This window comes from Clostridium sp. BJN0001, assembly GCF_022869825.1.
GTDB lineage: Bacteria > Bacillota > Clostridia > Clostridiales > Clostridiaceae > Clostridium.
In genome coordinates, this window is the sequence record NZ_CP094971.1 from 75,172 (window position 1) to 132,842 (window position 57,671).

Consider the following 57,671-nt stretch of genomic DNA (forward strand, 5'->3'; position numbering starts at 1 on the left):
ACATCATAAATGCAGTAGGAATTGAAGGAGGATGTAACGTTCAGTTCTCATTAAATCCTGATACATTTGAATATGCAGTAATTGAAATAAATCCTAGAGTTTCAAGAAGTTCTGCGTTAGCATCTAAAGCAACAGGATACCCAATAGCTAAGCTTGCAGCTAAGATAGCTCTTGGATATGGTCTTGATGAAATAAAAAATGCTGTTACAGGAAAAACTTATGCATGCTTTGAACCAGCACTTGACTATGTAGTAGTTAAAATACCAAAATGGCCATTTGATAAATTCTTTGGAGCAACAAGACAGCTTGGAACAAAGATGATGGCAACAGGAGAGGTAATGGCTATAGGTTCAAACTTTGAGCAGGCATTCTTAAAAGGTGTAAGAAGTCTTGAAATAGGTAAATTCTCATTAGACCATAAAAAGTTTAAAGAATTAAGTATGGAACAACTTAAAGAAAGAGTAATGTCACCAGATGATGAAAGAATATTTGCTTTAGCTGAAATGTTAAGACGTGATTATCTTCCTGAAAGTATACATAAAATAACAGGAATAGATATGTTCTTTATTGATAAGTTTAAGTGGATTGTTGATGAAGAACAAAGATTAAAGCTAAGCACAATAGATGATCTTGATAAAGAATGGCTTTATGCTTTAAAGAAAAAAGGTTTTTCAGATAAAGCTATCTCAGATATGCTTAAAGTAAATCCTGATGATATTTATAAATTAAGAGATATATGGAATATAAAACCTTCATATAAAATGGTTGATACATGTGCAGGAGAATTTGAAGCAGTTTCACCATATTATTATTCAACATATGATAAGTATGATGAAGTTAAGGTATCAAACAATAAAAAGGTAATAGTAATAGGATCAGGTCCTATAAGAATAGGTCAGGGAATAGAATTCGATTATGCATCTGTTCACTGCGTAAAAGCACTTAAAAAGCTTGGAATTGAAACAATAATAGTAAATAATAACCCAGAAACAGTAAGTACAGATTTTGATATTTCTGATAAGTTATATTTTGAACCTCTTACTGAAGAAGATGTTTTAAATATTATAGATAAAGAAAAACCAGACGGAGTAATTCTTCAATTTGGTGGTCAGACAGCAATAAAACTTGCAAACTTCTTAAAGGAAAAGAATGTTAAGACTCTTGGAACTACTGCAGATCAGATTGATATGGCAGAAGATAGAGAAAAATTCGATGAACTTCTTGAAAAACTTGATATTTCAAGACCAAAGGGTAAGGGAATCTGGTCAATTGAAGAAGGACTTGAAGAAGCAAGAAGACTTGGATTCCCAGTACTTGTTAGACCTTCATATGTAATTGGAGGACAGGGAATGGAAATTACTCATGATGAAGATGAGCTTACTTATTATCTTGACAATGCATTTGCTAAGGATAAGAAGAACCCTATTCTGATAGATAAATATCTTATGGGAAGAGAAATAGAAGTAGATGCGATTTCAGATGGCAGCGATGTATTAATTCCAGGAGTAATGGAACACTTAGAAAGAGCCGGAGTTCATTCAGGAGATAGTGTTACAATGTATCCAAGTCAAAATATTGAACCTTTCATGAAGGACAAAATTTTAGACTATACTAAAAAGCTTGCTTTAGAAATCGGAATTACAGGAATGATAAATATTCAGTTCATAGAATTTGAGCAGAATTTATATGTAATTGAAGTAAATCCTAGAGCATCAAGAACTGTACCATATATAAGTAAGGTAAGTGGTGTACCTATAGTTGATATAGCAACAAAAGTAATGCTTGGTGAAAAGCTTAAAAATTTAGGATACGGTGTTGATATCTATAAAGAACCTAAATTAGTATCAGTAAAGGTACCAGTATTCTCAACTCAAAAGCTTCCAAACGTAGAAGTATGCCTTGGACCTGAAATGAGATCAACAGGAGAAGTTTTAGGAGTAGGAAGAAATGTTCATGAAGCCCTTTATAAAGGATTTATCGCAGCAGGAATGTATCCATCAAAAGAAAAAGGTGTAATCCTTGCTACAGTAAATAAACATGATAAGAAAGAATTCCTTCCAATAGCAAAAGAACTTGCAGAAGTAGGATATAAATTCATCGCAACAAAAGGAACATGCAAATTATTAAAAGATGAAGGAATTGATGCTGAGGAAGTAAGAAGAATAGAAGAAGAAAAACCTAATATACTAGATTTAGTTAAACAAAGAGACGTAGATTTAGTTATTAATACTCCTACAAAAGGAAATGATTCAACAAGAGATGGATTCTTAATAAGAAGAGCTGCTGTTGAAAGAAATATAGGTGTAATAACTGCTCTTGATACATTAAGAGCTATTGCAGATGTAGAACTTCTAAAGCTTGATACAAGAAAAGATCTTGAAGTTTTTGATATAGCAGAAGGAAAATAAAGAATACAGATTTTAAGTTAGAAAAATCTATAAATGGAGGTTTTAGGCGATAAAGCTTAAAACTTCTGTTTTTTATTGCAAAAAATTGTCATATATTTAGATAAAATATGTTGACAAGGGAATATATGTTCGGTATAATAAAAACATAAAATATAAGAACATATGTTTGCAAAGAGGTGATATGCTGTGGTTCAAGATAATTTTTTTGTTAGGCTACAATGTAAAAATATTAATGATGTGAGAAGTTTAATAATACAAAAGCACGAAGGAATAAAGAAGAAGAGTGGTAAGTACATAATGTGTTCAGGCAAGCATAATAAAGAAGGATGGACATTAATATTTAATGTGAAAAGTTCTAAAGAAGCAGAAATGATAGCGGATTTAAATCCATATATAAATAAAGTTAATGAATCTCTAAGAGTATAATCTCTTAGAGATTCATTAACTTTATTTCATATTTGCAATGACTATTGAAGGATTGTTTATTAAATCCAAAGTCTTTCCAATATTACCTTTTTCATTACTTTTTATTATTTTAACAATAGGTCTTAATGGATAGTTTGGAAGTGTTTTTTCAACTTGTGCCATATCTCCATTACTTAAATCAACTATTGTTCCATGAGGAAATGGAATTGCTATTCTACAAAATATTGTTAAGAGTTCTGGATCAAAAAGTGTACCAGAATTACTCATCAAGTATTCAAGAGAATCTGTTGGTATAAGTGCTCTTTTATAAGCTCTATTTGATGTAAGAGCATCATAAACATCAGCTATACATACTATCCTTGCAAACCTTGATATATCTTTTCCTGATTTTTTGTATGGATAACCATTTCCATCATAATGTTCGTGATGTTCAAGAACAATTTTTTTACTAGATATATTAAAATAAGGATTATCTCTTAAAAATTCATATCCAAGTTCAGAATGTTTTTTTACTGTCTCAAATTCCTTTTTTGTAAGCTTTCCTGGTTTAAGAAGTATACTTTTAGGAATAAAAGCTTTTCCAATATCATGTACAAGAGCACCTATACATAATGAAGTAAGGTCTTGTTCATTCATATTTAAAGCAATACCTAAAGTAAGAGAAATAATCGCAACATTAAGACTATGGGAATATGTATATATATCCATATTTTTTAAATCAACAAGTGAAAATATAACGTTATTGTTATTAGCTATGCTGTTAATAATGTTTTGAGCAATTTGATTTATTGAATTAAAATATTCGAGCTGTTTATCATCAATTTCTGATATGGTTAATTTATTATTATCATAACGTATACAAACTCTCTCAATATCTGAAAAAACTTCTTTAATTGTATGTATTGATTTACATATTAGTTCAGGTTTAATAATGTCTTCAACTTCGTAAAGACTGTATTCATCTATTATGTATGCTGAGGATATATGTAGACTCCTTAATTTATTTATTAACGAATCAGTAAGTGCAATTCCTGACTTTATAAGAATTTCACCGTCATAATTATATATGTTTTTGGCTAGTACAGAATTGTTTTTTAAACATTCAACAGGGACCAGTCTCATAATTATACAGTCCTTTCATAAGAAATAATTAAGTATCACAGATATTATAGCATATAAATGTATAAAAATGTTAAAATAGCCAACTAAAAATAAACTGTTCTATAATTATACTCTAATTTATAGAACAGCTTATTTTTAAAGATGTATTTAAATGTCTAAAAGATTCTTTTTATACTGTGAATATAGATTTCTAAGGGCATCCATTTTATCTTCAAGTTCAAGATAAAGTCTTGAAGCTTCTTCGAAGTCTTCATTAGAGAAAGCTTCTTTTATCTTTGTGAATAATCCTTTTTTAGTATATGTATCTTTCATTATATATTGTCTTAAATCATGTATCTTCATCCATCTTGATATATCAAGATCAAGAACCTTGTCAAGAGAGTGAAGAGGTACAAATGAACGAATTTCATCCATATAGTTATTTATAACTCTGTGAGATATTTCAGTATTCCATCTTTCAAGAGCAGCAAGCTTAAAGCTATGTAAAATCATATCTGTAAATACGTCATTTCTCTTTAAGCATTTGATTTTTTCTTGGTTCTTATCAAGCTGTGAAATATTTTCATAAACTGTAGCAGGAGCTTTTCCGAAGAATTTGTCTCTTTCTGCTTCTGTAAAGTCTTCAAATATATTATCCTCAGTTCTGTATTTACGAGATTTCTCAAGATAATCTGCACTGTCTCCAGCTTCTTTTGATAATTCCTTAAGAAGTTCTGCTTCTGATTTATTGCTATTTGCAGCATATAATATACCATCAAGCATAGCCATGCATGTAACAGCCATTGCAAGATAAGTATTAGTATGAGGATTTGGTGAACGAAGTTCGAATCTTGTTGCCATTTGAGAATGTTCATCTCTTATTAATCCAGCAAGAACTGTTCTGTTTCTTGAAGGAATTTCAGGTGCTCTTCCAAGTGATGTAACAACACATATTGGAGCTTCAAATCCTGGTTTTAATCTCTTTAATGAATTGTTTGTTGAAGAGATAAATGGATTCATTACTTCGTAGTTTTTAAGAATTCCCATTATGGCACCATATCCTACGATACTTAAGAATTGATCCTTAGGTCCATTAAATATGTTAATTCTTTTTCCATTTTTTAATTTTATTATGATACTGAAATGAGTATGCATTCCTGAACCTGCAACTTTATCAATAGGCTTAGCCATGAATGTAACATCAAGACCATTTCTTCTGAAAGTTTCTTGTATAAGAATTCTTACGAAAAGTTCATTATCAGCAGCCTGAAGTGCATCAGCATATTTCCAGTCAACTTCCATTTGTTCCATTACGTGATCATAATCACCAGAAGAATTTACTTTGGCTTTTACACCACCAACTTCTTTATGACCCATTTCTGGTTCAAAACCATATTTATTCATTAATATAAGAGTTTCTTCAAGAGATGTTCTTACAGCACCCTTAGTACGTGTCCAGTAATGTTCATGTAGAACCTGTGAAGTAGAAAGTTCTTCAACCTGAGCTACATCATTTGGAGTCTTAACCCAACATTCAAGTTCTGTAGCAGAAGTAACTCCGATATCTTCTATATCATCAGCAGTAATATTAAATACTTTTAAAGTATTTGGATGTTCTTTGAATATTTTCATAAGATTTTCTTTTATTGCTTTTACGGCTGATACAAGAATGTGTCTTGAATCAACTGGCTTGTTGTTGTGATATAAAAAACAAGGAATTCTAAGAGTTCCTACTGGCTTATTAGTTTCTGGATCTATATAGTTATAATTATAATCTATAAGCCATTTGCAGTGTAAATCTGTTATCATATCAACTTTTGCATCATCAAGAGTTGCAATTCCTGGAAGAACAACTGATGAACCATCTGTCTGTATTGCTACGCCTTCAAGAAAAGAAGGTAAGTCTTCTAAGAAAAGTTTGATTGGAATTTTTTCATCAGTATCATTTCCTGATAAATCTATTCCAACGAAAGATGCAAATTTTATCTCCGGATGGTTTTTTAATATTTCTCGTATATCTGTTTCGTTATGATTTTCTTCAAGTATTACATAAAGTAAATTATCCATAAAATACTATATCACAGTTAAAACTGTAATATCTGTCACATCCTTTCTATAATATCGAACAAAAATACAAAAATATATATTAATGTTCGCATAAGTCTAATAAAATTTTATTATAACAACCAGTTGATGTCAATATCCTTCATTAATATTATGATATTTAAAAATATATGACAATTATAGATAGAAAAATTACTTCAATTATAGATTTATTGCTAATAAAGTAATAAAATATGTATTAGATATTTATTTGAAAAATATTAAAGAGTGGAGTGAACGCACTTTGGATATAAAAGATAAACCTATAGGATTTTTTGATTCAGGGGTCGGGGGGCTTAGTGTTTTAAGAGAAGCGATAAAGCTTCTGCCAAATGAAAATTTTATTTATTTTGGTGATTCAAAAAATGCACCATACGGTGTAAAAAAACTTTCTGAAGTTCAAAATCTTACAGTAGAAGCTGCTGAGTTTTTGTACAGCAAGGATGTAAAAGCGATTGTTATTGCCTGTAATACAGCTACAAGTGCTGCAATTGAGATTTTAAGAAATAAATATAAAGATAGTATTATTATAGGTATAGAACCAGCTTTAAAACCTGCTGTTGAACTAAAAAGAGAAGGAAAAATTATAATAATGGCAACGCCTATGACACTTAGAGAAAAAAAGTTTAAGAATCTTATGTTTAAATACAAAGATGAAGGTGACATAGTTTCTCTTCCATGTCCTGAATTAGTTGAATTTGTTGAAAGAGGAATTTTAGAAGGAGAGCAGCTTTCTAAATATCTTAAAAACAAATTTAGCGAATATTTAGATGAAAAGATTGCCGCAGTTGTACTTGGATGTACACATTATCCATTTGTTAAAAATACTTTATCAAAAATTATTGGAAATGATATACCAATAATTGATGGAGGATTTGGAACAAGTAGTGAATTAAAAAGACAGCTTGCCGAAAATTCATGTTTTTCTGACAGAAAATGCAAAGGCAGTGTAAAAGTATATAATTCATTAAATGATAAAAATATAATTGATTTCTGTTATAATCTTATTAATACAAGATAATAATAGATACTGAAAGGAGATTTGATTATGAAGAAACCAATAGTTACAATAGAAATGAAAGATGGAGGAGTTATTAAAGCAGAACTTTATCCTGATATAGCAAAAAATACAGTAAATAATTTTATAGATCTTATAAATAGAGGATTTTATGATGGAGTAATATTTCATAGAGTAATTCCTGGATTTATGATACAGGGAGGAGATCCTGATGGAACAGGCATGGGTGGCCCTGGATATTCTATAAGTGGAGAGTTTACTTCAAATGGCTTTCAAAATACTTTAAAACATACTAAAGGAGTATTATCAATGGCAAGAACAATGATGCCTAATTCAGCAGGAAGCCAGTTCTTTATAATGACTGAAGATGCTCCACATTTAGATGGACAGTATGCTTCATTTGGAAAAGTAATTGAAGGAATGGATGTTGTAGAAAAGATAGTAAATACTAAAAGAGATATGGATGACAGACCATATGAAGATCAAGTAATGAAAAAAGTAACAGTTGATACATTTGGAGAAAAATATGATGCACCAACTACAATTTAAAATATAAATAAAGATGGGGGGATATTTCAGTGAAAAAATGTGTATTAGTTTATGGATTGAAAGATTCAGAAATAAGAAAAATAGAGAGACTTAGTATAAAAGTAGTAAAAGTTACAAATAAAAATTTACTTATGACTATAGGGGATCTTCTTAATAATTGTAAAGTCAGCGCTGATACATTTTCAAAATTGAAATCAGATGAAAAAGCAGTGATTTTTGATGGATTTACTGATAATGAACTTCAAAGTACAATAAAAACCATAAGAACATTTCTGCAAGGTGGTGTTTTAGCGGTAGTTACAGAAAGCTCGCGTAAATGGACTTTTAAATATCTTGTAGACCACCTAGTAGATGAAAGAGAATGGTTTAAGAAGAATAATCAGGGGGACAATTAAATGAGCAGAGTTGGAGATAAAATAAGAGCAGCAAGAGAAAAAAGTGGTTTTACGCAGAAAAATTTTGCTAAAAAGCTTGGAGTTGCAGAAAAATATATAAATGAATTAGAATCTGGAAGAAAAGTTGCAAATGAAAGCTTTATACAGAGAGCTTCAAAACTTTTAAAAACAGATTTAAATGATATAAGCATGGTAGTAACTGATGAAGAACTTGTAAAAGAGAGAAAAGCTTTTGAAAGTATGCCTAAAAAGAAAAGCAAAGAAAGTGCTGAAGTATGGACTGATGCATTTGCTTCAGTATTAAAAAATGTTCCTATTTATGATTACAGCCTTAAACAGACTTATGGAACAAAAGAAATGGCAGTTCATTCAAATAAAGTAGAAGGATATCCTCAGGATAAAGTTTTATATTTAAAAGTTCAAGATGATGAAATGAATGGATTTAGAATGCTTAAAGGTGATATTGCTTTTGGACATAAAATAAAAGAACTTACAAATAATGGTTTTTTCCTTGTTGAATACAAAGGAGAAAGAAAAATAAGACAAGTAAAAACTCTTGGAAATTCAAAAATTTTATTAGTAAGTAATGCTGGATCACTTAGAACTGAAACAATGGAAATAAAATCAGTGATTCCAATTGCTAAAATAGAAAAAGTTGAAATAAATCTTTAAAAATAAGTTTTAATAAAAGAGCGTGTCACATTAGTATTTAAACTAATTGCACCACGCTCTATTTTTATAAAAAATTACATTTATATATAATATTATTATTTAGAAAAATATATACATATTTACTAAATAATTTTAAATATAGTTGATAGACGGAAAAATAATAGTATAATATAAGAAGAAGGTTAATTATATATAAATTTTTCAAAAAATAGATTTTGTTTTTTGAACACTTGATGAATACTGGCTTTAGAGCTATTTATGGGTATGTAAAGCTATATAAAAAAGCTTAAATTAGTATGCTTTTTTTATAAAAAAACTCAATTCTAAGCTAGTCTCAAAATTGGTGTGAGCAGTTAGAAATAGCGGGGTTTATTAAATTTTGCTATTGAAGAGGAACATCCATTAAAACAAGGATTAAAACTTAGTCACTTTCTTTTTAGCCATTTTCTTTTTTTCTATTGAAGAGGAACATCCATTAAAACAAGGATTAAAACATGGATATTAATTACAATATAACACCATGTGTTACGATTGAAGAGGAACATCCATTAAAACAAGGATTAAAACTTTAATAAATCTGCAATTGTATATTGTTTTAAATGATTGAAGAGGAACATCCATTAAAACAAGGATTAAAACTTCCGCATAATGCAAAAGGAACAAATAACTGGCGATTGAAGAGGAACATCCATTAAAACAAGGATTAAAACTTTATCGACACCGCTGACTCAGATGGTTTAATTCCATTGAAGAGGAACATCCATTAAAACAAGGATTAAAACTTTACCATGTATAATTACAGATTTTAAGTATGGCGATTGAAGAGGAACATCCATTAAAACAAGGATTAAAACTTAATACAGATAATTGGTTAGATATAGATGGGAGCATTGAAGAGGAACATCCATTAAAACAAGGATTAAAACCCGACTCCAGTAGGTAATACTACTAATGCATTTCTGATTGAAGAGGAACATCCATTAAAACAAGGATTAAAACTCCGCTGACTGATGAAACGCTAACAAAAAAGCGAGATTGAAGAGGAACATCCATTAAAACAAGGATTAAAACACAATTTATATTCCACACTTTGCTTATGCTGATACTATTGAAGAGGAACATCCATTAAAACAAGGATTAAAACAAGATAAGTATTTTAAATTTGAAAATACTTATGGTAGAATTGAAGAGGAACATCCATTAAAACAAGGATTAAAACCTTGATAGGGATCTTAAAGAGAGGTGAAGCATTTGAATTGAAGAGGAACATCCATTAAAACAAGGATTAAAACTACTAATAAATGGTAATATATATTTAGAAGAAAAAATATTGAAGAGGAACATCCATTAAAACAAGGATTAAAACTATATGATGGAACAGTTAAATCCTGAATATTTGAATTGAAGAGGAACATCCATTAAAACAAGGATTAAAACGAGAAAACTCAACAATGGTGCGAAAGCACGTAAAAGATTGAAGAGGAACATCCATTAAAACAAGGATTAAAACTATTATTTGTTCCTTTTCTTCGCCCTATTATTAACCAATTGAAGAGGAACATCCATTAAAACAAGGATTAAAACGCGATATTATACAGGCGATACACGCAATACAAGAAATTGAAGAGGAACATCCATTAAAACAAGGATTAAAACGGTTCTATAATTATAATACAGATGAAAAGGAAGTTAAATTGAAGAGGAACATCCATTAAAACAAGGATTAAAACGCAAAAGCTACTACAGAAGCACTTAAAAATCAGCTAGATTGAAGAGGAACATCCATTAAAACAAGGATTAAAACTAGAGTTGCCAATAGGTAAAAGTGTAGTGACTTTTATTGAAGAGGAACATCCATTAAAACAAGGATTAAAACTCTTTCAATCATTTTCTCTATATGATTCAATAGACATTGAAGAGGAACATCCATTAAAACAAGGATTAAAACATATACTCCTTGAGATAATTGAGGAGCTTATACATATTGAAGAGGAACATCCATTAAAACAAGGATTAAAACTAGTAGATGAGGATGATATAAAAGAAGCAGAACAATATTATTGAAGAGGAACATCCATTAAAACAAGGATTAAAACCAACTACTAATTTAGTAAAAGTAGCATGTGAATAATTGAAGAGGAACATCCATTAAAACAAGGATTAAAACCAGAAAACATAGAATCTACTACAGAAGTAGCAGATGATTGAAGAGGAACATCCATTAAAACAAGGATTAAAACATACTAATAGAGTATTTCTACTGAATCCTTCATTATTGAAGAGGAACATCCATTAAAACAAGGATTAAAACCCCTTTCTTATACCGTATAAACTACTTTTCTTATTTATTGAAGAGGAACATCCATTAAAACAAGGATTAAAACCTTTTTACTTTCCCATTCTCAACATGATATGTTCATTGAAGAGGAACATCCATTAAAACAAGGATTAAAACTTTTTATTTTTCCAGTCTTCCAATTCCTCTGCTGTAGATTGAAGAGGAACATCCATTAAAACAAGGATTAAAACTCTACTGCAAGAGTAACGGTACAAGTCGCTACTCCAATTGAAGAGGAACATCCATTAAAACAAGGATTAAAACTCAAAGAAGTACCAATCTCCATCTATTTCTTCCCAGATTGAAGAGGAACATCCATTAAAACAAGGATTAAAACCACCTAAATCTATACTACAAATTCTATTATTAAACTATTGAAGAGGAACATCCATTAAAACAAGGATTAAAACTTATATATCATTAATTTATTTTTGTCTATACTTTTTGATTGAAGAGGAACATCCATTAAAACAAGGATTAAAACCTGAAAAGATTATAATTCAGCCGATAAGTACATCATTGAAGAGGAACATCCATTAAAACAAGGATTAAAACCCTTTCTCATCATATTCATACCATTCTTCATATCCGTTGAAGAGTGATATCCATTAAAATGAGTTCTATTATGTTCAAATAAATTAATTATTGTGGATAAATAAAGAAGCTATAGCACTAATTATTTAGCGTTATAGCTTCTTTATTTTTTAAAAACATTAATTAAGATGTAACTTTTTATTTATAAAATCATATTATATCATGGTGAATAAATATTTAAGGAGAAAAGTATGCCGAGCAGAGGAAGGCTTAAAATTGAATGTTTTAAAGGAGAAAATTATATACCTCTTGATGGATGCAAAGTAACTATTAAAGGATTTGAGAATCGTCAAGATATACAGGTTACTACAGATAGCAGCGGACTTACAGAAGAAGTTGAACTTGATGCTCCTCCTGTTGAATATTCTTTAAATAAAGATAATGAAAAGCAGCCATATTCAGTATATGACCTTGTTATAGAAAAAGATAATTTTGAACCTACAATGGTAAAAGGATGTCAGATATTTGCAGATCAGCTTGCTATTCAGCCTTGCTATATGAATGAATCAGAAAGTAGACAGGACCAAGTAATAGATATACTTCCAAATACTCTTTTTGGAGATTATCCTCCTAAAATACCAGAAGAAGAAGACAAGCCACTTCCACCTCCATCTTCAGGTGTAGTACTTCAAAAACCTGTTGTGCCAGGAGTTATTACAGTACATCAAGGAAGTCCTAATGACGCTTCTGCACCTAACTATACTGTACCATTTAAAAATTATATAAAAAATGTTGCATCATGTGAAATATATTCAACATGGTCTGAATCAACAATAAGAGCTAATGTATTCTGCATTATTTCATTTACTTTAAATAGGATATACACAGAGTGGTATAGAGGAAAAGGAAAGAGATTTGATGTTACAAGTTCTACTGCATATGATCATGCGTTTAATTATGGAAGAAATATTTATAACAGCATAAGTGTAGTTGTTGATGAATTATTTTCGACATATATAAAAAGAGTAAATAGAAAGCAGCCTTTACTTACACAGTATTGTGATGGAAAAAATGTAAGTTGTCCTACATGGCTTAGCCAATGGGGAAGTAAATACTTAGGCGATGAAGGAAAAGTACCATATGAAATACTTACTTATTATTATGGAGATAATATAGAACTTGTTACAGCAGAACAAGTTGAAGGAAGTCCTGAATCTTATCCTGGATATGATCTTACTGTAGGCTCAACTGGTATAGCAGTTAGCACAATACAAAATCAGCTTAATGCAATATCTAAAAATTATCCTCTTATTCCAAAAGTTATAGCAGATGGTAATTTTGGACCTAAAACAGCTGAATCTGTAAAGGTATTTCAAGGAGTATTTAATCTTCCTAAGACTGGAGTTGTCGATTATGCAACATGGTATAAAATTTCTGATGTTTATGTAGCTGTTACTAAAATTGCTGAACTTAGAGGAAGAAATAATAAAAATATATTTATTCCTCCATCATATAGTAGAAATAGATCTATAAAAACACCTAGTATTTATTATTAATCTACTCCGTTTAAATTAAATTCTGGAATATAAGATGTGTTTGCAGTCCCTTCATCTTGGATAAACCCATTTTTTATTCCAAGAGTAAGAGCATAGTTAATTATTGCATCATAATGCTTTGGATTAAGTTTTTTATTTATTTCAGGATACTTTTTAGCATCAAATAATGGAATATATTGATTCATTATACTTATAAAGATATTGTCACCATATCTATTATAGAGAGTATCAAGTACCTTTTTAGAATCAAATAAAAGTCCTGGAAGCATAAGATGTCGCACAATTACTCCTTTTTTCATAAGTCCATTTTTATCAAAAACAGGTTTTCCGACCTGTCTTACCATTTCATCAATAGCGTTTAATGCATTTTTTTGATAATTTTCTACTTTAGAATATTTTAATGCGTATTTATCATCAAAATATTTAAAATCAGGAAGATATACGTCTATATATCCTTCTAATGATTTAAGAGTTTCTATGCTGTCATATCCATTTGTATTATATAAAATAGGGATATTAAGACCATTTTTTTTAGCTATTTTAAGTGCTTCTATTATTTTAGGAACATATTGGGTTGGAGTAACTAAATTTATATTATTAGCCTTCTGTTTCTGAAGATTTAAAAATATTTCAGCAAGTTTTTCTTCAGATACTATTTTGCCTTTATTATCATGACTTATTTCATGATTTTGGCAAAATACACAATTAAAGTTGCAGTATGAAAAGAAAACTGCACCAGAACCATTACCTTTAGAGATAGGAGGCTCTTCCCACATATGAAGTGCAGCTCTTGCTATTTTTATTTCATTTCCTGCTTTGCAATATCCAAGTTCATTTTTATTTCTATTAACTTTGCAGTCTCTACTGCATAATCTACAATTATCTAAAGCGTTCATTTTTCTACCTTCTGTTAAGTTATTTTCAGCTTTTATTATAGAATAAAATAGTATTTAATTAAATGTTTTTTATTATTATTACTCTATGTTTTATAAAGAATACAATACATTGTCCTATAAAGAAGAGACTTAATGCGCCAAAAAGAGGATATAATTTTGAAATAAGAGTCCCAAACCCAAAGAGAGAAATAATAAATGATATGAATATTATTATAAATGTAGTTTTTTTGTAAGATATATTTATAATTTGGGATATTGATTTACTTATTGAAAATATATCTGAAACTTCTGTAGAAAACATCTCAAGAAGAATAATAACTAAAAGAGTAGCCTGAATTATACTTCCAAATCTATTTACTACAAATAAAAGAGGTATTTCTAATTTATATATATATGGCTGATTTATTGTCAGAAGAAGATTTATTGCAGTGCATAAAAGAGTTAATATAATTGAGCCTACAATAACTCCTACAATCATTGTCTTTACATTTTTTATCTTGATACTTAAAGGTACTAAAACTCCTGATGCAGAAAGCGTATTATATCCTGCATATAAAATTACTGAAAAAAATAAACCTTGTTTTTGAGGATAAGCATTTAAATTAGAAAGTGATATAGAGTCTCTGCATAATAATAAGTAAAGCACAGTGATAATTGTAATAATAGAGATAAGTCCAGGAACGATAAATGAATTTACCTCGATTAATCCGTCAGTACCTTTTAGAAGAAATAGTAAGGAAATAAAAATCATAAGAAGCGCTCCTACAACTTTAGGAAACCCAAAAAATTGATTTAAAAGTGCACCACTTCCTGCAAGTATTATTGAAGCACTTGAAATTAAAAATAAAGTAGTTACAGCAGTAGTAATTTTACTTAATATACCAGAACTTATTTTGTTAATAAGGTCACTATATGAATTAAGATTATAGCAGATACTTATTTTACATATTAAGGAACATATTGTAATGTAAAATATTCCACATAATATAATTCCTAAGAAGCTTTTTGTTCCATATTGAGTGAAAAATTGAGAAATTTCTTTTCCAGATGCAAGCCCTGCACCAACTATTGTACCTATGAAAACTGTCGATATATGAAATATATGTGTAAAATACTTTTTCACTCCTTTTCCCACCTTTCTATATTTATATAATATGTATATTTGAATAATTAAAATTTATCACATCTATGATATAATAATTGTAATGTTTATTTTATGGAGGGCAGTATGTGTACATTATGGAACAAAAAGAGATATTATAACCTTAATTATTTCCTGAGAAATAAATTTGGAGAGAAAGTATTTAAAATATCTCTAGACGGAGGATTTTCTTGTCCTAATAGGGATGGAACTATAAGCACAAAAGGATGTATTTTCTGTAGTGAAAAAGGATCTGGAGACTATGCTGGAAATAGATGCAATTCAATTTCAAAGCAGTTTCAAGATGTAAAAAAGATGATGAAACATAAATGGAAAAGTGGAAAATATATTGCATACTTTCAAGCTTATACAAATACATATGCTCCAGTTTCAGAACTGAAAAGAAAATATGAAGAAGCACTAAGTCAAGAAGGGGTAGTGGGGCTTGCAATAGCAACAAGACCTGATTGTCTTTCAGATGATGTTTTAGACCTTTTAGAAGATTTAAATAGTAAGACATATTTATGGATTGAACTTGGACTTCAAACTATAAATGAAAAAACAGCACTTCTAATTAATAGAGGATATAAACTTGATATATTTGATGAGGCGGCAGAAAAACTAAAAAAAAGAAATATAGATTTTGTTACTCATGCTATATTTGGACTGCCAGGAGAAAGTAAAGAAGATATGCTAAATACAGTAAAGTATATAGGCTCTTCTGGTGCAAAAGGAATAAAAATTCATTTACTTCATCTTTTAAAAAATACTCCAATGGTAAAATTATATGATGAAGGCAGATTAAAGTTTTTAACTAAAGAAGAATACATAGATATAGTTACAGAGGCTATATCAATTCTTCCACAGGATATAGTTCTTCATAGGCTTACAGGAGATGCACCAAGAGATCTTTTAATAGGACCTATGTGGAGCCTTAAAAAGTGGGAAGTATTAAATGCTATAGATAATACACTTGAAGAAAATAACATTTATCAAGGAAGGAATTTTAAATGAAAATCGATATTATAATTTCTCAAGATGATATAAAAGAAGATAAAATTTTAAAGAAAACAGCTGTTGTTATAGATATGTTAAGGGCAACATCGGTTATAGTAACAGCACTTTATAATGGGGCAAAATGTGTCAAACCTTTTCTTACAATTGAGGAGGCTTTAAATGAAGCACATAAATTAAAAAAAGATGAATATCTGCTTGGAGGAGAGAGAAATGCTGTAAAGATAGATGGCTTTGATCTTTCAAATTCTCCACTTGAATATACAGTAGATAAAGTAAAAGATAAAACAGTAATTATGACAACAACAAATGGCACAAGAACATTAACTAAATGTACAAAGGCAGATAAAATTATTACATCAGCAGTAATAAATGCTGATGCTTCAGCTAAAAAGATAGTAGAGTATAATAATGATGTTGTCATTGTTAATGCAGGAACTAATGGAAATTTTTCAATGGATGATTATATATGCAGTGGGTATATTATAGATAGAATTTTAAAGATAAATTCTGATGTGGAGCTTACAGATATAGCAAAAACTGCACTTATAATATATAGAAGCAATAAGGATATTTTAAGCTTTATAAAAAATGCTCATCATTATGGTATAATGAAAAAATTAAAATTAGATAATGATATAGAGTATTGTATAAAAAAGGACAGTATTAATATTGTTCCTGAATATAAAAATGGAAGCATAAAAATATATAAATAAGAATAGGGGGAAGTAAAATGAGAAAAATTTACAAAATATGGATAGTGGGCTCTGAGGGCGAAGTTGCAAAAGAAATTATGAAACTTATAGACAGCAGAGAAGTTAATATGCTTAGTACAGATTATGAAGAAGTTGATATAACAGATATAGATTCTGCACTTGCATATTGTTATTTAAATCAGCCTGATGCGATAGTTAATTGTGCAGGACTTACTGATTTTAACGAGTGTGAAAAGAATCCTTTAAAAGCGTATAAAATAAATGCAATAGGGGCTAGAAATCTTGCTATATGTTCAAGAAGAATAGGTGCTAGAATGGTTCAAGTTTCCACTTCTATGATTTTTGATGGAAACAAGGAGGATAGATATACTGAATTTGATAAACCAAATCCACAGTCTATTTTTGCAAAATCAAAGTTTGAAGGAGAAAATTTTGTAAAAAGTATGTGTAGTAAGTATTTTATAGTACGTCCAGGATTACTTTATTCTTCAAACAAAGGATTTTTGAAAAGTATATTAGATTCTGAGAAATTTATAGCTTCAGATGATATAAACTTTTCTCCAATAAGTGTTGAAGAATTTGCAAAATTTGTAGTTACTCTTGTGAATACTGCAGAATATGGAGTATATCATGTACCATATTCAAATGAATGTACAGAGCATGAGTTTGTAGAAGAAGTAAAAAAAGTCTTTAAGAAAGACATAAGTATAGAAAATGGTGAAAATAATTTAATTGGGCAGGTATCAAATAGTGTATTAGATAGCATTATGCTAAATATGCTTGATATTTATAATTTTGATTCATGGAAAGAAGATCTTTTAAGATATGCTTATAGTTGTAATAGAAAGTGAGGATAAAAGTAAATGAAAAAGAAAAAATTGGGGCTTACAACATTAATATTTATAAGTCTTCTATTAGGGGCTTTGACAGGAATAATTCTACATTATTTTATTGCTGATGGAATGGTAAAAGATATTATTGTAAATAATGTATTTTATATTATTGGAAATGCATTTTTACATGCAATGCAGATGCTTGTTGTTCCTCTTGTATTCTGTTCACTTGTATGTGGCAGTATGGCAATAGGGGATACTAAAAAGCTTGGAAAAGTTGGATTTAAGATAATACTTATGTATCTTGTTACTACTGCTGTAGCTATTACTGTTGCATTAAGTATTGCAGCAGCAATTAATCCAGGAATAGGGCTTGATATATCTTCAGTATCAACATCTCAAACTACAGTACCTGATTCTAAATCTTTTGCAGATGTAATTCTTGATATAGTACCAACTAATCCTATAAAATCTTTAGCAGAGGGTAATATGCTTCAGATAATATTTTTTGCACTTATCACAGGAGTAATACTTGCTAAAATTGAGGATAGAGTTCAGAAAGTATCAAGATTTTTTTCTGAATTTAATGAAGTAATGATGCATATGACAATATTAGTTATGAAAACTGCACCTTTAGGAGTTTTTTGTCTTATTGCAAAAACATTTTCAGGTATAGGATTTAATGCATTTTTACCGATGCTTAAATATATGCTTTCTGTATTTTTAGCTTTAGGAGTTCAGTGTTTTATTGTATATATGATTTTATTAAAAGGATTTACAGGATTAAGTCCTATAAAATTTATAAAAAAGTTTCTTCCTGTTATGGGTTTTGCATTTTCAACAGCAACATCAAATGCAACAATACCTTTATCTATTGAGACTTTAAAAAATAAGATGGGTGTATCAAAGAAAATATCATCATTCACAATACCTCTTGGTGCTACCATAAATATGGATGGAACAGCAATTATGCAAGGGGTTGCAGTAATATTTGTTGCTCAAGCATTTGGAATACATCTTGATTTCTCAGATTATATAACTGTAATTGCAACAGCTACTCTTGCATCTGTTGGAACTGCAGGAGTACCAAGTGTAGGACTTATTACGTTATCTATGGTATTTCAAACAGTTGGACTTCCAGTTGAAGGAATTGCACTTATAATGGGAATAGACAGAATACTTGATATGTCAAGAACAGCAGTAAATATTACAGGAGATGCTGTATGCACAACAATTATTGCAAAGCAGGATAAATCCATTAACACCGAAGTATTTAATAACATGAGTAATATAAAATAATTGTGGAAATATATGAAAAAATGTGAAATAATATAATATATAATAAAAAATATGGGTGGAGATGTTAGGCATGTTAAAAATTTTGGAGAATAATGAGATTGATTTAGAAGCGCTTGAACTTAATGATATTATAAATATTGATACACTTCAAAAATTTCAAGATGATTTTGCAAGAGCGTTAAGTTGTGCGAGCGTAACAATAGATGCAAAAGGGGAACATATTACAAAACCAAGTGCATATACAAACTTTTGCCAAAATTTAGTTAGGTCAACAGAAGAGGGAAATAAAAGATGCGTAGAATCGCATAAACAAATGGGAATTGAGGCTGCAAAAACTGGAAGACCATATGTTAGTGAATGTCATGCAGGTCTTATAGAATTTGCTATACCAATAGCTATTAATGGAAAACTTATAGCTACTGTAATGGGAGGACAACTATTAGAAAATAACCTTGATGATACAAGCATTGAAAAAACTGCATCTTACATACATGTAGATTCAGATAAGTTAAAGAATGCTGCTAAAAAGCTAAAGGTTACTACAAAAGAAAAAATAGAATCTGCAGCAAATGTGTTGTTAGTAGTTATAAATACTCTTGCCAAAGCGGGTTATGACAAGCTTAAGCTTACAGTTTTAACTAAAAAATTAAATGAGAACTTTATGCAGGTTTCTGCTACAGTAGAAGAATTATCTGCATCATCTACAGATATTTCAAATCAGCAGGAAAATCTTAATGGAGAGATTTCAAAAGTAGGAAGTATAACAGAAAAAATTGATGAAATTCTTCAAGCAATTAAAAATATTGCAAAGCAGACAACAATGCTTGGACTAAATGCATCAATAGAAGCAGCAAGAGCTGGAGAAGCAGGAAAAGGATTTGCAGTAGTTGCCGCAGAAATAAAAAAACTTTCAGAGAATTCTAAAGAAACTGCTGATCAGATTGCCGTTTTAAATGGACAAATTCAGAATTCAATAAAAACTACAACAGATAATTCAGAAGCTATTCTTGATACAACAAAAGAGCAAGCTAAGGCTATGGAATCTGTAAGTGAATCTGTAAGAAATTCAGCTGAAATTTCAGATATTATAGATAATATGCTTTCAAAATAATTTATTTCACATAGAAAAAAGGGGCTATCGTATAAAATTCGAAGCCCCTTAATTAATAAAAATTTTTATAAAAGATTCTAAAAAGGAGCAGTAATTTATGATAAAAATTCTATTAGTTGAAGACAATAAGGAGATAAGTCAGAATATAACAGAATTTTTTAAGGGCGAATATGATATAACACCTGTCTACAATGGACAAGATGCGATTGATTATATTGACACATATTCTTATGATATTGCTATACTTGACTTAATGCTCCCAGATATTAGTGGTATGAGCATCCTTAACTATATTTCAAAAAAATGTTTAAATACAGGTGTGATAATATTAACAGCAAAAGAAGAACTTGGAGATAAACTTAAAGCCTTTAATCTTGGAGCAAATGATTATTTAACAAAACCATTTTTTATGGAGGAGTTAAAAGCACGTATTGTTTCAATTTTAAAAAGCATAGGAAAAATAAAAGCGGGAAATATTGCAAATTTTAAGAATCTTGAAATTGATATGAAGAAGAAAAAAGTTTATATAAATGGCTTTGAAATAAGTCTTAATGAAAAATTATATAAACTTTTAGAATATCTTGTACTCAATAAAAATGTACTTTTATTTAAAGAACAAATTTTTGATAATATTTGTGGATATAATAGTGACGCTGCTACAGATATAATAGAAGTTTATATGAGTAGACTCAGAAAGCAGATTGCTAAATACGGATATGATAAATATCTTATTACTAAAAGAGGAATGGGTTATATTTTAGATGAAAGTGCAGGAGACTAGAGCATGAGACAGAATTTATTTTCATCTACAAGAAAAAAGATTACGATTATAAGCACAGCGATTGTTTTTTCATGTCTTATAATTTTTGCAATAATTACTGGATTTTTATATTCATCTAGGGTTTTAGATAATGTAGATATGCAGATAAATCAGTTAACAACTTTAATTAAAGAGGAAAGTTATGAAAATGGTTTTGATTCAGTAAACGAGGCTTTAAAAAGAGAACCACCATTTAATTTTAAATTTAAATACGATGAAAGACCGATAAAAGTTCCACCAAATCTAATAGTTATAGTTTACAAGGATAATGAACTTGATAATATCAGCAAAAATTTATATTTTAGCAGTGCAAGCCTTCCTGATATTCCAGATGATAGCATAGATAATTTAATTATAATACAGAAAGATGAATACACATTTAGAGCTACTACTATAAATGTTGATAATTATAAAATAGAAGTATTGTCTAATATAGATTCAGAGGTGCATTCAATAAAAAGGCTTAGAAATTCAATATTTATAAGCTTTATAATTTTAATGACAATATGCTGCGTATTATCTAGATTTCTAGCATCAAGAGTATTAAAACCTGTAAAGGAAGCTTATGATAAACAGGTATTTTTTGTTCAAGATGCATCGCATGAAATGAGAACACCTCTTGCTGTAATAAAAGGCAAATTGGAGCTGCTTGCTCATTCATTTGGAGATACAATAGATATGCATTTTGACCTTATATCAAAAATGATGACAGAAATAAGATCGCTTGAAAAGCTTAATTCAGATCTTCTTTTATTATCAAAGGAAGATATAAATTCAAGCAAACAGATAAGTGAAATAAACCTTAATAAGTTTATTGATGATATAAGTGATTTTTATACTGATATTGCAGAAGTAAAAAATAAGAAATTTAAAGTCACAAAACCTTTAAATAAAATAAATGTAAAATGGGACTTTGATAAAATAAAAAGAATAGTAGTAATACTTCTTGAAAATGCATTTAAATATACAGATGATAGCGGAATAATAAATCTTAAATTTGAAGAATTTAATAAATATATACAGATAACTGTTAAAGATAATGGAATAGGCATAAGTGAAAAAGATAAGGAAAGAATCTTCGATAGATTTTATAGAAGTGAAAAAGTGCGAGCAGAAAGCATATCTGGAAATGGAATAGGGCTTAGTCTTTTAAAATCTATATCTAAAGATTTTGGTATTAAAATAAAGGTAAATTCTACTCTTAACAAGGGAACAGAGTTTATACTTAATGTGCCTAAAGAAGTTAAGTGAATTTTATTAAGCAAACATACAGATTATTATGGTAAGTTTTATTTATAATTAAAGTATGTCTGGGAGATGAAATTATGAAAAAAAGATATTTAAAGATTACTGTCATGTCTCTTATTTTAGCTTCATCGATAGCAAGTTATAGCATAAATTCTGATAAAGTATATGCATCAGAAGAGAATGATATAAGTGTTTTAACTTCAAGTGGAAATAGCATAAGCTTATATTCTGATGAAAGCTTAGAATCAAAATATGAAATTGATAATGATGATATAGAATCTGGAGAAACTTATTATATAAGTACAACTTCAAGCAAAATAAGAATTCATACATCATTAGATTCTGACCATGTAAGAATAGTAAAAGGAAATAAATTGTATAAAGAAACAGATGCAATACCATTATCTGATGATTCATCAGCTACTTTATATGTAAGAGTATATGATAGTGAAGTTGACTCGGATGCAGATAAAAATACATCTTATTCTTATCAATATAGGATAAGAGTTAATAGTTCTGAATCTGATACTTATGATGAAGATGATGAGGATGATGATATTTATGATGATGTATCATTAAACAATCTATCACTTATGGATGATAGTGATGAAGATTTAGAAATTAATTTTTATAGCTACATATCATCATATAAATTGGATGTAGATGATGATACTAATTATGTATATGTTAGGGCAGATTTACAAAATGATGATGATACAGTAAAGATTAATAGTGTAAAAGTTGACGATGATGATTCGTATGAAAGAAAGATTTATCTTTCAGATGGACTTAATGAAATAAGTGTTAAGGTTCAAGATGAAGATGGAAATGTAAATGTATATAAAATAGAAATACAAAGAGGAGAAAATGTATCATCTTCAAGTGATAATTCTTCTAACAATAAAGTTACATTAATAGCTGGTCTTAAAGAAGATGAAACTGTAGATGTAAGAAACTTATGGGTGCAGAATGATGATAAATGGCAGTATTGAGATTCTTACGGAAAACTAATAAAAAATGATTGGTATTATGATACTACGCTCAATCATTATTATTACTTTGATTCAGAAGGAAATATGAAAACAGGATGGACAATATATAATGGATATTATTATTATCTTGATAATAGTGGTGCTATGAAAACAGGATGGTTTAATGATACTGATGGAAAATGGTATTATCTTTATGAAGATGGCAAGATGGCATCAAATACATCTGTTGGAAATTATAAACTTGGAATTAATGGAGCATGGATTAAGTAATTTTATTTAAAAAAAGTAGTTAGAATTTATATTCTAACTACTTTTTTTGGTTGTGTTTATATATTTGAAATTTGTTTATTAAATGCTATTCATATCTTAGTGCTTCTATTGGATCAAGTTTTGATGCTTTCTTTGCAGGATAGTATCCGAAGAATACTCCTATTGCCATAGAGAAAGTAAAACTTATTAGAATTATAGGAACAGATATAACAGGGGTACGTCCAAGCACTTTTGCTCCGACAGCTCCAAAGATTACTCCAAGAACTATACCTATAATCCCTCCTATAGAACATATTATAACTGATTCAATAATAAACTGCATTTTTATATGTGAACTTTTAGCACCAAGAGCTTTTCTAGTTCCAATTTCTCTTGTTCTTTCAGTAACAGATACAAGCATTATATTCATAACACCTATTCCTCCTACAACAAGGGAAATACCAGCAATAACTGATACAGCAAGAGCTATTGAGCTCATCATTGATGTCATTGATTCAAGCATACTCTGCATATTGCTTGCAGATGCCTGCCATTTAGTATTTTTCTGATAAAGAGTTGCAAGATATTCTGATAATTCATCTGTGAAAGATTGAATATCAACATCTTCTGTTGTCTTTATCGTAAAAGACTGATAGTTTTTATTTGTTGAAGATGTTTTAACTGTTGTAACTGGAACGTATAAATTAGTTGATAAATTTTCTTCGGATTCAGTACTGCTTTCATTAGAAGTTTCATATTTATAAACGCCTATTATTGTATAAGTGAGTATTTTATCACTAGTATATATTCGTACCTGTTCACCTATTGGATCAGTATTTATTCCAAACATTTTTTCTACGAATTTATCAGAAACAACTGCAACTTTTTTGGCACCATCCATATCTTTGTCTGAGATATATCGTCCAGTAGTTAATTTTATATTTTTTACATCTTGATAACCAGGATTTGTGCCTGTTATAGAAACATTTGCATATAAATCGCCATCTTTAGCTTTACCAGAGCTTCCGTTCTCAGAAATACTTATAGCATCTATTGAATCCTCAAATGTTTCTGAAAGTGTATTTATCTGTTCCATGGTAAGTAAGTCAGTATCTTTTGGAGATGAACTTGAATTTTTGCTACCAGAGCGATTTCCACCTGGAGCACCGCCACCACCAGGAGCACCACCGCCACCAGGCATCTGCCCGCCTGCTGCTTTAGTATCGGCACCGCCAGCGCCAGGCATATTTCCGTCTTCAGTTCCATTAGCTTTTTTGCTATTTGTATCTGAAGTAGTGCTCTTTTGTTTTACATTTACGGTGATATTATTACTTCCCATGTCAGCCATGGAACTTGAAACAGATGAAGTCATTGCGTTACCCACAGATATAATTGCAATAACAGATGCAATTCCAATTATTATTCCAAGCATTGTTAAAATTGCACGCATTTTATTTGATTTCAGTCCTGCAATTGCAAGACGTATATTTTCTTTTATGAACATACGCATTCACCATCCGGAAAATGTCTATAATAATCTTTGTTGATTTCTTCGCTCACTATTTGACCATCTTTTAAAGTGATTATTCTTTGTGTTTCTTTAGCAAGTTCATTATTATGAGTTATAAAAACGATTGTTTTACCTTCCTTTTCATGAACTTCATGAAATAGATTCATTACAAGGTGTCCAGTTGCAGAATCTAGTGCTCCTGTTGGCTCATCTGCAAGAATAATTTCAGGATCATTAGAGAGTGCACGAGCTATAGCAACTCTCTGTTTTTGACCTCCTGAAAGTTCATTAGGCTGATGATATATTCTTTCAGACATTCCGACCATATCAAGAAGCCTTTTTGCACGTTCACTTCTTCTTTTCATAGGTACTCCTGCATAAAGCATAGGGAGTTCTACATTGTTTAAAGCCGTACTTCTTGGTATCAAATTAAAAGTTTGAAAAACAAATCCTATTTTTTTATTTCTTATTTCAGAAAGTCCATTATCGGAAATGGTATTAATATTTGTATCACCTAAAATATATTCTCCAGAAGTAGGTCTGTCTAATGCACCAATTATATTCATAAGAGTACTTTTACCAGAACCTGAACTTCCGATAATTGATACGAATTCACCTTCATTTACAGTAATATCTATTCCTTTTAAAATATTAAGCTGATTTTCTTCGCCTACATAAAAGCTTTTACATATATTTTTCATTTCTATTATCTTTTTCATAAAACCACCACCTTTTTATTTATTATTCATAGTAGGTTTTTTATTTTTACTTATTTCAACTGTATCTCCTGGTGTATATGATGATGGAGTATTTAGTACAATCATTCCATCTTTAAGATCGCTTCCATCTATTTCAACGTTTATATCAGATTCTTTTCCTGTAGTAACTGGAATTTCTTTTACAACATATTTGTTATTATCATCTTCTTCAGCTACATAGATACTGCTTGTTCCATTCTTACTTAAAATTGATTCATAAGAAACAGAGTATACGTCATCTATTTCATCAAGAATTATATCAACTACTGCATTCATTCCAACTTTAAGATTTTCATCTTTTGTATCTATTTGTATTTCACAAGTAAATGTTACATCACTACTTGTAGAATTTGACGAACTATTTGATGATGAAGAAGAACCTGAGTTTCCACCTGAGCTACTATTTTTTGAAGAAGATGATCCTGAAGAACTTTCAGTTGAACTGCTGCTTGAAACGGGATCAACACTTATAACTTCACCTTCTAAAGGAGTATCAATAGCATCTACTGTTATATTTACTTTTTGACCAACTTCAACTTTTGATATATCTGTTTCATCTATATCTACTTTTACTACATAATTTTCTAGATCCTGAAGATCAAATAATGAGCTTGAACATGTTTCGCCTACAGTTGCATTTACGGCTGTTATAGTTCCATCAAATGGAGCTTTTATAACTGCTTTATCTATCTGTTTTTGTTTATTTGCGATTTCGTTTGTTGTAGTTGAATCTTCAGAATTTAATAAAGCTTCCTCATAATCATTTTTAGCTTTTGTTAAACTCTCATCTACATTTAATTTAGATGATGCTAATGAAGCTTTTGCATTTTCATAGCTTGTCTTAGCATTGTTATAGTTTGATTGAGCAGTAATATATTCATCTTGTGATATCTGACCGTTATCATACATTTCTTTTTGGTAATTATATTTTCTTTCGGCAGAATCAAGACTAAGCTTAGCTGACTCTACGTTAGCTTCAGCATTTAAAATATCAGTATTCTGATTATTTTCATATAATGATAATGCATTATCATATGCTTGCTTTTTTTGTTCAAGCTGAAGAGCTTTCTGTTTATCATTTACGCTAAGTGTATCTTGAAGTTTTTGAAGTTCACTTTCAAGGTCAGTAGTGTCCATAACTGCAAGAATATCACCTTTTTTTACTGTATCTCCAACCTTTACGTTTATTTCTTTAACTTCTGTATCAAGAGATGAATAAATACTTGTTGACGATGCACTTTTTATAGCACCAGAAGTGCTTAAAGTTGTTTTAAGATCTGCTTTAGCAAGAGTTGTATATCTTACTGATGAGTTTATATTTTTATTATTAGTGAAAAATTTCATTTTTATAAAAATGCCTGTAGAAATTATAACTATAAGGACTAAAAAGCATATTATAAATTTTTTATTAAAAAGTTTTTTAAAAGAAATATTTTTTAAGCTCATTTTCAATTTAATAACCCTCCTTCATTTGTAGATATTGCATATAGTCATAATAGAAAGTATTTTCTTCTAAAAGAAAAGCATTTGTTTTAGATAAAAGATTCCTGTTAGAAGTGTCGAGTTCACTTTTTGATTTAAATCCATTTTCATATCCTATTATGATTGCAGAATTATCTTCCTTAAGCTGATTAAAATTCTGATAATCAGTTTTTAAAGTATTATACGAATTCATGAGATTATCATATTCCTCTTTAAATTTTATTTTATAATTAGTTTCAGAGTCATCTAAAGAAAGTTCTTTATTTTCTATATCATAATCATTTCCGTCTTCATCATTTAATCTATCAATTTCCATATTTTGAAGCTTTAAATCCATATTATTTTGGAGCATCTCATCCATATCAGATTCAAAATCAATATTTGCTATATCAGAAAGATCGCTATCAAGATCTAATGTCCAGTTTATATTAGAATCTATGTTTATTCCTAATGATAAACATAAATTTTGTCTTGCAATATCTTCGCTATCTTGTGCTTGCTTTAGTTTATTTTTTAATTCTGTATCATTAATTAATGCAGAATTGTAATCTTTTTTTGATAAAAAGCCACTTTCATATTTTAATGAAGCAATTTTATTTGCATTTTCATTTGTATTAACCTCATTTTGAATATCAGATGTATTAATTGCGAGTTTTATATAGTCTAAATAAGACTTTTGAACTTTTGATAGTGTATTTTCAACTTTAATTTGATAATTGTATTTTGATACTTTTAAATTGTACTTTTTACTATCAACTTGTTCTTCTAAAGATTCTTTTTGATTTTCATAAGAATTTAATTCACTTTTTAATGAAGTCAAAGACTCAGTATCATCTAAAGCACATGATGATATTGAATTTTCTGTATCACTTATTTCGTCCTCTAACTCATCAATTTCATCTTTTAAATCGTTATATTCTTCCTGTAATTTTTTTATATTGTTTTCTGCAATTTTTAAGTCAGTATTATTAGATGTAATAAACTCTCTTATGTTTTTAAGAGTTACATCTATTTGGTTATTATTTGTTTCTGATGCTTTTGCTACAGTTGGAACTGAAAAGAGCAGCAAAAAGATGCAGAAAATTGAAATTATTTTTTTCACATTATATCACTCTCCCGTATGTAAAATTATTGCTTCTTATAAAAATATAATAATGAATTTATCTTAACATTAGCTTAATTTTACTGTGTTTATATAATTATGAAGTAGTCAAAATAAGTCTATTAGTGTATTATTAATACGTAAAGTAAAAAAAATTAATACTTTGATAGAGGAGAAGTTATGAAAAAAAGGCTAATAATATTTTTATTAATGTTTACAACTGCCTTTGCTTTTAATACTATAAACTTAGAAGTATGTGTGCAGGCAGACAGTGAAATTGATGAAACAAGAGAATATCTTATAAATCTTGAGAATAAAGATGTCTCAGAAATAGAAAGTAAGATAAAAAAGAAGAATAATGAATCAGATATTGAAGAATTAAAAAAAGGAAAGATAGATTTTAAAAAGTATTATTCTGATACAGCATTTTTAGGAGATTCTATTACAGAATTTTTAAGTGAGGCAGAGATACTTAACAAGTCAAATGTATTTTCTAAAAAAGGTCAGACAACTCAAATGATGCTTGATTCAATAGATAAAGTTAGTGCAATGAAACCTCAGAACATAGTGATGCTATTTGGAATGAATGATGTTATAGCATTTAGCAGCGCAGATGATTTTAAGGAAAGTTATAGAAAACTTATAGATGAGACTAAAGAGAAGCTTCCAAAAGCTAATATATATGTTCAGTCACCACTTCCTGTAATGGAAAAAGCCGTTAAAACAAATAAGAGACTTACAAATGATAATATAAAAGAATTTCGTAGTGTAGTAAAAGAAGTATGTGATGAAGAAGATGTAACATTTGTTGATATAACAAATCTTGTACAGGATCAATCGTACTTTGAACAGGATGGAATTCATTTCAAATATGACTTTTACAATATATGGCTTAAATATTTAGCTCAGATTATTAAATAGAATAACATTTATAAAGGATTGAAAAAATATATGAAAAAGAAAAAGAAAAAGTATACAAATTTATATGCAGTATTGACTTTAACTGTAGTATTCTGTTTTGTGCTTCTTTATCAGGTTGTTAAAGTGAAAAATGTAGATATAGGAGTTTTAAATCAGAACGTTCAGAATAATACTGATGTTTCCTTGATGGATAGTGGGGATTTCTCAAAGCTTAGGAAACTCTACAACATAGATAAAAAAGAAATACAGAGTTTCGTTTTATATGCTCCCAAAAGTAATATGCAGGCGAATGAAATTTTAATTATAAAGCCTGAAAAGAAAGAAGATTTTGCTTCAGTAGAAAGCAAAATTAAATCAAGAATTGAAAAACAGACAAAAAGTTTTGAAAATTATAGCAAGGATCAATCTGAAATAATGTCAAAACACATATTAGAAGAAAAAGGAGACTATATTATTTTAATTGTATCTCCTGATGTAACACAAATAAAAAAAGCGATAAATAGCAATTTTTAATAATTAATATGGAGTGATTTTTTTGGTTTTTAGTAGTTTGGTTTTTATATTTATATTTTTGCCAGTGATGTTTTTAATTTATTATGCGTCACCTTTAAAATATAGAAATTTTATCATATTTATAGCAAGTTTAATATTTTATGCGTGGGGAGAACCTGTGTATATTTTTCTGCTTCTTTTTTCTACAGCGATTGAATATATTATGTCAAAACATATATATAAAAACCGCAAAGATAAAGAAAAATGCAGATTTTTGCTTGTATTTACACTTGCAATAAATATAAGTATATTATTTTTCTTTAAGTACTATGGGTTTCTTATTGATAACATAAATGAAATATTTAATACATCTTTAAAAATAAGAGATCTTCCGCTTCCTCTTGGAATTTCTTTTTATACATTTAAACTTATTTCATACATATGTGATGTTTATAAAGGGGAAGTAAAGCCAGCAAAAAGTTTTATAAATCTTGGAGTATATTCTGCATTGTTATTTGAAATAGGTTCAGGACCAATTTCAAAGTATTCAGACCTTGTAGTAAGTATTGAATCAAGAAAGAGTTCTATTGATAAAATGGGACTTGGTATTGAGAGATTTATTATAGGACTTGGTAAAAAGCTTATTATTTCAAACAATATAGCACTTATATGGACTCAAGTTAAAGCTCTTCAGATGGGGCAGATGTCTGTTTTATCTGCATGGATAGGAATAATTGCTTTTACACTTCAAATTTATTTTGATTTTAGTGGATATTCTGATATGGCAATAGGTCTCGGGCAAATGTTTGGTTTTGACATAAATGAAAACTTTAATTACCCATACATATCAAAAAGTGTATCAGAGTTTTGGAGAAGATGGCATATATCACTTGGAACATGGTTTAAAGATTATATATATTTTCCACTTGGAGGAAATAGATGCTCAAAAATATGCAATTTCAGAAATATATTTATTGTCTGGTTTGTAACAGGACTTTGGCATGGAGCAAGCTGGAATTTTATAATATGGGGACTTTATTTTGGATTCTTTGTATATAGTGAAAAACTATTTTTAAGCAAAATTTTAAAGAAGATTCCACCTATTTTTAGAATAATATACACAATGTTTGTAGTTGTAATAGGTTGGGTATTTTTTGATCTTCCAACACTTAAAGATGCAGGAGAATTTATTAAAATTTTATTTGGAGCAGGATATGCATTTTCAGATAATTTATCAATTTATCTATTGAGAACAAACTATATAATTCTTTTATTTGCATTAATAGTATCGACACCTTTAATTAAATACATATTTGATTTCTTAAGAAAAAGAGTAAAGAGAGGACCTATTATTCTTATAATTATTTGTTTTATAGTATTTATATTATCTATAGCTTATCTTGTAAATCAAAGTTATAGCCCATTTTTATACTTTAAATTTTAGAAAAGGAGGTGCAAACTTTTGTCAAATAGTAAAAAAAATATTAGAATATATAGTGCTTTATTAACATGTATATTTATTGTTTCTATAATATTTATTTCATGTGTAAATGCTTTAAAAAAAGATAGTTTGATATCAGAACAAGAAAATAGAAAGCTTCAGCAAAGACCAAAATTTTCATTAGAAAGCTTTATATCAGGAGATTTTACATCTTCTTATACAAAATATTTATCAGATCAGTTTATTGGCAGAGATTTCTTTATTTCATTAAAATCTAGACTAGAAATTTTTGAGGGTAAAACTGAAAGTAATGGAGTATTTATCGGAAAAGGTCATTATCTTATAGAAGATTTTGAAAAAACAGATGAAGATGTGACAGAAGAGAAAATTAATGCGATTAATAAATTTGCACAAGATAATAAGTCTATTAAAATGTCATTTTTATTATCACCTACAGCAACAAGCATCTGGAGTGACAAACTTCCTAAATATGCACCTGTAGATAGTCAAAGAGAATATATGGATTCAGTCAAATCAGAACTTGATGATAATGTTAAATTCATAGATGTTTATGATGAATTCATTAAAAATAAGAATAAGGATTTATATTATAAGACAGATCATCACTGGACAACAGATGGTGCATTTATAGCATATAAAAAAATGTGTGAGGATCTTTCTATCGAAGCTAAAGATGAAGATTATTATGAAAAAATGTGTGCAACAGATAATTTTTATGGAAGTCTTTATTCAAAAATTGGAGCTAAAATTGGAGGACCAGACAGCATTTATCTCTATGTTCCAAAGGAAGATGATGTGGTTGCAACATATCAAGATGATGAAAAGAAAATAGCAAGTCTTTATTCTAATGATAGCCTTGATGAAAAGGATAAGTATCAGGTATTTACAAAAGGAAATCACACACTTATAAACATAAAGACTCTTAGTGAATCTAAAAAGAATCTGCTTATTATAAAGGATTCTTATGCTAATTCTTTTCTTCCATTTTTAACACCTCATTATGCAAATATAGATGTAGTGGATTTAAGATATTATACAGATAATCTTGAAGAACTTATTAAATCTGATGGAATCACAGATGTATTATTTTTATATAATGTAAATACATTTAATGAGGATAGTTCAATTTTAAACTTACAACAATAAATATATTGACATAAAAAAAATGATAATATATAATATGTTATATAAAAGCTTTGAATAGGAAAAGTATTTAAGTATTAATGACAAGAGAGAAGCTGGTTTTGGTGAAAAGCTTACTTAATTCTTAGAGAAAATCACCTAGGAGCCTGAGACCTAAAAGTATATAGCTTAGTAAGTCTTCACGTAATTCTGCGTTAAAGAATAGAGTATATTATTGTACTTGAAATTAAAATATCATTTTTGATATTTCACTTTAGGTGGTTTAGCGAATTTTACTTCGTCCTTTAGGACGAAGTTTTTTTTTGATTATTTTTATATTTTAATGTTAATAATTTAATATAAATGAAGGAGGAAAAATAAATGTATAAAAAGGTAAATGCGTCACAGAGCATGGTCGACATGGAAAAAAATGTTGCAGAGCTTTGGAAAGGAAAAGATGTCATAGAAAAAAGTTTTAATGCAAACCAAGATGGAGAATATTTTACTTTCTATGATGGACCTCCAACAGCAAACGGAAAACCTCATGTTGGTCATATCTTAACAAGGGTTATGAAAGATATAATCCCAAGATATAAAGTTATGAAAGGCTATCAAGTTTTAAGGAAAGCAGGATGGGATACTCACGGACTTCCAGTAGAACTTGAAATAGAAAAGAAACTTGGAATTTCAGGAAAAAGACAGATTGAAGATTTTGGTGTAGAAAATTTCGTAAAAGAATGTAAGGAAAGTGTATTTTCATACGTTTCTTTATGGAAGAAGATGTCTGAGCAGCTTGGCTACTGGGTTGATATGGATGATCCATATGTAACTTATCATGATGATTATATTGAATCTGAATGGTGGGCATTAAAGAAATTATGGGAAAAAGGTCTTTTATATAAAGGACATAAAGTAATGCCTTATTGTCCAAGATGTGGAACTGCTTTATCATCTCATGAAGTTGCACAGGGATATAAAGATGTTAAAGACTTAACTTGTACAGCTAAATTTAAAGTAAAAGGTGAAGACAACAAATATATCTTAGCATGGACAACAACTCCATGGACTTTACCATCAAATCTTGCACTTTGTGTAAATAAAGCATATACATATGCAGACGTTAAAGTTGGAGACGAAGTTTATGTTTTAGCTAAAGATTTAGTTTCTAAAGTATTAAAGGATGAAGAATATGAAGTACTTAGAGAATATAAAGGTGAAGAACTTTTAGGAGTTAAGTATGAACAGCTTATGCCTTTTGCTAAAGTTGACGGAAAAGCATTTGAAGTTATTCACGGTGATTATGTAACTCTTACAGATGGTACTGGTATAGTACATATCGCTCCTGCTTATGGTGAAGACGATAGTTTAGTTGCAAAGAAAAATGGTATCGCATTTATAAACTTAGTTGATACAACTGGTAAATTTGTTGATGCTGTAACACCATGGAAGGGAAGATCCGTAAGAGATTGTAGTGAAGATGTTACAAAGTATCTTCAAGAAAGAGGACAGATTTTCTCAACACAGAAAGTTACCCACTCATATCCACACTGCTGGAGATGTGATACACCTCTTTTATATTATCCAAAAGACAGCTGGTTTGTTGCAATGACAAAAGTAAGGGATAAATTATTAGAGAATAATAATAAGATAAACTGGTTCCCTGATAACATAAGAACAGGAAGATTCGGAAAATTCCTTGAAAATGTTATTGATTGGGGTATTTCAAGAGATAGATACTGGGGTACACCACTTCCAATATGGGAATGTGAATGTGGACACAGAGAATGTATAGGAAGCAGAAAAGAATTAGAAGAAAAGGCAACAAAAGATTGCGCAAAGGTAGAGCTTCATAAACCATACGTGGACAATATAAAATTAAAATGCCCTGTATGTGGAAAAGAAATGAAGAGAACTCATGAAGTTATTGACTGCTGGTTTGATTCAGGATCAATGCCTTTTGCACAATGGCACTATCCATTTGAAAATGCAGAAAAGTTCAAACATAATTTCCCAGCACAGTTTATTTCAGAAGCTGTTGACCAGACAAGAGGATGGTTCTATACATTACTTGCTATTTCAACATGTCTTTTTGAAACTAATCCATTTGAAAACTGTGTAGTTTTAGGCCATGTATTAGATAAAAAAGGACTTAAGATGTCAAAGCATAAAGGAAATGTTGTTGATCCATTTGCTGTACTTGATTCACAAGGAGCAGATGCAACAAGATGGCATTTTTATACTGCAAGTGCTCCATGGCTTCCAACAAGATTCTCAATTGATGATGTTAAAGAATCACAGAGAAAATTCCTTGGAACATTATGGAACGTTTATTCATTCTATGTTTTATATGCTAATATTGATGACTTTAATCCAACAAAATACAAAGATTTTGTATCAGACAATGTAATGGATAGATGGATTACATCAAAATTAAATACATTAATAAAAACAGTAGATGATGGCTTAAATACTTATAAGATAACTCAGTCTGCTTTAGCAATTCAAGACTTTACAGATGATTTATCTAACTGGTATGTAAGAAGAAATAGATCAAGATATTGGTCTTCAGAATTAACTGAAGATAAGATCGGTGCATACGTAACATTATACAGAGTTCTTGTTGATTTAGTTAAGGTTGCAGCACCATTTGTACCATTTATGACTGAAGAAATTTATCAAAATTTAGTAGTAAATGTTGATAAAAATGCAAAAGAAAGTATTCATTTATGTAAATGGCCAGAAGTAAATGAAAAGGCTATTGATAAAGACTTAGAAGAAGAAATGGATCTTGCATATACTATTGTAAAGCTTGGAAGAAGTGCAAGAAATTCAGCTAATATAAAGAATAGACAGCCACTTGAGGAACTTTTAGTTTCAACTAAGACTCTTCCAGAATATTATGGAGACATAGTAAAAGATGAGTTAAATGTTAAGGAAGTTAAGATTGGTGCTGACTTATCTAAATATGTAAACTTTGCAATTAAGCCAAATTTACCTGTAATTGGAAGAGAATACGGAAAATTAATTCCTAAGATAAGAAAAGCTATTTCAGATCAGGATCAGATGCAGCTTGCACAGAAAGTTCAAAATGGCGGAACTCAAGCTATCAATGTAGATGGAACTGAAATTGAATTAAATAGCGAAAATCTTTTAGTTACAATGAGTGGACTTGAAGGATTTGCATTTGCAGGAGAAGGAGAACACGGAGTAGTTCTTGAAACAAAAATTACACCTGAACTTCTTGAAGAAGGAAATGTAAGAGAAATCATATCAAAGATTCAGAACATGAGAAAAGAAAAAGGTTTTGAAGTTGCAGATAAGATAGATCTTTATGTTGCAGATGATGCTGAACTTTTAGGCTCTGTTAAGAAATATCAGGATACTATAAAGAAAGAAACATTAACTGTAAACATACATTATGGAGAAACTGCAGATTATTCAGAAGTATCTATAAATGACCACAAATTAAATATGGATGTTAAAGTTGTAAAATAAAAAATTATATCCCTTACATCTACAAGATACGCTGTTGATGTAAGGGATTTTTTACATTATATAAGATATATTTATAAATACTTATTGTTTATTAAGTAATATATTAGTATAATATAAAGTATATAAGTGTATGCTAATAAGGAGGAATTAAAATGGCTACTTCTATTAAAGATGTTGCAAAAGAAGCAGGAGTATCTATTGCAACAGTTTCTAGAGTTTTAAATGAAATCGATGTCGTTAATGAAGACACTAAAAATAAAGTGCTAGATGCAATAAAAAAATTAGGATATAGACCTAATATTGTGGCAAGAAGTTTAAAGACACAGAAAACAAAAACTATTGGAATTCTTGTACCAGATATATCAAATCAATTATATCCTGAAATTGTAAGAGGCGCTGAAGACGTTTCAAATATATACGATTACAATATAATTTTATGTAATTCAGATCTTGATTTAGATAAAGAAAAAGAATATTTAAGGGTGCTTAAAGAAAAAATGGTTGATGGAGTATTATATATGAGTAGTTCTCTTGAACCTGAGATTCTTGAACTTATAAATGAACTCAATTTAAAGACTGTTTTCGTAGAAACAACTGATAAAGATAAATCGTTTCCAAGTGTCATAATTGATAATGTAAAGGCAAGTTATGATAGTACAAAGTTCCTTTTAAATAAGGGATTAAAAAACATTGCATTTATAGGAACAAGCAAAGACAGCATGAATGCATGGGGAGACAGATATATAGGATATGAAAACGCATTAAAAGAATCTAAAATGGATATAGATGATCAGCTTGTTTATTTAGAAGCTATGAAATCTAAAACTGGATATAATGGAGTAAAGAGCCTTATAAAATCAGGTAAAAAGTTTGATGGAATAGTATGTGCTTCTGATGATATAGCAATGGGAGCAATAAATGCTTTAAGAGATGAAAACTATAAAGTACCTGAAGACGTAAGTGTAATAGGATTTAATGATAACTATGTAGCATCAATGTTTTATCCAAAGATAACAACAATAGCACAACCTACATATGATATGGGTTCTGTAGCTATGAGAATGCTCATAAAATTATTAAATAATAAAGAACTTGAAAATTATAATTATGTTTTAGATTACAAACTTATAGAAAGAGAAAGCACTATTTAAAAGCTTATGATATTTTCTATTGCGGTATATATATATTAATGATAGTATATATAATATCGCAATTATTTTGTATTAGGAGGAATATTTTTGGACAATCAACAGCGACTTGGAAGAGATAATATTTTAAAGCTTTTACTAGAATTTTCTATACCAGCCATTATAGGTATGATGGTTATTACACTTTATAACATAATTGATAGAGTATACATAGGTCATATAAAAGGTGTAGGATCACTTGCAATAGCAGGAGTTGGAATAACAATGCCTATTATTACTATAGTCATGGCTTTTGGAATGCTTATAGGAATAGGAACAGCAACTAGAATATCAATAAAGCTCGGAGAACATAATAAAGATGAAGCTGAAAAACATCTTGGAAATGCACTTACGCTTATTATTATTACAAGTATAATTCTTACAGCTGTAGGGCTTTTTTTTATTGATCCTATTTTAACTGCGTTTGGAGCGAGTGAAAACATTTTAATTTATGCTAAAGAATATAGTGAGATAATTTTTATTGGAACAATATTTAATCTTTTGGGATTTGGTTTAAATCATTCTATAAGAAGTGACGGAAATCCTAAAATAGCAATGTTTTCTATGCTTATTGGAGCAGTAGTTAATATAGTTTTAGATCCAATATTTATATTTTCTTTAGGACTTGGAGTAAAAGGAGCAGCTATAGCTACTGTTTTATCTCAAGTTGTAAGTTCTATATGGATACTTTATTATTTTACAAAAGGTAAAAGTGTATTAAAACTAAAGAAGAAATATTTAAAACTTGATCTTAAAGTAGTAGAAAGCATATTTACAATAGGAGTAAGTCCTTTCAGTATGCAGCTTGCAGCATGTGCAGTTCAGGTTATTTCAAATAATGTACTTCAGAAATATGGTGGAGATGTTGCTGTTGGAGCAATGACAATAATAAACAGTCTCTCAATGATATTCTTAATGCCTATATTTGGAATAAATCAAGGGGTTCAGCCTATAGTTGGATATAATTATGGTGCAAAAAAATTCGATAGGGTAAAAGAAACTGTTGGATATGCAATAATTGCAGCTACAATTATTGTTATAATAGGATTTTTTATTGTTGAAGTTTTCCCAAGACAGCTTATACTTGCATTTAATAATGATGAAGAATTATTGAATATAGGAATAAAGGGAATGAGAATATTCTTATGTATGCTTCCACTTATAGGAGGTCAGATTATAGTAACAAACTATTTCCAATCAATTGGAATGGTTAAGATATCTATGTTCTTAAGCCTTTTAAGACAAGTTCTATTACTTATACCTGCATTAATCATATTCCCTAAAATATTTGGACTTACAGGTGTATGGCTTTCAGGTTCAGTTTCGGATTTTCTTTCAGTAATTGTTACGACAATAGTTTTTATAAAAGGATCAAAAAATATTTTTGAAAAATAGGTTAAAAAATTAAGGCTGACTTTAGCAATTTTAAATTGTTAAAGTCAGTCTTATTTTTATGTATAGATTTTTTTATTAATAAATGATATTTTAAAGTATTCCTTCATTTTTTAATATTGTTTCTAGTTTTTGAACTTTATCTGATAATGAGATAAATTTTTCTTTTATTTTTGATTTAGAAGAATCAGAGCTTATGTATTTTTCCATTTCTTCAACAGTTTTTAATGCATCTTCAACATCTTTTCTTGCCATTTCTAAATTTGATTCTTTCATAAAAAAACTCCTTTTTGGTTAAATGATATTTATATGGTATCACTACTAATGATTAACTTCAAGGAATATAAATATAACAATAATATGTATAATGCGAAAGGATACTTTATGATAAATTATATATTTTTTGGACTTGTCTTTTTTGGAATACTGTTTGGAGTTGTTTCTGGAAATGGAGAAAATATTTCAAAAGCTATAATTGAATCTTCTGGAGGTACGGTGTCATTCATTATAGAACTGTGTGGAATTATGTGTTTTTGGTGCGGTGTCATGAAAGTCGCAGAAAAAAGTGGCTTTACCGAAAAATTATCAAAAGCTATGATGCCGGTTTTAAAAAGAATTTTTAAAGATGCAGCACATGATAAAAAAGCTCTTGGATGTATAGTTATGAATCTTACAGCAAATATGCTTGGACTTGCAAATGCAGCGACACCATTTGGAATAAAAGCAATGAAGGAGCTTCAAAGGCTTAATAAAGATAAAGACTCTGCATCAAACGATATGGTACTATTTCTAATTTTAAATGCTACATGTGTGCAGATTGTACCTTCTACGATAATATCAATAAGAGCTGCATGTAATTCAATTAATCCAGGAATAATTATTTTGCCAGCCATAATTACGTCTCTTGTTTCAACAATTGTAGGGATTATATGCTGCAAGATAATGCAGAGATATTTTTAAAATATGAGGTGGATATATGTTTAATTATTTATCTAAAAGTATAATTCCTATTATTTTTATAGCAATCATAACTTATGGTATGTTTAAAGGGGCAAAGGTATACGATTGGTTTATTGAGGGAGCAAAAGAAGGACTTAAGGTGTGTCTAGCTATTTTTCCGTATCTTTTAGCTATGCTTATTGCTGTAAGGATATTCAAAGAAGCATCACTTCTTGAAAAAGTAAATAGTTTTATGGCACCTTTATGCAAACTTATAAATATTCCATCAGAGGTTGTACCACTTATACTTATAAAACCGCTTTCTGGAAGTGGAGCTATGGGAGTTTTTACAGACATAATAAAAACTTTTGGAGCAGATGGAAGAGTTGGTCTTATTGCATCAATAATAATGGGAACAACAGAGACTATATTTTATACAATTTCTATATATTATGGTTCGGTAAAGGTAAAGAAAATAAGGCATACTTTATGGGCTGCATTATGTGCAGACCTTACAGCCATAATAATGGCAGGAATAGTAATTAGTTTATTTATTTTGAAATAGAATAGGAGTATTATATAAAAAGAAGATAGAAAGGATGAATACAATGAAAAGCAGTATATTAGAAAAACATAGAAAAGATCTTTTAGAAAGTATTGATGGTGATTTTATAGCTGTAATTTTTTCTGGTAGTGCACCTAAAAAAAGTGCTGATGAATTTTATGCTTATACTCCTAACAGAAATTTTTATTATCTTACAGGAATTGCAGAAGAAAATCATATATTTGTTTTATATAGAATTAATAAATGCTCTGGAGAAAAGTTATTTTTGCATGATATAAATGAACAGCAAGAAGCTTGGACAGGAAAAACTTTAAGAGATTATGAGGCACGAGAAATATCAGGGATAGATGATGTATCATATATGTCCGAATTTGATGGATTTATAAAAAAATATATAAAGTCTTCAGACACAATGAATATATATCTTGATTTAAATGATAATTTAAGTGAAAATATTTTTGATATGGCTCATAATTTTTCAAAAGAGATAAAAAATATTTATCCTGAAGTTCAGATAAGAAATGTATTTCACAAAATAGCGTGTCTTAGAATGATAAAATCAAAAGAAGAAATAAATGAAATGAGAAAAGCTATAGAGATAACAATAAAAGGTGTTAAATCTCTTATGACACATGCTAAAGAAGGACTTTATGAGTATCAGCTTGAGTCATATTTTAATTTTGAATGTAAATATAATGGAGCTAAAGACCTTGCATTTAAAACTATAGCAGCATCAGGAAAAAATGCAGCAACTCTTCATTATGATGCAAATAATTCTAAAGTTAAAGATGGTGAGCTTATTTTATTTGATCTTGGTGCACAATATAATCTCTATGATGCCGATATTAGTAGAACTTTCCCTATAAACGGAAAATTTTCTAAAAGGCAGAGAGAAATTTATGAAGCTGTTTTAAGAGTTAATAAAGCTGTTATAAAGAAAATAAAACCAGGACTCGATTATCAAAAATTAAATGAATGGTCTAAAAAATTAATTGCAGAGGAATGCATAAAGCTTAAATTAATAGATAATATAGAAGATGTAAGTAAATATTATTGGCATAGTATAGGACATAATCTAGGACTTGATACACATGATAGTGAACCTCCGTTTAGAAAGTTTACATTTAAAGAAGGTATGGTCTTTACAGTAGAACCGGGTATCTATATTGAGGAAGAGAAAATAGGAATAAGAATAGAAGACGATGTACTCGTCACAAAAGATGGCTGTGAAGTACTTACTAAAGATATGATAAAGGAAGTTAATGATATAGAAGAATTTATGAAAGACAGAAAATTTTAATTTAAAAGTTGAAAGGAGTATGTACACTTATGGTCAGATATAAATCAGTTAAAAGATTCAAAGAAATAGTAGAGGTATTTGCAAGATATGGATTTGGATATATATATGACCAAAATAATAAAGAAGATAAAGAATCTCCATCAAATTTAAGGTGTGCATTTGAAAAACTTGGACCAACTTTTATAAAAATAGGACAAATTTTAAGCACTAGAGAAGATATTCTTCCAAAAGAATATGCTGATGAATTATCAAAACTCCAAGACAGGGCGCCTAAAGAGGAATTCAGCAGTATGACAAATGTATTAGAAGAGTGTTTAAATGGAAGAGATGTAAATGATGAATTTCAGTATATAAATGAAACTCCAATAGCATCAGGCTCTATTGCACAGGTTTATGAAGGACGGCTTAAAAATTCAAAAGAAGTTGTTATAAAAATTCAAAGACCAGGTATAAAGAGTAATATGCATATAGATATTTCTATACTTATAAGGATATTAAAATTTACAAAATCAAGAATGAAATCAGATCTATTTCTTTTTGATCCTAATGGAGTTCTTAAAGAAATAGATGATTCTATAAAAAAGGAACTTGACTTTAGAATTGAAGCTAAAAATGCAGAAAAATTTAAAGAACTTAATAAAGATATAAAATATATTTATGTTCCTTCTGTAGAAAAGAATATTTTATCAGAAAAAGTCATTGTACTTGAAAAAATAAATGGAATAAAAATAGATGATATAGACACATTAAAGAAAAATGGATATGATAGTAATGATATAATTAATAATTTATTATTATCATACTGCAGACAGGTGTTTAGGGATGGCTTTTTCCACGGAGATCCTCATCCGGGAAACATATTAATAAATAATAATAAAATATGTTTTGTTGATTTTGGAATAATGGGCGTTTTAAGTCCATATCTCAAAAAATGGCTTAATGATGTTATTGTATCAGCTGCTTTTCGTGATAAGATAAAGCTTACAGAATCTATACTATCTATAGGAATAAAGAGAGGAAAAGTAAATAAGGCAGATCTTTATGATTCAATATCATACATATTTGATACATACATGTGTTCTTCTATTAATAATATAAAAATATCAGTAATTTTAAGAGAAATTATTGATATAGGGAAAAAAAATAATATGCAGTTTCCAAATGAGCTGATATGTCTTGTAAGGGCATTAATCCTCCTTGAGGGGCTTGTAGCTAAAACTGCACCTAATACTGAAATAATAAATGTTCTGATGAATTATATAAGAACCGAAAATCATGATATAATATTAAAAAACGCAATATCAGAAGATACATTGTTGCAATTTTATTCATTTTTAAGGGATAGTATGAGAATATCCCCTAAAATTTTAGAAGTTTTAATTAAAGCTTCAGCAGGAAAATCCAGAATAAATATAAATATTGAAGAAATGCGAGATCTATTATCTGAAGTTGGAAAAATGGTTAATAGAATTACAATAGGAGTATTAACTGCAGCGTTTATATTATCATCATCATTAATAGTAAGCTTTAATGTAAAACCTTTATATAAAGGGGTATCAATATTTGGAATTTTAGGATATATAATTTCGACACTATTAACTATTGTTTTATTGATTTCTATTATAAAAAGTAGAAAGATTAAAGACGATAAAAAATAGATATTTTAAACTATAGGAGGAAAAAAATGAAAAGAATGAAAAGAATGAATCTGTTTCTTTTGACGTTTATGGCATTTATGCTAGTATGTACGCCAGTTTTTGCTGAAGAAACAGAGAAAGCGGTAGAAAACGCATCACATTACGGATGGTTTACGATTCTTCCATCACTTATTGCAATTGTTTTAGCTTTTATAACAAAAAATGTTGTTACATCATTATTTATTGGGGCGTTATCAGGATGTTTCATGGTAAAACTTACAGACGGAAATATTTTTTATGCACTTATTCAGGGCTTTTTAGACTTTGTACAAAGAGCGCTTAATTCATTAGCAGATCCATGGAATGCGGGAATAGTACTTCAAGTTATGGTTATTGGGGGAGTTATTGGTATAGTTACTAAGATGGGTGGAGCAAAAGCCGTTGCAGAAAGTCTTGCAAAAAAAGCAAAGACACCAAGAAGTGCTCAAATAATCACATGGGTTTTAGGTCTTCTTGTATTTTTTGATGATTATGCGAACTCATTAATTGTAGGACCTATAATGAGACCAGTTGCTGATAAATTAAAGATTTCAAGAGCGAGACTTGCGTTTATCATAGATGCAACAGCAGCACCAGTTGCAGGAATTATGTTTATTTCTACATGGATAGGACTTGAACTTGGACTTATTAAAGACGGTTTTGATATGGTAGGACAAAGCGTTGATTCATTTGGTATATTCCTAAGTACAATACCATACAGATTTTATAATATATTAATACTTGTTTTTGTATTTATAACATCTATTCTTTTAAGAGATTTTGGACCAATGAGAAAAGCGGAAATAAAGAGTAGAAATAGACAGGAAAATTTATCAGAAAAAGAAGCAGTAGAAGAAGCTGCAGCTTCAACAACAATTACTGAAGATCAGCCTAAAGAGGGAATAAAATTAAGCATATGGAATGCAATAATTCCAATTGCAGCATTAATTTTTTCAGCACTTGCAAGTTTTTATTATAGTGGATATTCAGCAATCCTTGCAGGCGAAGATGAAACTTTAAAGACACTTCTTCTTACAGCACCATCATCATTTAATGCTATAAGAGAAGCATTTAGTGCATCTGATGCATCGGTAGCACTATTTCAGTCAGCTTTATTTGCATCTATAGTAGCAATAATAATGGCTGTAGTGAAAAAACTTTTAACTATTTCAGAAGCAATAGATTCATGGGTAAACGGAATGAAAACTCTTGCAATAACAGGAGTAATATTAATTCTTGCATGGTCATTAAGTTCAGTAATAAAAGAACTTGGAACTGCAACATTCTTAGTATCAAAGCTTTCTACTACAGTGCCTGCATTTATTCTCCCAAGTATCATATTTATATTTGGTGCAATAATATCATTTGCAACAGGTACTGCATATGGAACAATGGGAATATTAATGCCTCTTGCAATTCCACTTGCTTTTTCAATTTCACCAGATATGGGATATGTTATTGTAAACATAAGTGCAGTTTTAACTGGAGCAATTTTTGGAGATCATTGTTCACCTATTTCAGATACTACAATACTTTCATCTATGGGAGCAGGATGTAGTCATATGGAACATGTTAGTACACAGCTTCCTTATGCGTTAAGTGTTGCAGTAATAACAGTATTATTTGGATATATACCAGCAGGACTTGGCTTGCCAATAGCAATAATTCTTCCTGTTGATATTCTTATCATCTTTGCATTTGTTTACTTTGTAGGTAAACCAGTTGATAATGTGACATTAGAAGACAAGTAAAATGTTGCATAAAAAATATACAAATAGTATAATAATTTAGTAAAGATAAAAGCTATGAAAAGAAGAGTAGTAAGATGAATATTCTATAAGAGAGCTGATGTATGCTGAAAATCAGCGAATTGAAATTTTATGAAGATGGTCTTTGAGCTTATCTTTTGAGCAAAGGATTTTTTGTAAGAAAGATACGGGAGCAGCCGTTAAAATGCAGGGTGATGATTGTCACCTAATGAGTTTATTACTGTGAAGTAATAAAAAAGTAGAGTGGTAACACGTATAATACGTCTCTATATGGATAAAAATCCATATAGAGACTTTTTTTAAATGAAAAATTAGGAGGAACAAAATGAATAAGAAAACATATTATGTAACAACACCAATTTATTATCCATCAACAAAGCTTCATATAGGAAATACATATTCTACAGTATGTGCAGATGCTCTTGCAAGATTCAAGAGATTAACAGGCTATGATGTAATGTTTTTAACAGGAACAGATGAACATGGTCAAAAGATTCAAAGAATAGCTGAAGAAAAAGGAATTACTCCAAAGCAGCATGTTGATGAAGTTGTTTCTGGAATAAAAGATCTTTGGAAGATTATGAACATAAGTTATGATAAATTTATAAGAACTACGGATGATTATCATGTAAAAGCTGTTCAAAAAATAGTTGAAAAATTTTATGAGCAGGGAGATATATATAAGGGCTCTTATGAAGGATGGTACTGTACTCCATGTGAATCATTCTGGACAGATACACAGCTTGTAGATGGAAAGTGTCCTGATTGTGGAAGACCAGTTGAAAAGTCAAAAGAAGAAGCTTATTTCTTTAAAATGAGTAAGTATGCAGATAGGCTTATAAAATATATAGAAGATCATCCTGATTTTATTCAGCCTGAATCAAGAAAAAATGAAATGCTTAATAACTTCTTAAAACCAGGTCTTCAAGACTTATGTATTTCAAGAACAAGCTTTAATTGGGGAATACCTGTAACATTTGATCCAAAGCATGTTGTATATGTATGGATTGATGCATTATCAAACTATATAACAGCATTAGGATATGCTCAAGATGATACCTCTTTATTTGATAAATACTGGCCTGCAAATGTACATCTTATAGGAAAAGATATTTTAAGATTCCATACAATATATTGGCCAATTATGTTAATGGCATTAGGACTTCCACTTCCAAAGAAAGTATTTGGTCATGGATGGCTTCTTTCAGCTGGAGAAAAGATGTCTAAATCTAAAGGAAACGTGGTTGATCCAGTAGTTCTTGTAAATGAATTTGGAGCAGATGCTGTAAGATACTATCTTCTAAAAGAAGTACCATTTGGAGCTGATGGTTCATTTACTAATGAAGTATTTATAAAAAAGATTAATTCTGATTTATGTAATGACCTTGGAAATCTTGTATCAAGAACAGTTGCAATGGTTCAAAAATATTTTGGAGGAAAAGTTCCATCAGGTGAATTTAGAGAAGATTTAGATGATGAATTTATAAATCTTGCACTTAAGACACCATCTGAAGTTGAAAAGAGTATAGATAAGCTTAATATTCCAGAAGCTATGACTAAGATTTTTGAGCTTATAGATAGAGCTAATAAATATATTGATGAAACAACTCCATGGATTTTAGCTAAAGATGAAGATAAAAAGCAGAGACTTGGAACAGTTTTATATAATCTTTTAGAAACTTTAAGATTCGTTTCAGTAATGGTTTCACCATTTTTACCAGACACAGCTAAAAAGATAAATGCTCAGATTAATACAGAAAATATTTCATGGGATTCATTAAAAGAATTTAATGGAACTAAAGAAGGCTCATCTGTAGTTAAGGGAGAAAATTTATTCCCAAGAATAGACGTTGAAAAGAAGCTTGAAGAACTTGAAGAACTTAAAAAGAAAAATGCTCCAAAGAAAAAAATATTGCCTATAAAGAGCGAAATAACAATAGATGATTTTGAAAAGCTCGATTTAAGAGTAGTAAAAGTTCTTGCATGTGAACCTGTTAAAGGAGCTAAGAAACTATTAAAACTTACAGTTGAGCTTGGAGATGAAAAAAGACAGGTAGTTTCAGGAATATCAAAATTCTATAAGCCTGAAGAACTTGTTGGAAAAAATGTAGTACTTGTTGCTAACTTAAAGCCTGTAAAATTAAGAGGAGAACTTTCACAAGGAATGATTTTATGTGCTGCAACAGATGATGATAGTAAATTATGTGCTGTTAATCCTGGAGATATAGAATCAGGAAGCATTGTAAGATAGAAAAATAAAAAAAGACCATCAACCTTAGGGGAGATTGATGGTCTGTAACCATTAATAATGGTTAAGGGGTAAATAATAATGCTTTAACTACTTTACAAGTATTATAATATAATATTATTATGTCAATTTAGTGACATAATAATGTCAAAATTATTAATAATTAAATTTTTAAGAGGAGAAAAGATATTTTGGATAAATTTAATATTATAGATTGCCATGCACATTATGATGATGAAGCATATGACGATGACAGAGAAATAGTTTTAGAAGATATTAAGAAAAATGGTGTGAGTAAAATTTTAGATTGTGCCTCATCATATGAAAGCCTCGATAAAGTAGATTTTTTGACAAAAAAATATGATTTTATATTAGGAGCACTTGGAATTCATCCAGAAAATGCACTTGAGATGAATGAAGACGTATGCTTAAAAATAGAAAATATGATAAAAGAAAATGATAAAATAGTTGCGATAGGGGAAATTGGGCTTGATTATCATTATGAAGAAAATCCTGAAAAAGAAATACAAAAGAAAGTTTTTATAAGACAGATGCAGCTTGCAGAGAAGCTAAATATGCCCGTAATTATTCATGACAGAGATGCACATAAAGATACTCTTGATATAATGAAACAGTTTAAAAATGTTACAGGAGAAGTTCATTGTTTTTCTGGAAGTGTTGAATTTGCTAAAGAGTGTATAAAGCTCGGATATTATATCGGATTTACAGGAGTAGTTACATTTAAAAATGCTAAAAAAGCAGTATATGTAGCAAGAGAAATTCCACTTGAAAAAATACTTGTAGAAACAGATTGCCCATATATGTCACCAGAGCCAAATAGAGGAAAACGAAATAAATCAGACTATATTGAATTTATAATTAGAAAAATAGCCGAGATCAAGAATATTGATCCATATAAGGCAAATTTGCAGTTTAATAGCAATTTTTATAGCTTGATTAAAAAGGGAATAAAAGGTAAAATATAAATGTTTACAGAATAAATTTACTATACCATAATTTTGATTATAAATAATTAATTTATCACAAAAATGCTATTATAATTTTATTTTATATCAAGTATTATACGTTAACCATTATTACCTGCAAATAGGCATTATAGCTATGGTTAATTCATATTGACTAGCCTTAAATTTGACAATTTGTTTACATTTAAGGTATAATTCAATATGCGCTCTTACTAAAAAAGGAGGAGAATTATGGTAGAAAAATTAAATGACTTAACTCGAAAAATTAAGACGAGTTTTTCTAACAGTCCAAAAAAGAGACTCATTTTAGGGACAAGCGTTGCGGTTGCTGCAGTACTTATAATGACATCAGCAGTAATTATTAATTTGAGAAAGACAGTAATATTAAATTTAGACGGAAAACAAGAAATGTTTGTGACATATAAAGGGACTGTTAAAGATGTACTTTTAGAAAAAGGAGTAAATGTTGGCACTTATGATAAAGTGGAGCCATCCCTTAAGACAAAAGTAGCACAGCAGTGTGTAATTGATGTTAAGAATGCAAAGCCAGTAGAGATAGTGGCAAATGGAGAATCTTATACAGTAAATACAGCAGAAAATACAGTTAAAGATATGCTAATGAATAACTTAGATCAGCTTTCTGAAAAAGGAGTAGACTTTGATGAAGATAAAGATGAAATTACTCCATCATTAGATTCAGAAATTGTTGATGATATGAGCGTTAAACTCACAAAGGTTGAACAAAAAGAAGTTACAGAAAAACAGCAGATAGCTTTTGATACAGTAGTTGAAAAAGATTCAAAGCTTGATTCTACAGTAAATAAAGTTAAACAGGAAGGTTCTTCAGGAGAAAAAGAGATAACTTATACAGTTACTTATAAAGATGGAAAAGAGTGCGCTAAAGAAGTAAAAAGCACTAAGACAATAGTAGAACCTACTAATAAGGTAATTGTTCAAGGAACAGGACAGGTTTATGTGAGCAGAGGTTCTGGGAGCGTAGCTTATAAGAGAAAATTAAACTGTGAAGCGACAGCTTATAGTGGAGGCTATAGCACAAAGACCGGCAGAACACCTATAAGAAATGTAAATGGAATGAGTACAATTGCTGTTGACCCATCAGTAATTCCATTAGGAAGTAAGGTTTATATTGATGGATACGGATATGCAGTTGCCGCAGATACAGGAAGTGCTATAAAAGGAAATATAATAGATTTATATTTTAATAGTTATGGTGAAACTGTACAGTGGGGAAGAAAACCAGTTACAGTATTAATACTTGCTTACCCTGGAGAATGGTAAAGCTTAAGATTAAGCTATCACTTGAATAAATGACAGATAAATAAGAAAATTTAATAGATTTTTTTAAAAACAAGCTAGCATAGGGATGAATTTAATCCATTATGGTAGCTTGTTTTTTATTTTACTTTTATGATTTTAAAGACACACTTTTTTTCTCCTCTTCTTTTTTATATAGATTTAGGGTACAATAAATAATAGTTTAGTACAATTTAGAAGGGATGAAGTCTAATTGATAAAAGAAGTAATAGTAGTAGAAGGACGAGATGATATTGATGCTGTAAAAAAGGCAATAGATGCTGAAGTTATAGCAGTTGGTGGATTTGGTATAAACAAAAAGGTTATAGATAGAATAAAAGAAGCCCAAAAGAGAAAAGGAGTTATAGTTCTTACTGATCCTGATTTTGCTGGCGAAAAGATAAGAAGAATAATTTCTAAAAGAGTTAAAGGAATAAAACATGCGTATATTGCAAAAGAAGATGGATTAAAAAATGGTGATATAGGTGTTGAAAATGCATGTCCTAAAGTTATATTAGATGCACTTGAGCAGGCAAAAATAACATCAGAAGAGAAGAAATCATTTTTTAATATGCAGGATATGTATTATTTTAAACTTGCAGGATGTAGCAGTTCAAAAAGAAGAAGAGAAATATTTGGTAAAATTCTTGGAATAGGTTATGGAAATGCGTCGCAGATGGTTTTGAGATTAAACAATTATGGAATAACACCAGAAGAGTTTACACATGCTATATCTATAGTTAATGAAAACATAATTAAGGAAGGTATTGAATAATGGATATAAATGATGTTAAAACTGCGGAACTTGTAAAAAAGTATAATTTCAAGTTCTCAAAAAGTCTAGGACAGAATTTTTTAACAGATGATACTGTACTTGATGCTATTATAGAGGGAGCGAATCTTACAAAGGATGATACTGTAATAGAAATAGGACCAGGAGTAGGAACACTTACATCAAGACTTTTAGATGCTGCTAAAAAAGTTATTGCAATAGAGCTTGATAGTTCTCTTATTCCTATACTTAATAAAGAACTTGGAGATAGAGATAATTTTACTCTTATACATAAAGATGCTCTTAAAGTTAATTTTAATGAGCTTATAGGAGATGAAGAAAGCGTAAAGCTTGTAGCTAATCTTCCATATTATGTTACAACGCCTATCATTATAAATCTTTTAAAGCAAAAATATAATTTTAAATCTCTTACAATAATGGTTCAAAAAGAAGTTGCAGAAAGAATTAACTCTGCTCCTAATTGTAAACAGTATGGTTCAATTTCTGTTTTTGTTCAGTATTATTGCAATACTGAGATAATAAAAAGAGTTCCACCATCATGCTTTATTCCAAGACCAAAAGTTGATTCTATAGTAATAAAGCTTGAAAGATTAGAAGAACCAAAGGTTAATGTTAGAGATGAAAAATTAATGTTTGATATTGTTAGATGCGGCTTTAATATGAGAAGAAAAACTTTGAGAAATTCTTTAAAAAATATAGGATTATCAAAAGAAAATCTTGAACTTGCTTTTGAAAAATCAGAAATAGATCCTAAAAGGAGAGCTGAAACATTATCTATTGATGAATTTGCAAAAATTGCAGATGTTATTTATGACATGAAATCATAAAATTTACACTTTCGCATATATTATATCGAAAGAATATATGTGGAGGGAAATTATAATTGTCACATACAAAATTATATAGAAATTTTATAATACTACAGCCTAATGAAACCAATAGAAAAACAGCTGACGGCAAAGATTTATCAGGATATGCGAAGGTTGAAGCAAAAGGAGAGAAGTGCAGGGTATCTTTCTACGTTCAAAATTTAAATCCTGAAGAAAAATATACAATGATTCTTATCTGTAGTAAAAAGGATAACAGAAATCTTCTTTCGCTTGGAAGTCTTCCTATTGATAAAAATGGAAAAGGAGAAAGCTCAAGTGAGTATTTTTCTAGTAGCATTGGAGGAGAAAATCTTTCATATGACAAGATAACAGGTGCTGCTATTTTAAAAGAAGATGGAGGATTTGCAAATTATATAATGTATGGCTTTGTTAATGGACAGGATGTAAATGAGAACTGGAAAAATTTCAAAGTCATAAAATGTTATTCTGAACATAGAAAATCTGAATCTAAAGAGTCATTTTTCTATGAAAAACCTTCAGCTATAAAAACCCAGCCTAAAGAGGAGATAAAAAAAGAAGAACCTGTAAGGAAAAAAGAAAATATTAATAAAGAGGAGCAAAAAGAAACAAAGATAAAACCTAATGTTTTAGATTCTGACAAAATATCAAATGAAGTCAGAGAAGAAGCTCCAAAAGAAGAAATTATTAAAAAAGAAACTCCAAAAGAAGAACAAATTTCTGAGAAACCTTTAGAGACAGTAATATCCACTACAGATACACGATGCAAAGACAAGAAGAAAAAAGATAACTCTGTGGATATTGAAAAACATATTAGAGAAGAACTCTCTAAAATAGAGGAAACTGCCAATATAAGTGTATGTGTAAATGAAAAAGGCAATTTCGTTATTTATGCTATGGTTAAAAATAAGGACAATGGTAAAATAAAGAAATGCGTTAAAGAAATAAGTTCAAAAGAAAAAAAGATGATGAGTAAAAGACTCAATGAAAATTTAAATCTCGATCTTGATGATTTTGATGACTATGAAAGAAGTATAGTTTCTCCTGAACCTGAAGACGATGAGAGAAAATATGATAAGTTTAATATATGTGGGAAAGACGGGAATTTTTTTGAGTCAATAGCAGAACTTTTCACAAAATCAGACTGTAAATTTAAAGATATAAATTATTGCAAATGGTATAAAGTTGATGTTAATAAGTTAGAAGACTTATATGATAAAAACAATAAAGATAAATATGTACTTGCATATTATCCTATGATAAATTATTATCCTTATATTGAAAAATATAAGCATTTTTTATTAGGACTTAAATGTGATGATGATGGAGAACTAAAATATATACTTTATGCTATTCCTGGATGCAAAGATAAGAGTGATCAGCCATATGATGGCAAAACAGGGTTTGTAACATGGACAGAGAACATGAGAAATCAAGGATATTGGATTATGTTTTATGATTATAAAACTTGTAATATAGTAGTTCCAATTAAGTAATATACATGAATAAAAAACAGCTTATAGTTACAACTGTTTTATTAATGTTAATGTTTACTCTGTCGGTTGTCCAGGTCTTTTTTAATAAAAGTTTTAAAGAAGCTGCACTTATAAGCAATGGGATTACATGTTTTAAGCAGTATACTTTTGATGAGGGAAAGCATTTTATTTCATTGCCTTTAGAATGGGAAACTTACGATAAAACAGAATCTTCAAAGTACTCCTTATATAAAATGAATTTTAAGGATGATTGTACAAGTATAACAGGTTCTGTTGAGCTTATAGAAAGCGTAGAAAATTTAAATTCATTTTCTGAAAATGATACATCTAATCAGACTCTTAATTATTATGATGTTCAGATACTTCCATTTGAAAATGAAAGCAATTCAGGAGTCATCTCTGAATACAAGACAAGCATAGAAGACGGATATGATTTTACGAATGAAAGTTATTATGTTTCTGTCGAGGATGGCAAAATATTAAAAGTCATTTTTAATGTTAAAGAATCATCTTATAGAGAAAATTTAAAATCAATTTTTAGTGCAATAATTGAAACTGCAAAGTAGTAAATAAAGTTTGCTAATATAAAGCATAAGTATTATAATTTATGGTATATAGGAGGAGCATAGGCTTCTCCTTAATGCTTAAAATGTGGGGGAAAGATGAAAACTGATTTATTTGATATATTTGGTATACATATAAGAGGTTATGGAACTATGATTGCAATAGGAATCATAGTAGCTTCAATTATATTTATAAGTAAAGGAAAAAAGAAAAATTATGATGAAAATAGTCTTCTTAACATAATAATTATTACAGTCATATTTGGGATGATTGGAGCAAAACTTTTATTTATAATTACAGAAATTAAGGATATAATTAAAAATCCATCTATTCTTCTTAATATAGGAAATGGATTTGTTGTATATGGAGGAATAATCGGAGGAATATTCGGAATTTATATTTATTGCAGAAGAAAATCATGGAATATTTTTGAAATACTTGATATGATAGCAGCTCCACTTGCTATAGCTCAGGGCTTTGGAAGAATAGGATGCTTTCTTGCAGGATGTTGCTATGGAAAAGTTACAACATCACAGTTTGGAGTTGTATTTCCTCAGAATTCTCTAGCTTATCCACCTGGTATTCCACTTATTCCTACACAATTATACTCATCTGCGTTTGATTTTAGTTTAGGTATTTTTCTTATGCTCTTTTCTAGAAGAAAAAAGAATAATGGAAAAGTATTAAGTATGTATTTAATTCTATACAGCATAGGAAGATTTATTATTGAAATATTTAGAGATGATATGCGTGGAAATATAGGATTTTTATCAACATCACAATTTATTGCTATAATTACGCTTATAGCTGGAGCTATTCTATTCAAACTAAGTACTAATAATATTTTTAAGGGAGAGATGAAGAACGTTGAAAAGGAAAATTAGCTTTTTAATAGCAGTAGTATTGAGCTTTTCTTTAACATGTTCTGGATGTAGCATTTCTGATAATATAGGAGTTAAGCTTGGTCTTATTAATAATCAGTTTGATTACATGAAGCAGAATAAGGTGGATGAAATAGTAATACAAAACGTAAGGGATACTGGCTTTAGATTTATAGTAACTGATACAAAAGCTATAGATGATATATATAGACTTCTTAAAGACGGCAAGCAGGTTGATAAGAAATCAGAGTATGATCCTGATTATATTTTTGAAGTTCATATAGGAGACGAAATTAGAAAGTATAATTATGTTGTTGGCGTTAAAAAAGAAGGAAATTTCTATGATGATGATACAGTTTTTAACGTTTCTAATAATTTAGATGATATAATACTTCAAAATTTATCATTTATAAGAAAACCTAGAAATTTTGAAACAGTATATTACGAGACAATATTAAATGTTCTTGATAAAAAGAAAGATCAAATTAGCGATTTGAAAATAGGAGTAAATTTATCAGCAGATGCTGATTGCTTAAAATACGTATTCTCAAAAAATTTAGAAGAATTTAAAAAACAATTATCTAAGCAGGGATATAATGTATCTATTATAGATGATAATTCTTCAGATTTTGATATTGTTTTAAGTACAAGAAACAGAGGGTATAATAGCAAAATATTTAAAACTGCTATTACTATAAATAATAAAAAAGACAGTTCTTCTAGTATATATTATGTATCAGCAGAATATGATTATCAAAAATGGAATATTAAAGTAAGCGATCCAGATAAGATGCCGGAAGATTGGTAAAAAAATTATAAACAAGAGGAGGATTAATTCATGTCAAGTTGTGATAATTGTCCAAGTAAAGATAAATGTTCAACAAAAGGTGATGGATGTGAAACACAGATACCTAAGGTTGGATCTGAATTTGGAAAAATAAAAAATATTATTGGTATAGTAAGTGGTAAAGGTGGAGTAGGAAAATCTACTGTAACTGGAATAATAGCTACAATTTTAGCTAGCAAGGGATATAAGGTTGGAGTTCTTGATGCAGATATTACAGGACCTTCTATGCCTAGATTCTTTGGAATCAATGAAGAAAGAGGAAAGATAATACCTCTTGATAATGATAAAGTAAAATTTGAACCAGTTGTAACATCAACAGGAATAAAAGTTATTTCAATGAATCTTCTTACACCTGTTGAAGAAGAACCTGTAATATGGAGAGGACCTGTAATAACAGGAGTAGTAAAACAGTTATTTACACAGACACACTGGGGAGAACTAGATTTTCTACTTATTGATATGCCTCCAGGCACAGGAGATACTGCACTTACAGTTATGCAGGAATTCCCTATAAAAGATATTATAATTGTTTCTACACCTCAAGATATGGTATCTATGATAGTTAAAAAAGTAGTAATTATGGCTCAGAAGCTTAAGCTTAATATTAAAGGTGTAGTAGAAAATATGGCTTATATAAGATGTCCCGAATGTGATACTAAAGTAAGAGTATTTAGTAAAAAGTCATCTGATGAAAATGCGGCTTATCTTGGAATTCCATTAATAGGTGAACTTCCTATAAATGTTGAACTTACACAAGCTTTAGAAGATAAAGTAGCAGAACAGTATATACTTAGTAATGATATTTACTCAATGATATTTGGAGGGCTTTACTAGATTATAGATTTCTTTTAATGAATAAAAAATATTTCTTGGGAAATAATATTTTATTGTACAGAATATTATGCGAAAAGAAAGGATGAATATTCATGAAAGTTCAAGTAAATAAAGATGAGTGTGTTGCATGTGGATTATGTCCATCAATATGTAGTGAATGTTTTGAAATTGAGGACGATGGTAAGGCTGGATGTATATTAGACGATGTACCTTCAGAATACGAAGATCAAGTAAAAGAAGCAAAAGAATCTTGTCCAGTTGCAGCAATAAGTGTTGAAGAATAAAAAAGCGGCTATATGCCGCTTTTTTTATTCCTATTTATTTTGAATTGTTTATGATTCTATCTATCGGAAGGACTGACATTATTACAAGACATATAATTCCTTCAACAGCCATAAATGGACCATTAACAAAAAGTGAGTAAATAGCAGGTGACATCCCTTCAGGAGCAAATGATCCAAAGAATGCAACGCCTGAAATAAAGTGACATATAAATCTTAATACGATTGCGAGCGTTCCACCTACCCATCTATATTTTTTAAGTCTAAAGAATCCTGCAATCCCAAGTGCTGTAAATGGAAGAGGATAATCAAAAAGAACTTGAATAGGATGAAGTATATAAGGATCCAAAAAAAATGTAATAATTCCAAATAAAAAACCTGTAAAACATCCCACATATGGACCATACATAAATGCGATTATTAGTATAGGTACCATACTTCCGAGCGTAATGCTTCCACCTTGTGGAAAATGATATAGTCTTAAAATCTTTAATATTGTTGCGAGAGCTAAAGCTATTCCTATTCTGGTCATAAGCTGAGGTGTAAATTTGGTTTTGTTGACTTTAAGTAGGAGTAATAATATAAGTAAAACGCCTACTAAGGCTATAATAGAAGTAAGATTACTACCTATTTGCGAAAAACCTTGTGGAATATTTGATATTGTTTTAGATATCTGCACTCCCCAGTCACTTAAAATATTCATAAAAAGCCTCCTAAAAAATTATAACTGATATTAAATCAGCATAATTATTATACACTAGTTACATAATTATGGCTAATAATATCAGTTATATAAATCACTATATATCATATTAAATACTTCAAGTGAATCTTCAATTTGTTTCTTTAATATGGTTTTTTTTAGATTAAATTCGTTTAATCCTTTTTCAGTTATTTTATATATTTTTTGAAACTTTTTATCTGGATCATCCCAGTTGCCTTCAATAAGGTCGTCTTCTTCAAGACGCTTTAAAAGAGGATAAATACCTCCAGTACTTGGAGTCCATTTATTTTGAGTCCTTTTCCCAATTTTATGCGATATATCATTTCCATTGGAAGGCTCAATAGAAAGTATATAAAGTACATAAATTGGAAGAAGGCCTTTTGTAAATACCTGACATGATGAAGGCTTATTGCTTATTTGCTTTTTTAATTTAGAAAGCTTTTTTTTATAATCATCATAAAGTCGTTTTTCTTCAGCTTTTATATCTTTATTTGATATATAAGTATTCATATTAGTCTACCTTTTCGATAATAAAACCAATAAGACCAGAACCTGTATGTACTCCTAAAGCAGGACCGATTTCTCCTCCAAGTGTACATTCTACAATATTAGGATAGTCTTTTATAAGTTCATATAAAGATTGAGCTTTTTCTGGAGCGTCCCCATCCATAATCCATAGCTTGCATTTATTTTTATCAGTATATGTTTTAATTATTTTTGATAGTTTTGTTATTGATTGCTTTATTCCTCTTATTTTATATGCAGTATGATATATTCCGTCATCACCAACTTCTATTATAGGTTTTAAGTTTAAAGCATCGGCAATTGTTCCAGAAACTTTTCCAATACGTCCGCCTTTTCTTAAATATTCTAATGAATTCATTGTAAAATAAACATCAATTTTATCTCTTAATGAAGGAAGAAGACTTTTTATTTCTTCAAAAGATTTTCCTTCTTTTATGAATCTCTCGCAGTTTAATATCATTGCACCTTCTGCCATTGTAAGAGTCATTGAATCAAATACAAATGCGTCTATACCTGTATAAGTTTCTGCAGCAAGTCGTGCAGCATTAAATGTACCTGAAAGACCACTTGATATTGTAATTACTATAGCGTGAGTATATCCTTCTGATTTAAGCCTCTTAAAAGCGGATATAAACTTCTCTGTACTTGGAAGCGATGTTGTAGGTATTTCATTTGGAAGCATGCTGTAGAGCATTTTAGGTGTTATATCAATACCGTCATCATATTCTTTATCAGAAAA

General features: G+C 29.3%; 51 protein-coding genes, 1 CRISPR repeat array and 2 other annotated features (2 of these 54 only partly in view). Of the genes, 39 read left to right on the forward strand and 12 right to left on the reverse strand.

Annotation, left to right across the window (positions count from 1 at the left end; translation table 11 throughout):
- Positions 1-2,408, forward strand: partial view of a carbamoyl-phosphate synthase large subunit gene (gene carB / locus MTX53_RS00350; protein ID WP_244834211.1) — the 3' portion only. It extends 808 nt beyond the left edge of the window; only the last 2,408 of its 3,216 coding nucleotides appear in the window; the start codon falls outside the window, past its left edge; its stop codon occupies positions 2,406-2,408.
- 186 nt (positions 2,409-2,594) lie between these two features.
- Positions 2,595-2,834 (forward strand): hypothetical protein, encoded by a 240-nt coding sequence (locus MTX53_RS00355; RefSeq protein ID WP_244834212.1) that lies wholly within the window; start codon positions 2,595-2,597, stop codon positions 2,832-2,834.
- 21 nt (positions 2,835-2,855) lie between these two features.
- Here the strand turns inward: MTX53_RS00355 and MTX53_RS00360 are convergent, their stop codons facing one another.
- Both MTX53_RS00360 and MTX53_RS00365 read right to left on the reverse strand, forming a co-directional pair.
- Complete coding sequence (locus tag MTX53_RS00360) at positions 2,856-3,956, reverse strand: HD-GYP domain-containing protein (RefSeq protein ID WP_244834213.1); 1,101 nt, start codon at positions 3,954-3,956, stop codon at positions 2,856-2,858.
- Between the two features lie 147 nt (positions 3,957-4,103).
- A complete protein-coding gene (locus MTX53_RS00365) occupies positions 4,104-6,002 on the reverse strand; it encodes a glutamine synthetase (protein WP_244834214.1) in 1,899 nt (632 codons plus the stop codon).
- 280 nt (positions 6,003-6,282) lie between these two features.
- On the opposite strand from MTX53_RS00365, the gene murI reads away from it, so the two are divergent.
- From murI to MTX53_RS00390, 5 genes are all read left to right on the forward strand, one after another.
- Positions 6,283-7,059, forward strand: a complete 777-nt coding sequence (gene murI / locus MTX53_RS00370; protein ID WP_244834215.1) for a glutamate racemase — start codon at positions 6,283-6,285, stop codon at positions 7,057-7,059.
- Positions 7,060-7,086: 27 nt separating this feature from the next.
- A complete protein-coding gene (locus MTX53_RS00375; protein WP_244834216.1) occupies positions 7,087-7,605 on the forward strand; it encodes a peptidylprolyl isomerase in 519 nt (172 codons plus the stop codon).
- A gap of 29 nt (positions 7,606-7,634) precedes the next feature.
- Positions 7,635-8,000, forward strand: coding sequence for a DUF3783 domain-containing protein (locus MTX53_RS00380; RefSeq protein WP_244834217.1), 366 nt, complete (start codon positions 7,635-7,637; stop codon positions 7,998-8,000).
- Positions 8,001-8,672 carry a helix-turn-helix transcriptional regulator gene (locus MTX53_RS00385; protein WP_244834218.1) on the forward strand — a complete coding sequence of 224 codons (672 nt, stop codon included), beginning with the start codon at positions 8,001-8,003 and terminating at the stop codon, positions 8,670-8,672. It abuts the gene before it with no gap.
- Positions 8,673-9,056: 384 nt separating this feature from the next.
- Positions 9,057-11,637: a CRISPR direct-repeat array (repeat unit 37 nt; unit sequence ATTGAAGAGGAACATCCATTAAAACAAGGATTAAAAC).
- 158 nt (positions 11,638-11,795) lie between these two features.
- On the forward strand, positions 11,796-13,100 hold the full coding sequence (locus tag MTX53_RS00390; protein WP_244834219.1) for a peptidoglycan-binding domain-containing protein: 1,305 nt from the start codon (positions 11,796-11,798) through the stop codon (positions 13,098-13,100).
- Here MTX53_RS00390 and MTX53_RS00395 read toward each other — a convergent pair.
- Together MTX53_RS00395 and MTX53_RS00400 are read right to left on the reverse strand one after the other, a co-directional pair.
- On the reverse strand, positions 13,097-13,996 hold the full coding sequence (locus MTX53_RS00395; RefSeq protein WP_244834220.1) for a radical SAM protein: 900 nt from the start codon (positions 13,994-13,996) through the stop codon (positions 13,097-13,099). The genes MTX53_RS00390 and MTX53_RS00395 overlap by 4 nt on opposite strands.
- A gap of 58 nt (positions 13,997-14,054) precedes the next feature.
- Positions 14,055-15,119, reverse strand: a complete 1,065-nt coding sequence (locus tag MTX53_RS00400) for a transporter (RefSeq protein ID WP_244834221.1) — start codon at positions 15,117-15,119, stop codon at positions 14,055-14,057.
- A 105-nt stretch (positions 15,120-15,224) separates the two neighbouring features.
- On the opposite strand from MTX53_RS00400, the gene MTX53_RS00405 reads away from it, so the two are divergent.
- The 9 genes from MTX53_RS00405 (at position 15,225) to MTX53_RS00445 (ending at position 23,440) form a co-directional block, all read left to right on the forward strand.
- Entirely contained in the window at positions 15,225-16,151 is a 927-nt protein-coding gene (locus MTX53_RS00405) for a TIGR01212 family radical SAM protein (RefSeq protein ID WP_244834222.1), read from the forward strand.
- Positions 16,148-16,867, forward strand: coding sequence for a 2-phosphosulfolactate phosphatase family protein (locus MTX53_RS00410; protein ID WP_244834223.1), 720 nt, complete (start codon positions 16,148-16,150; stop codon positions 16,865-16,867). The genes MTX53_RS00405 and MTX53_RS00410 overlap by 4 nt, the downstream gene beginning before the upstream one ends.
- 17 nt (positions 16,868-16,884) lie before the next feature.
- Positions 16,885-17,718 (forward strand): NAD(P)-dependent oxidoreductase, encoded by an 834-nt coding sequence (locus MTX53_RS00415; RefSeq protein ID WP_244834224.1) that lies wholly within the window; start codon positions 16,885-16,887, stop codon positions 17,716-17,718.
- A gap of 12 nt (positions 17,719-17,730) precedes the next feature.
- The gene (locus MTX53_RS00420; RefSeq protein WP_244834225.1) at positions 17,731-18,999 is read left to right on the forward strand and encodes a dicarboxylate/amino acid:cation symporter; all 1,269 of its coding nucleotides are present in this window, start codon (positions 17,731-17,733) and stop codon (positions 18,997-18,999) included.
- A gap of 70 nt (positions 19,000-19,069) precedes the next feature.
- The gene (locus MTX53_RS00425) at positions 19,070-20,110 is read left to right on the forward strand and encodes a PocR ligand-binding domain-containing protein (protein ID WP_244834226.1); all 1,041 of its coding nucleotides are present in this window, start codon (positions 19,070-19,072) and stop codon (positions 20,108-20,110) included.
- Positions 20,111-20,207: 97 nt separating this feature from the next.
- A complete protein-coding gene (locus tag MTX53_RS00430; protein ID WP_244834227.1) occupies positions 20,208-20,891 on the forward strand; it encodes a response regulator transcription factor in 684 nt (227 codons plus the stop codon).
- Positions 20,892-20,894: 3 nt separating this feature from the next.
- A complete protein-coding gene (locus tag MTX53_RS00435; RefSeq protein WP_244834228.1) occupies positions 20,895-22,181 on the forward strand; it encodes a HAMP domain-containing sensor histidine kinase in 1,287 nt (428 codons plus the stop codon).
- 74 nt (positions 22,182-22,255) lie between these two features.
- Positions 22,256-23,170: a cadherin-like beta sandwich domain-containing protein gene (locus MTX53_RS00440; protein ID WP_244834229.1), complete on the forward strand. Its 915-nt coding sequence runs from the start codon at positions 22,256-22,258 to the stop codon at positions 23,168-23,170.
- 84 nt (positions 23,171-23,254) lie between these two features.
- The gene (locus MTX53_RS00445; protein ID WP_244834230.1) at positions 23,255-23,440 is read left to right on the forward strand and encodes a hypothetical protein; all 186 of its coding nucleotides are present in this window, start codon (positions 23,255-23,257) and stop codon (positions 23,438-23,440) included.
- Positions 23,441-23,525: 85 nt separating this feature from the next.
- Here the strand turns inward: MTX53_RS00445 and MTX53_RS00450 are convergent, their stop codons facing one another.
- From MTX53_RS00450 to MTX53_RS00465, 4 genes are read right to left on the reverse strand one after another with little or no spacing between them, the layout of a single operon-like run.
- On the reverse strand, positions 23,526-24,923 hold the full coding sequence (locus MTX53_RS00450; protein WP_244834231.1) for an ABC transporter permease: 1,398 nt from the start codon (positions 24,921-24,923) through the stop codon (positions 23,526-23,528).
- Positions 24,914-25,648, reverse strand: a complete 735-nt coding sequence (locus MTX53_RS00455; RefSeq protein WP_280527252.1) for an ABC transporter ATP-binding protein — start codon at positions 25,646-25,648, stop codon at positions 24,914-24,916. The genes MTX53_RS00450 and MTX53_RS00455 overlap by 10 nt, the downstream gene beginning before the upstream one ends.
- A 15-nt stretch (positions 25,649-25,663) precedes the next feature.
- Positions 25,664-27,133, reverse strand: coding sequence for an HlyD family secretion protein (locus tag MTX53_RS00460; RefSeq protein ID WP_244835433.1), 1,470 nt, complete (start codon positions 27,131-27,133; stop codon positions 25,664-25,666).
- A gap of 7 nt (positions 27,134-27,140) precedes the next feature.
- On the reverse strand, positions 27,141-28,271 hold the full coding sequence (locus MTX53_RS00465) for a TolC family protein (RefSeq protein ID WP_244834232.1): 1,131 nt from the start codon (positions 28,269-28,271) through the stop codon (positions 27,141-27,143).
- A gap of 180 nt (positions 28,272-28,451) precedes the next feature.
- On the opposite strand from MTX53_RS00465, the gene MTX53_RS00470 reads away from it, so the two are divergent.
- The 7 genes from MTX53_RS00470 (at position 28,452) to MTX53_RS00500 (ending at position 38,345) form a co-directional block, all read left to right on the forward strand.
- Positions 28,452-29,192 carry a GDSL-type esterase/lipase family protein gene (locus tag MTX53_RS00470; RefSeq protein ID WP_244834233.1) on the forward strand — a complete coding sequence of 247 codons (741 nt, stop codon included), beginning with the start codon at positions 28,452-28,454 and terminating at the stop codon, positions 29,190-29,192.
- A 30-nt stretch (positions 29,193-29,222) separates the two neighbouring features.
- The gene (locus MTX53_RS00475) at positions 29,223-29,705 is read left to right on the forward strand and encodes a DUF4358 domain-containing protein (RefSeq protein WP_244834234.1); all 483 of its coding nucleotides are present in this window, start codon (positions 29,223-29,225) and stop codon (positions 29,703-29,705) included.
- A gap of 157 nt (positions 29,706-29,862) precedes the next feature.
- On the forward strand, positions 29,863-31,128 hold the full coding sequence (locus MTX53_RS00480) for an MBOAT family O-acyltransferase (RefSeq protein ID WP_348521788.1): 1,266 nt from the start codon (positions 29,863-29,865) through the stop codon (positions 31,126-31,128).
- Positions 31,129-31,146: 18 nt separating this feature from the next.
- Positions 31,147-32,292: a DHHW family protein gene (locus MTX53_RS00485; protein ID WP_244834236.1), complete on the forward strand. Its 1,146-nt coding sequence runs from the start codon at positions 31,147-31,149 to the stop codon at positions 32,290-32,292.
- 41 nt (positions 32,293-32,333) lie between these two features.
- Positions 32,334-32,577, forward strand: a binding site (T-box leader).
- Positions 32,578-32,649: 72 nt separating this feature from the next.
- The gene (ileS, locus tag MTX53_RS00490; RefSeq protein WP_244834237.1) at positions 32,650-35,763 is read left to right on the forward strand and encodes an isoleucine--tRNA ligase; all 3,114 of its coding nucleotides are present in this window, start codon (positions 32,650-32,652) and stop codon (positions 35,761-35,763) included.
- Between the two features lie 152 nt (positions 35,764-35,915).
- Positions 35,916-36,914 (forward strand): LacI family DNA-binding transcriptional regulator, encoded by a 999-nt coding sequence (locus tag MTX53_RS00495; RefSeq protein WP_244834238.1) that lies wholly within the window; start codon positions 35,916-35,918, stop codon positions 36,912-36,914.
- Positions 36,915-37,001: 87 nt separating this feature from the next.
- On the forward strand, positions 37,002-38,345 hold the full coding sequence (locus MTX53_RS00500) for an MATE family efflux transporter (protein WP_244834239.1): 1,344 nt from the start codon (positions 37,002-37,004) through the stop codon (positions 38,343-38,345).
- Positions 38,346-38,435: 90 nt separating this feature from the next.
- Here the strand turns inward: MTX53_RS00500 and MTX53_RS00505 are convergent, their stop codons facing one another.
- Positions 38,436-38,618 carry a hypothetical protein gene (locus tag MTX53_RS00505; protein WP_244834240.1) on the reverse strand — a complete coding sequence of 61 codons (183 nt, stop codon included), beginning with the start codon at positions 38,616-38,618 and terminating at the stop codon, positions 38,436-38,438.
- A gap of 108 nt (positions 38,619-38,726) precedes the next feature.
- On the opposite strand from MTX53_RS00505, the gene MTX53_RS00510 reads away from it, so the two are divergent.
- The 16 genes from MTX53_RS00510 to MTX53_RS00585 all read left to right on the forward strand — a co-directional run bounded on the left by MTX53_RS00510 (position 38,727) and on the right by MTX53_RS00585 (position 55,686).
- Positions 38,727-39,302 carry a nucleoside recognition domain-containing protein gene (locus MTX53_RS00510; protein WP_244834241.1) on the forward strand — a complete coding sequence of 192 codons (576 nt, stop codon included), beginning with the start codon at positions 38,727-38,729 and terminating at the stop codon, positions 39,300-39,302.
- Between the two features lie 16 nt (positions 39,303-39,318).
- Complete coding sequence (locus tag MTX53_RS00515) at positions 39,319-39,846, forward strand: nucleoside recognition domain-containing protein (protein ID WP_244834242.1); 528 nt, start codon at positions 39,319-39,321, stop codon at positions 39,844-39,846.
- Positions 39,847-39,889: 43 nt separating this feature from the next.
- Positions 39,890-41,146: an aminopeptidase P family protein gene (locus MTX53_RS00520; RefSeq protein ID WP_244834243.1), complete on the forward strand. Its 1,257-nt coding sequence runs from the start codon at positions 39,890-39,892 to the stop codon at positions 41,144-41,146.
- Between the two features lie 29 nt (positions 41,147-41,175).
- Positions 41,176-42,804, forward strand: a complete 1,629-nt coding sequence (locus MTX53_RS00525) for an AarF/UbiB family protein (RefSeq protein ID WP_244834244.1) — start codon at positions 41,176-41,178, stop codon at positions 42,802-42,804.
- Positions 42,805-42,830: 26 nt separating this feature from the next.
- A complete protein-coding gene (locus MTX53_RS00530) occupies positions 42,831-44,573 on the forward strand; it encodes a Na+/H+ antiporter NhaC family protein (protein WP_244834245.1) in 1,743 nt (580 codons plus the stop codon).
- 45 nt (positions 44,574-44,618) lie between these two features.
- Positions 44,619-44,862 (forward strand) — a binding site (T-box leader).
- A gap of 54 nt (positions 44,863-44,916) precedes the next feature.
- Positions 44,917-46,842 (forward strand): methionine--tRNA ligase, encoded by a 1,926-nt coding sequence (gene metG / locus MTX53_RS00535; protein WP_244834246.1) that lies wholly within the window; start codon positions 44,917-44,919, stop codon positions 46,840-46,842.
- 185 nt (positions 46,843-47,027) lie between these two features.
- Positions 47,028-47,825, forward strand: coding sequence for a TatD family hydrolase (locus MTX53_RS00540; protein WP_244835434.1), 798 nt, complete (start codon positions 47,028-47,030; stop codon positions 47,823-47,825).
- Positions 47,826-48,056: 231 nt separating this feature from the next.
- Positions 48,057-49,124: a 3D domain-containing protein gene (locus tag MTX53_RS00545; RefSeq protein WP_244834247.1), complete on the forward strand. Its 1,068-nt coding sequence runs from the start codon at positions 48,057-48,059 to the stop codon at positions 49,122-49,124.
- A gap of 229 nt (positions 49,125-49,353) precedes the next feature.
- Positions 49,354-49,914: a ribonuclease M5 gene (gene rnmV, locus MTX53_RS00550; RefSeq protein ID WP_244834248.1), complete on the forward strand. Its 561-nt coding sequence runs from the start codon at positions 49,354-49,356 to the stop codon at positions 49,912-49,914.
- Positions 49,914-50,759, forward strand: coding sequence for a 16S rRNA (adenine(1518)-N(6)/adenine(1519)-N(6))-dimethyltransferase RsmA (gene rsmA, locus MTX53_RS00555; RefSeq protein WP_244834249.1), 846 nt, complete (start codon positions 49,914-49,916; stop codon positions 50,757-50,759). The genes rnmV and rsmA overlap by 1 nt, the downstream gene beginning before the upstream one ends.
- Positions 50,760-50,815: 56 nt before the next feature.
- Positions 50,816-52,276, forward strand: coding sequence for a hypothetical protein (locus MTX53_RS00560; RefSeq protein WP_244834250.1), 1,461 nt, complete (start codon positions 50,816-50,818; stop codon positions 52,274-52,276).
- Positions 52,277-52,281: 5 nt separating this feature from the next.
- Complete coding sequence (locus tag MTX53_RS00565) at positions 52,282-52,842, forward strand: hypothetical protein (RefSeq protein WP_244834251.1); 561 nt, start codon at positions 52,282-52,284, stop codon at positions 52,840-52,842.
- A gap of 96 nt (positions 52,843-52,938) precedes the next feature.
- Positions 52,939-53,724 carry a prolipoprotein diacylglyceryl transferase gene (locus tag MTX53_RS00570; RefSeq protein ID WP_244834252.1) on the forward strand — a complete coding sequence of 262 codons (786 nt, stop codon included), beginning with the start codon at positions 52,939-52,941 and terminating at the stop codon, positions 53,722-53,724.
- Positions 53,708-54,529 carry a hypothetical protein gene (locus MTX53_RS00575; protein ID WP_244834253.1) on the forward strand — a complete coding sequence of 274 codons (822 nt, stop codon included), beginning with the start codon at positions 53,708-53,710 and terminating at the stop codon, positions 54,527-54,529. The genes MTX53_RS00570 and MTX53_RS00575 overlap by 17 nt, the downstream gene beginning before the upstream one ends.
- Before the next feature lie 30 nt (positions 54,530-54,559).
- Positions 54,560-55,402 (forward strand): Mrp/NBP35 family ATP-binding protein, encoded by an 843-nt coding sequence (locus tag MTX53_RS00580; RefSeq protein ID WP_244834254.1) that lies wholly within the window; start codon positions 54,560-54,562, stop codon positions 55,400-55,402.
- 92 nt (positions 55,403-55,494) lie between these two features.
- Complete coding sequence (locus MTX53_RS00585; RefSeq protein WP_244834255.1) at positions 55,495-55,686, forward strand: ferredoxin; 192 nt, start codon at positions 55,495-55,497, stop codon at positions 55,684-55,686.
- Positions 55,687-55,720: 34 nt separating this feature from the next.
- Here the strand turns inward: MTX53_RS00585 and thiT are convergent, their stop codons facing one another.
- The 3 genes from thiT to MTX53_RS00600 all read right to left on the reverse strand — a co-directional run.
- Positions 55,721-56,386 carry an energy-coupled thiamine transporter ThiT gene (thiT, locus tag MTX53_RS00590; RefSeq protein WP_244834256.1) on the reverse strand — a complete coding sequence of 222 codons (666 nt, stop codon included), beginning with the start codon at positions 56,384-56,386 and terminating at the stop codon, positions 55,721-55,723.
- Positions 56,387-56,467: 81 nt separating this feature from the next.
- Positions 56,468-56,917: a PadR family transcriptional regulator gene (locus MTX53_RS00595; protein WP_244834257.1), complete on the reverse strand. Its 450-nt coding sequence runs from the start codon at positions 56,915-56,917 to the stop codon at positions 56,468-56,470.
- 1 nt (position 56,918) lies between these two features.
- Positions 56,919-57,671: the 3' portion of a DegV family protein gene (locus MTX53_RS00600; protein ID WP_244834258.1), read on the reverse strand. Its footprint extends 96 nt past the window's final position; only the last 753 of its 849 coding nucleotides appear in the window; its start codon lies off the right edge, out of view; it ends in the stop codon at positions 56,919-56,921.

What these genes read in the sequence shown, in the direction of transcription:
- MTX53_RS00360 (WP_244834213.1), bottom strand. Translation starts at nt 3,956, where the DNA reads ATGAGACTGGTCCCTGTTGAATGTTTAAAAAACAATTCTGTACTAGCC.
- MTX53_RS00365 (WP_244834214.1), bottom strand. Translation starts at nt 6,002, where the DNA reads ATGGATAATTTACTTTATGTAATACTTGAAGAAAATCATAACGAAACA.
- MTX53_RS00375 (WP_244834216.1), top strand. Translation starts at nt 7,087, where the DNA reads ATGAAGAAACCAATAGTTACAATAGAAATGAAAGATGGAGGAGTTATT.
- MTX53_RS00385 (WP_244834218.1), top strand. Translation starts at nt 8,001, where the DNA reads ATGAGCAGAGTTGGAGATAAAATAAGAGCAGCAAGAGAAAAAAGTGGT.
- MTX53_RS00390 (WP_244834219.1), top strand. Translation starts at nt 11,796, where the DNA reads ATGCCGAGCAGAGGAAGGCTTAAAATTGAATGTTTTAAAGGAGAAAAT.
- MTX53_RS00395 (WP_244834220.1), bottom strand. Translation starts at nt 13,996, where the DNA reads ATGAACGCTTTAGATAATTGTAGATTATGCAGTAGAGACTGCAAAGTT.
- MTX53_RS00405 (WP_244834222.1), top strand. Translation starts at nt 15,225, where the DNA reads ATGTGTACATTATGGAACAAAAAGAGATATTATAACCTTAATTATTTC.
- MTX53_RS00410 (WP_244834223.1), top strand. Translation starts at nt 16,148, where the DNA reads ATGAAAATCGATATTATAATTTCTCAAGATGATATAAAAGAAGATAAA.
- MTX53_RS00415 (WP_244834224.1), top strand. Translation starts at nt 16,885, where the DNA reads ATGAGAAAAATTTACAAAATATGGATAGTGGGCTCTGAGGGCGAAGTT.
- MTX53_RS00420 (WP_244834225.1), top strand. Translation starts at nt 17,731, where the DNA reads ATGAAAAAGAAAAAATTGGGGCTTACAACATTAATATTTATAAGTCTT.
- MTX53_RS00425 (WP_244834226.1), top strand. Translation starts at nt 19,070, where the DNA reads ATGTTAAAAATTTTGGAGAATAATGAGATTGATTTAGAAGCGCTTGAA.
- MTX53_RS00430 (WP_244834227.1), top strand. Translation starts at nt 20,208, where the DNA reads ATGATAAAAATTCTATTAGTTGAAGACAATAAGGAGATAAGTCAGAAT.
- MTX53_RS00435 (WP_244834228.1), top strand. Translation starts at nt 20,895, where the DNA reads ATGAGACAGAATTTATTTTCATCTACAAGAAAAAAGATTACGATTATA.
- MTX53_RS00440 (WP_244834229.1), top strand. Translation starts at nt 22,256, where the DNA reads ATGAAAAAAAGATATTTAAAGATTACTGTCATGTCTCTTATTTTAGCT.
- MTX53_RS00445 (WP_244834230.1), top strand. Translation starts at nt 23,255, where the DNA reads ATGAAAACAGGATGGACAATATATAATGGATATTATTATTATCTTGAT.
- MTX53_RS00450 (WP_244834231.1), bottom strand. Translation starts at nt 24,923, where the DNA reads ATGTTCATAAAAGAAAATATACGTCTTGCAATTGCAGGACTGAAATCA.
- MTX53_RS00455 (WP_280527252.1), bottom strand. Translation starts at nt 25,648, where the DNA reads ATGAAAAAGATAATAGAAATGAAAAATATATGTAAAAGCTTTTATGTA.
- MTX53_RS00460 (WP_244835433.1), bottom strand. Translation starts at nt 27,133, where the DNA reads ATGAGCTTAAAAAATATTTCTTTTAAAAAACTTTTTAATAAAAAATTT.
- MTX53_RS00470 (WP_244834233.1), top strand. Translation starts at nt 28,452, where the DNA reads ATGAAAAAAAGGCTAATAATATTTTTATTAATGTTTACAACTGCCTTT.
- MTX53_RS00475 (WP_244834234.1), top strand. Translation starts at nt 29,223, where the DNA reads ATGAAAAAGAAAAAGAAAAAGTATACAAATTTATATGCAGTATTGACT.
- ileS (WP_244834237.1), top strand. Translation starts at nt 32,650, where the DNA reads ATGTATAAAAAGGTAAATGCGTCACAGAGCATGGTCGACATGGAAAAA.
- MTX53_RS00495 (WP_244834238.1), top strand. Translation starts at nt 35,916, where the DNA reads ATGGCTACTTCTATTAAAGATGTTGCAAAAGAAGCAGGAGTATCTATT.
- MTX53_RS00505 (WP_244834240.1), bottom strand. Translation starts at nt 38,618, where the DNA reads ATGAAAGAATCAAATTTAGAAATGGCAAGAAAAGATGTTGAAGATGCA.
- MTX53_RS00510 (WP_244834241.1), top strand. Translation starts at nt 38,727, where the DNA reads ATGATAAATTATATATTTTTTGGACTTGTCTTTTTTGGAATACTGTTT.
- MTX53_RS00515 (WP_244834242.1), top strand. Translation starts at nt 39,319, where the DNA reads ATGTTTAATTATTTATCTAAAAGTATAATTCCTATTATTTTTATAGCA.
- MTX53_RS00520 (WP_244834243.1), top strand. Translation starts at nt 39,890, where the DNA reads ATGAAAAGCAGTATATTAGAAAAACATAGAAAAGATCTTTTAGAAAGT.
- MTX53_RS00525 (WP_244834244.1), top strand. Translation starts at nt 41,176, where the DNA reads ATGGTCAGATATAAATCAGTTAAAAGATTCAAAGAAATAGTAGAGGTA.
- MTX53_RS00530 (WP_244834245.1), top strand. Translation starts at nt 42,831, where the DNA reads ATGAAAAGAATGAAAAGAATGAATCTGTTTCTTTTGACGTTTATGGCA.
- metG (WP_244834246.1), top strand. Translation starts at nt 44,917, where the DNA reads ATGAATAAGAAAACATATTATGTAACAACACCAATTTATTATCCATCA.
- MTX53_RS00545 (WP_244834247.1), top strand. Translation starts at nt 48,057, where the DNA reads ATGGTAGAAAAATTAAATGACTTAACTCGAAAAATTAAGACGAGTTTT.
- rsmA (WP_244834249.1), top strand. Translation starts at nt 49,914, where the DNA reads ATGGATATAAATGATGTTAAAACTGCGGAACTTGTAAAAAAGTATAAT.
- MTX53_RS00565 (WP_244834251.1), top strand. Translation starts at nt 52,282, where the DNA reads ATGAATAAAAAACAGCTTATAGTTACAACTGTTTTATTAATGTTAATG.
- MTX53_RS00570 (WP_244834252.1), top strand. Translation starts at nt 52,939, where the DNA reads ATGAAAACTGATTTATTTGATATATTTGGTATACATATAAGAGGTTAT.
- MTX53_RS00580 (WP_244834254.1), top strand. Translation starts at nt 54,560, where the DNA reads ATGTCAAGTTGTGATAATTGTCCAAGTAAAGATAAATGTTCAACAAAA.
- MTX53_RS00585 (WP_244834255.1), top strand. Translation starts at nt 55,495, where the DNA reads ATGAAAGTTCAAGTAAATAAAGATGAGTGTGTTGCATGTGGATTATGT.
- thiT (WP_244834256.1), bottom strand. Translation starts at nt 56,386, where the DNA reads ATGAATATTTTAAGTGACTGGGGAGTGCAGATATCTAAAACAATATCA.
- MTX53_RS00595 (WP_244834257.1), bottom strand. Translation starts at nt 56,917, where the DNA reads ATGAATACTTATATATCAAATAAAGATATAAAAGCTGAAGAAAAACGA.